54 protein-coding genes, 1 tRNA gene, 1 pseudogene and 2 riboswitches (1 of these 58 only partly in view) are annotated in these 56,453 nt (G+C 70.4%); of the genes and pseudogenes, 23 read left to right on the top strand and 33 right to left on the bottom strand.

Annotated features, from left to right (window positions below):
* The 3 genes from AB0B90_RS25785 to AB0B90_RS25775 form a co-directional block, all read right to left on the bottom strand.
* Positions 1-294, bottom strand: the 5' portion of a protein-coding gene (locus AB0B90_RS25785) for a hypothetical protein (protein WP_362925168.1). 102 nt of this gene lie to the left of the window's left edge; only the first 294 of its 396 coding nucleotides appear in the window; its start codon is at positions 292-294; its stop codon lies beyond the left edge, outside the window.
* 84 nt (positions 295-378) lie between these two features.
* Positions 379-1,158 (bottom strand): hypothetical protein, encoded by a 780-nt coding sequence (locus tag AB0B90_RS25780; RefSeq protein WP_350949816.1) that lies wholly within the window; start codon positions 1,156-1,158, stop codon positions 379-381.
* A 135-nt stretch (positions 1,159-1,293) separates the two neighbouring features.
* Entirely contained in the window at positions 1,294-2,016 is a 723-nt protein-coding gene (locus tag AB0B90_RS25775) for an FCD domain-containing protein (RefSeq protein ID WP_350949817.1), read from the bottom strand.
* 87 nt (positions 2,017-2,103) lie between these two features.
* Here AB0B90_RS25775 and AB0B90_RS25770 point away from each other — a divergent pair, with 87 nt between their 5' ends.
* The 8 genes from AB0B90_RS25770 to AB0B90_RS25735 all read left to right on the top strand — a co-directional run bounded on the left by AB0B90_RS25770 (position 2,104) and on the right by AB0B90_RS25735 (position 12,018).
* Complete coding sequence (locus AB0B90_RS25770) at positions 2,104-3,447, top strand: glutamine synthetase family protein (protein WP_350949818.1); 1,344 nt, start codon at positions 2,104-2,106, stop codon at positions 3,445-3,447.
* A 2-nt stretch (positions 3,448-3,449) separates the two neighbouring features.
* The gene (locus AB0B90_RS25765) at positions 3,450-4,796 is read left to right on the top strand and encodes an aldehyde dehydrogenase family protein (protein WP_362925165.1); all 1,347 of its coding nucleotides are present in this window, start codon (positions 3,450-3,452) and stop codon (positions 4,794-4,796) included.
* 14 nt (positions 4,797-4,810) lie between these two features.
* Positions 4,811-5,578, top strand: a complete 768-nt coding sequence (locus AB0B90_RS25760) for a 3-oxoacyl-ACP reductase (RefSeq protein ID WP_350949858.1) — start codon at positions 4,811-4,813, stop codon at positions 5,576-5,578.
* Positions 5,579-5,725: 147 nt separating this feature from the next.
* Positions 5,726-6,421, top strand: a complete 696-nt coding sequence (locus AB0B90_RS25755) for a gamma-glutamyl-gamma-aminobutyrate hydrolase family protein (RefSeq protein WP_362925163.1) — start codon at positions 5,726-5,728, stop codon at positions 6,419-6,421.
* A gap of 73 nt (positions 6,422-6,494) precedes the next feature.
* Positions 6,495-6,593, top strand: a riboswitch (glycine riboswitch).
* Positions 6,594-6,688: riboswitch (glycine riboswitch) on the top strand.
* A 33-nt stretch (positions 6,689-6,721) separates the two neighbouring features.
* Entirely contained in the window at positions 6,722-7,813 is a 1,092-nt protein-coding gene (gene gcvT, locus AB0B90_RS25750) for a glycine cleavage system aminomethyltransferase GcvT (protein WP_362925161.1), read from the top strand.
* The gene (gcvH, locus tag AB0B90_RS25745) at positions 7,810-8,199 is read left to right on the top strand and encodes a glycine cleavage system protein GcvH (RefSeq protein ID WP_350949822.1); all 390 of its coding nucleotides are present in this window, start codon (positions 7,810-7,812) and stop codon (positions 8,197-8,199) included. The genes gcvT and gcvH overlap by 4 nt, the downstream gene beginning before the upstream one ends.
* A gap of 72 nt (positions 8,200-8,271) precedes the next feature.
* A complete protein-coding gene (locus AB0B90_RS25740) occupies positions 8,272-9,648 on the top strand; it encodes an L-serine ammonia-lyase (RefSeq protein WP_362925159.1) in 1,377 nt (458 codons plus the stop codon).
* A 141-nt stretch (positions 9,649-9,789) separates the two neighbouring features.
* Complete coding sequence (locus tag AB0B90_RS25735) at positions 9,790-12,018, top strand: hypothetical protein (protein WP_362925157.1); 2,229 nt, start codon at positions 9,790-9,792, stop codon at positions 12,016-12,018.
* Between the two features lie 227 nt (positions 12,019-12,245).
* On the opposite strand, the gene AB0B90_RS25730 is transcribed toward AB0B90_RS25735, so the two are convergent.
* Positions 12,246-12,902 carry a DUF6286 domain-containing protein gene (locus tag AB0B90_RS25730; protein ID WP_350949825.1) on the bottom strand — a complete coding sequence of 219 codons (657 nt, stop codon included), beginning with the start codon at positions 12,900-12,902 and terminating at the stop codon, positions 12,246-12,248.
* Between the two features lie 149 nt (positions 12,903-13,051).
* On the opposite strand from AB0B90_RS25730, the gene AB0B90_RS25725 reads away from it, so the two are divergent.
* Complete coding sequence (locus AB0B90_RS25725) at positions 13,052-14,245, top strand: amino acid deaminase/aldolase (protein ID WP_362925154.1); 1,194 nt, start codon at positions 13,052-13,054, stop codon at positions 14,243-14,245.
* Positions 14,246-14,481: 236 nt separating this feature from the next.
* On the opposite strand, the gene AB0B90_RS25720 is transcribed toward AB0B90_RS25725, so the two are convergent.
* Entirely contained in the window at positions 14,482-14,988 is a 507-nt protein-coding gene (locus AB0B90_RS25720; protein WP_350949827.1) for a hypothetical protein, read from the bottom strand.
* Between the two features lie 151 nt (positions 14,989-15,139).
* Positions 15,140-15,472, bottom strand: coding sequence for a DUF3618 domain-containing protein (locus tag AB0B90_RS25715; RefSeq protein ID WP_350949828.1), 333 nt, complete (start codon positions 15,470-15,472; stop codon positions 15,140-15,142).
* 111 nt (positions 15,473-15,583) lie between these two features.
* Between AB0B90_RS25715 and bcp the strand changes: the two genes are divergently transcribed.
* The 8 genes and pseudogenes from bcp (at position 15,584) to AB0B90_RS25675 (ending at position 23,582) form a co-directional block, all read left to right on the top strand.
* Entirely contained in the window at positions 15,584-16,048 is a 465-nt protein-coding gene (bcp, locus tag AB0B90_RS25710; protein ID WP_350949829.1) for a thioredoxin-dependent thiol peroxidase, read from the top strand.
* 104 nt (positions 16,049-16,152) lie between these two features.
* Positions 16,153-16,560 (top strand): annotated as a pseudogene (locus AB0B90_RS25705) (HNH endonuclease signature motif containing protein); the annotation flags it as partial.
* Positions 16,561-16,588: 28 nt separating this feature from the next.
* A tRNA-Leu gene (locus AB0B90_RS25700) sits at positions 16,589-16,661 on the top strand.
* A gap of 755 nt (positions 16,662-17,416) precedes the next feature.
* Positions 17,417-18,616, top strand: a complete 1,200-nt coding sequence (locus AB0B90_RS25695) for a sensor histidine kinase (protein ID WP_350949830.1) — start codon at positions 17,417-17,419, stop codon at positions 18,614-18,616.
* Positions 18,617-18,639: 23 nt separating this feature from the next.
* On the top strand, positions 18,640-19,302 hold the full coding sequence (locus AB0B90_RS25690) for a response regulator transcription factor (RefSeq protein ID WP_362925304.1): 663 nt from the start codon (positions 18,640-18,642) through the stop codon (positions 19,300-19,302).
* 10 nt (positions 19,303-19,312) lie between these two features.
* Positions 19,313-19,882 carry a DUF1707 domain-containing protein gene (locus tag AB0B90_RS25685; RefSeq protein ID WP_362925151.1) on the top strand — a complete coding sequence of 190 codons (570 nt, stop codon included), beginning with the start codon at positions 19,313-19,315 and terminating at the stop codon, positions 19,880-19,882.
* A 411-nt stretch (positions 19,883-20,293) separates the two neighbouring features.
* On the top strand, positions 20,294-21,064 hold the full coding sequence (locus AB0B90_RS25680) for an ABC transporter ATP-binding protein (protein WP_350949832.1): 771 nt from the start codon (positions 20,294-20,296) through the stop codon (positions 21,062-21,064).
* Between the two features lies 1 nt (position 21,065).
* Entirely contained in the window at positions 21,066-23,582 is a 2,517-nt protein-coding gene (locus tag AB0B90_RS25675) for an FtsX-like permease family protein (protein ID WP_362925149.1), read from the top strand.
* 23 nt (positions 23,583-23,605) lie between these two features.
* Here AB0B90_RS25675 and AB0B90_RS25670 read toward each other — a convergent pair whose 3' ends face one another.
* The 8 genes from AB0B90_RS25670 to AB0B90_RS25635 all read right to left on the bottom strand — a co-directional run bounded on the left by AB0B90_RS25670 (position 23,606) and on the right by AB0B90_RS25635 (position 30,668).
* Entirely contained in the window at positions 23,606-23,875 is a 270-nt protein-coding gene (locus AB0B90_RS25670; protein ID WP_350949834.1) for a hypothetical protein, read from the bottom strand.
* Positions 23,872-24,627: a toxin glutamine deamidase domain-containing protein gene (locus tag AB0B90_RS25665; RefSeq protein WP_350949835.1), complete on the bottom strand. Its 756-nt coding sequence runs from the start codon at positions 24,625-24,627 to the stop codon at positions 23,872-23,874. Before AB0B90_RS25665 ends, AB0B90_RS25670 begins: the two co-directional genes overlap by 4 nt.
* A 158-nt stretch (positions 24,628-24,785) precedes the next feature.
* Positions 24,786-26,522 carry a molybdopterin-dependent oxidoreductase gene (locus AB0B90_RS25660; RefSeq protein ID WP_362925146.1) on the bottom strand — a complete coding sequence of 579 codons (1,737 nt, stop codon included), beginning with the start codon at positions 26,520-26,522 and terminating at the stop codon, positions 24,786-24,788.
* A 106-nt stretch (positions 26,523-26,628) separates the two neighbouring features.
* A complete protein-coding gene (locus tag AB0B90_RS25655; RefSeq protein WP_362925144.1) occupies positions 26,629-27,282 on the bottom strand; it encodes an XTP/dITP diphosphatase in 654 nt (217 codons plus the stop codon).
* A 43-nt stretch (positions 27,283-27,325) separates the two neighbouring features.
* The gene (gene rph / locus AB0B90_RS25650) at positions 27,326-28,042 is read right to left on the bottom strand and encodes a ribonuclease PH (RefSeq protein WP_350949838.1); all 717 of its coding nucleotides are present in this window, start codon (positions 28,040-28,042) and stop codon (positions 27,326-27,328) included.
* A 5-nt stretch (positions 28,043-28,047) separates the two neighbouring features.
* Entirely contained in the window at positions 28,048-28,800 is a 753-nt protein-coding gene (locus AB0B90_RS25645; RefSeq protein ID WP_362925142.1) for an MBL fold metallo-hydrolase, read from the bottom strand.
* A gap of 120 nt (positions 28,801-28,920) precedes the next feature.
* The gene (gene murI / locus AB0B90_RS25640) at positions 28,921-29,742 is read right to left on the bottom strand and encodes a glutamate racemase (protein WP_362925140.1); all 822 of its coding nucleotides are present in this window, start codon (positions 29,740-29,742) and stop codon (positions 28,921-28,923) included.
* A gap of 134 nt (positions 29,743-29,876) precedes the next feature.
* Complete coding sequence (locus tag AB0B90_RS25635; RefSeq protein ID WP_362925138.1) at positions 29,877-30,668, bottom strand: thioesterase family protein; 792 nt, start codon at positions 30,666-30,668, stop codon at positions 29,877-29,879.
* Between the two features lie 317 nt (positions 30,669-30,985).
* On the opposite strand from AB0B90_RS25635, the gene AB0B90_RS25630 reads away from it, so the two are divergent.
* The gene (locus AB0B90_RS25630; RefSeq protein WP_362925136.1) at positions 30,986-32,863 is read left to right on the top strand and encodes a DUF3352 domain-containing protein; all 1,878 of its coding nucleotides are present in this window, start codon (positions 30,986-30,988) and stop codon (positions 32,861-32,863) included.
* 109 nt (positions 32,864-32,972) lie between these two features.
* On the opposite strand, the gene AB0B90_RS25625 is transcribed toward AB0B90_RS25630, so the two are convergent.
* From AB0B90_RS25625 to clpS, 6 genes are all read right to left on the bottom strand, one after another.
* A complete protein-coding gene (locus AB0B90_RS25625) occupies positions 32,973-33,920 on the bottom strand; it encodes a cysteine synthase (RefSeq protein WP_350949843.1) in 948 nt (315 codons plus the stop codon).
* 156 nt (positions 33,921-34,076) lie between these two features.
* The gene (locus tag AB0B90_RS25620) at positions 34,077-34,355 is read right to left on the bottom strand and encodes a MoaD/ThiS family protein (RefSeq protein WP_350949844.1); all 279 of its coding nucleotides are present in this window, start codon (positions 34,353-34,355) and stop codon (positions 34,077-34,079) included.
* A gap of 89 nt (positions 34,356-34,444) precedes the next feature.
* The gene (locus AB0B90_RS25615) at positions 34,445-34,609 is read right to left on the bottom strand and encodes a hypothetical protein (RefSeq protein ID WP_350949845.1); all 165 of its coding nucleotides are present in this window, start codon (positions 34,607-34,609) and stop codon (positions 34,445-34,447) included.
* A 144-nt stretch (positions 34,610-34,753) separates the two neighbouring features.
* Positions 34,754-35,170, bottom strand: a complete 417-nt coding sequence (locus AB0B90_RS25610; RefSeq protein ID WP_350949846.1) for a M67 family metallopeptidase — start codon at positions 35,168-35,170, stop codon at positions 34,754-34,756.
* Between the two features lie 9 nt (positions 35,171-35,179).
* Complete coding sequence (locus AB0B90_RS25605) at positions 35,180-35,704, bottom strand: DUF2017 domain-containing protein (RefSeq protein WP_350949847.1); 525 nt, start codon at positions 35,702-35,704, stop codon at positions 35,180-35,182.
* A 118-nt stretch (positions 35,705-35,822) separates the two neighbouring features.
* The gene (gene clpS / locus AB0B90_RS25600) at positions 35,823-36,110 is read right to left on the bottom strand and encodes an ATP-dependent Clp protease adapter ClpS (RefSeq protein WP_329091067.1); all 288 of its coding nucleotides are present in this window, start codon (positions 36,108-36,110) and stop codon (positions 35,823-35,825) included.
* Between the two features lie 40 nt (positions 36,111-36,150).
* Between clpS and AB0B90_RS25595 the strand changes: the two genes are divergently transcribed.
* Positions 36,151-37,440 carry a nicotinate phosphoribosyltransferase gene (locus AB0B90_RS25595; RefSeq protein WP_350949848.1) on the top strand — a complete coding sequence of 430 codons (1,290 nt, stop codon included), beginning with the start codon at positions 36,151-36,153 and terminating at the stop codon, positions 37,438-37,440.
* A 4-nt stretch (positions 37,441-37,444) separates the two neighbouring features.
* Complete coding sequence (locus tag AB0B90_RS25590) at positions 37,445-38,020, top strand: isochorismatase family protein (protein WP_350949849.1); 576 nt, start codon at positions 37,445-37,447, stop codon at positions 38,018-38,020.
* A 7-nt stretch (positions 38,021-38,027) separates the two neighbouring features.
* Here the strand turns inward: AB0B90_RS25590 and AB0B90_RS25585 are convergent, their stop codons facing one another.
* Positions 38,028-38,666, bottom strand: coding sequence for a hypothetical protein (locus tag AB0B90_RS25585; RefSeq protein WP_362925133.1), 639 nt, complete (start codon positions 38,664-38,666; stop codon positions 38,028-38,030).
* Positions 38,667-38,861: 195 nt separating this feature from the next.
* Between AB0B90_RS25585 and AB0B90_RS25580 the strand changes: the two genes are divergently transcribed.
* Positions 38,862-39,635 carry a hypothetical protein gene (locus AB0B90_RS25580; protein WP_350949851.1) on the top strand — a complete coding sequence of 258 codons (774 nt, stop codon included), beginning with the start codon at positions 38,862-38,864 and terminating at the stop codon, positions 39,633-39,635.
* A gap of 244 nt (positions 39,636-39,879) precedes the next feature.
* Here AB0B90_RS25580 and AB0B90_RS25575 read toward each other — a convergent pair whose 3' ends face one another.
* From AB0B90_RS25575 to AB0B90_RS25530, 10 genes are all read right to left on the bottom strand, one after another.
* Positions 39,880-41,631: a DEAD/DEAH box helicase gene (locus AB0B90_RS25575; protein ID WP_362925131.1), complete on the bottom strand. Its 1,752-nt coding sequence runs from the start codon at positions 41,629-41,631 to the stop codon at positions 39,880-39,882.
* A 181-nt stretch (positions 41,632-41,812) separates the two neighbouring features.
* A complete protein-coding gene (locus tag AB0B90_RS25570) occupies positions 41,813-42,679 on the bottom strand; it encodes a hypothetical protein (RefSeq protein WP_362925129.1) in 867 nt (288 codons plus the stop codon).
* 99 nt (positions 42,680-42,778) lie between these two features.
* Complete coding sequence (locus tag AB0B90_RS25565) at positions 42,779-44,164, bottom strand: MFS transporter (RefSeq protein WP_350949854.1); 1,386 nt, start codon at positions 44,162-44,164, stop codon at positions 42,779-42,781.
* Positions 44,161-44,925, bottom strand: coding sequence for a zinc metalloprotease (locus tag AB0B90_RS25560; protein ID WP_350949855.1), 765 nt, complete (start codon positions 44,923-44,925; stop codon positions 44,161-44,163). Before AB0B90_RS25560 ends, AB0B90_RS25565 begins: the two co-directional genes overlap by 4 nt.
* A 243-nt stretch (positions 44,926-45,168) precedes the next feature.
* On the bottom strand, positions 45,169-45,420 hold the full coding sequence (locus AB0B90_RS25555; RefSeq protein WP_350949856.1) for a DUF3039 domain-containing protein: 252 nt from the start codon (positions 45,418-45,420) through the stop codon (positions 45,169-45,171).
* 157 nt (positions 45,421-45,577) lie between these two features.
* Positions 45,578-46,156: a YqgE/AlgH family protein gene (locus tag AB0B90_RS25550; RefSeq protein WP_329091052.1), complete on the bottom strand. Its 579-nt coding sequence runs from the start codon at positions 46,154-46,156 to the stop codon at positions 45,578-45,580.
* A 187-nt stretch (positions 46,157-46,343) separates the two neighbouring features.
* Positions 46,344-47,756 carry an NAD-dependent malic enzyme gene (locus AB0B90_RS25545; protein ID WP_350948599.1) on the bottom strand — a complete coding sequence of 471 codons (1,413 nt, stop codon included), beginning with the start codon at positions 47,754-47,756 and terminating at the stop codon, positions 46,344-46,346.
* A gap of 178 nt (positions 47,757-47,934) precedes the next feature.
* Positions 47,935-48,873 (bottom strand): tetratricopeptide repeat protein, encoded by a 939-nt coding sequence (locus tag AB0B90_RS25540; RefSeq protein WP_362897560.1) that lies wholly within the window; start codon positions 48,871-48,873, stop codon positions 47,935-47,937.
* Positions 48,874-48,919: 46 nt separating this feature from the next.
* Positions 48,920-50,587 (bottom strand): methylmalonyl-CoA mutase family protein, encoded by a 1,668-nt coding sequence (locus AB0B90_RS25535; RefSeq protein ID WP_350948597.1) that lies wholly within the window; start codon positions 50,585-50,587, stop codon positions 48,920-48,922.
* A gap of 538 nt (positions 50,588-51,125) precedes the next feature.
* A complete protein-coding gene (locus tag AB0B90_RS25530) occupies positions 51,126-51,659 on the bottom strand; it encodes a MarR family transcriptional regulator (protein WP_350948596.1) in 534 nt (177 codons plus the stop codon).
* 291 nt (positions 51,660-51,950) lie between these two features.
* On the opposite strand from AB0B90_RS25530, the gene AB0B90_RS25525 reads away from it, so the two are divergent.
* Both AB0B90_RS25525 and AB0B90_RS25520 read left to right on the top strand, forming a co-directional pair.
* Positions 51,951-53,366 carry a hypothetical protein gene (locus tag AB0B90_RS25525; RefSeq protein ID WP_350948595.1) on the top strand — a complete coding sequence of 472 codons (1,416 nt, stop codon included), beginning with the start codon at positions 51,951-51,953 and terminating at the stop codon, positions 53,364-53,366.
* Between the two features lie 55 nt (positions 53,367-53,421).
* A complete protein-coding gene (locus AB0B90_RS25520) occupies positions 53,422-54,099 on the top strand; it encodes a DUF4230 domain-containing protein (protein WP_350948594.1) in 678 nt (225 codons plus the stop codon).
* A 160-nt stretch (positions 54,100-54,259) separates the two neighbouring features.
* Here the strand turns inward: AB0B90_RS25520 and meaB are convergent, their stop codons facing one another.
* The gene (gene meaB, locus AB0B90_RS25515) at positions 54,260-55,204 is read right to left on the bottom strand and encodes a methylmalonyl Co-A mutase-associated GTPase MeaB (protein ID WP_350948593.1); all 945 of its coding nucleotides are present in this window, start codon (positions 55,202-55,204) and stop codon (positions 54,260-54,262) included.
* Positions 55,201-56,388: an acetyl-CoA C-acetyltransferase gene (locus tag AB0B90_RS25510; RefSeq protein ID WP_362925125.1), complete on the bottom strand. Its 1,188-nt coding sequence runs from the start codon at positions 56,386-56,388 to the stop codon at positions 55,201-55,203. Before AB0B90_RS25510 ends, meaB begins: the two co-directional genes overlap by 4 nt.
* Between the last annotated feature and the right edge of the window lie 65 nt (positions 56,389-56,453).

Here is a 56,453-nt window from a genome sequence, read left to right as displayed (position 1 = left end):
GGTTTCCCAGGCCCTCCGGTAACTCGGCCCGATGCCCCGGCGCAGGGTCGGCCAGTCGGCGACGAGATGCTCGGCGTTCAGATACGACTCGGCGTCGGAGCGGCCACCGCCGGTGATGACCGTGCGGTAGAGGCTCATCCGTAGCAGCGGGTTCACCAGATCGAACTCGGTGAGCCCGGACCAGCCGAGGTGGACGGGCAGGGCGACCGTCCCCGTCGCCGGGCCGCGCAGGTCGGCCAGCGATTCCGGGACGCGCCGCTCCACGCCGTCCCATCGGGAAGGAAGCGTACTCACGTCCCCCAGTATGCCCGCCGTTCGCCCGAGGTCCACGGGGCGCGCGGGCCCACGACGGACTCAGCGGCGGGCTCGGTGACGGGCTCAGTGACGGGAACGAAGGCGGGTGGAGGGGAGGTCGTGGCGGCCGGAGAGGAACTCCTGGAAGGCGATCTTCCCGCGGATCACCGGGCGACGCCAGCGCTCCTCGCGGCCCTCCGCCCTCGCCATCTTGCGGGGCTGCGGACGCCGGGAGCCGGGCGCGAAGAACCAGTGGGCCCAGGGCGATCCCGGGCGGGCGAGCCGTATCGCACCGACCACCAGGAGGATCGGGACGAACAACCCGACGAGCCCCGTCCAGATCTTGCCCTTGAGCAACGTGATCACGGCGAGCACAAGGTTGGTCACGATGAAACCGATCGTGAGCCACAGGCCCTGGGACTCGCCGGCGTAGTCCTCCCAGCCGAGGGGACGCAGGCCGATCAGGAGCAGGGCGGTGACCGCGACGGCGACGAACACGGCGTCGACCGAGGCTCTGCCCTCCTCCTCCCAGTAGACGTCGTGCAGGTGCAGGATGAGCGCGAACTCGTCCAGGATCAGGGCGGCCCCGGCGCCGAAGACGGCCGCCGTCACCGCGTACCAGCCTTCCGAGACCCCCGAGACGATGAGGCCGGCCACCCCGCCGAGCAGGGTGAGCACCACGCCGAACACCACGTGGTGGATGTGCATCTCGCCGACGTTGACGTTGCCGAACCAGCCGATCCTGGCGCGGATGAGCCGGACGTTGATCCTGGTGAGCAGGAAGACGACGATCAGCGCGACGAAGAAACAGAACAGCGGCAGCCGCCCTGTGTCCATGATCCGCTCTCGGAACAAATCCCCCACCGTCCCCCAGGCTATGCGAGGAACACCGCCGGATCGGCGCGGGAGTCACCCGGCGTCACGACGGCACGGCGGTCTCCCCGGCGCCCGCGAGGCGCCGTACGAAGCACAGGTCGCCCGTACGAGGCGCGCCGCGCTTCAGGCGAGGAACCCCCGCAGCAGCGCCGCGGTCCCCTCAAGGTGCTCGGCCACGGCGCGGCGCGCGGCCTCGGGGTCCCCGGCCAGGATGGCCGTCACGATCGCCTGGTGCTGGAGGGCGGCGTGCTCGATGTTGCGCTGGAGCACCGGGATCGCGTTGAGCAGGTCGGTGACCCGGAGCCTGGCGTCGGCGCAGGCCCCGGCGAGCAGGGCGGAGCCGGTGAGCTCGGCGATGGCGAGGTGGAAGGCCGTGTCGAGGCGGCGGTAGTCCTCGGGGCCCGCCGAGTTGACCTCGCGCAGCCTCTCGCGCAGGGTTTCGCGCCGCTCCGGGGTGAGGGGGGTGGTGGCGAGCACCTGGGCCGCGCCGCACTCGACCGCCATCCTGAAGGTGAGGGCGTCGGACAGGTCGTCGGTGCCCATGTCGGCCACGGCCCGGCGCAGGTCGTCCCGATGCGGCTGCGGCGGGACGTTGTGGGTGAGGAAGGCGCCGCCGTACCGGCCGCGGCGCACCTCCAGATAGCCCGCCTCCTGCAACTCGCGGATGGCCTCGCGCAAGGTGACCCTGCTGATGCCGAGCTGGGCGGCGAGCTCCCGCTCGGGCGGCAGTTTCTCCGACACCAGCCCCAGCTTGATGACCTGGAGCAGACGCTCCACCGTCTCCTCGAACGCGTTGCCGGCCCGCACCGGCCGCAACACGGCCGTCAACCGCGACAGCTCGTCCAATTATCTCCTCCGGCCCTTGACAACGCTCCCCCCGCTGCACGTCAATGGTCTAACACTAGCCCAATAAGACCCCGACGAGGAGGGCGTGTGGACGTCACCGAGCTTCATGACGAGGTGCGGGCGGGGCGGATCGACACCGTGCTGCTGGCGGTCGTCGACATGCAGGGTCGTCTCCAGGGCAAACGCCTGTCGGGGCGCTACTTCCTGGAGGAGGTGCTGCGGCACGCCTCCGAGGGCTGCAACTACCTGCTCGCGGTCGACGTCGACATGAACACGGTCGACGGCTACGCCATGTCGTCCTGGGAGCGCGGATACGGCGACTTTGTCATGAAACCCGATATGTCCACCCTGCGCCGCGTGCCATGGCAGGAGGGGACGGCCCTGGTGATGGCCGACCTGGTGTGGGAGGACGGCTCCGACGTGACCGCCTCGCCGCGCCAGATCCTGCGCAGGCAGCTCGCCAGGCTGGACGAGCGGGGCTGGGGCGCCTTCGTCGGCACCGAGCTGGAGTTCGTCGTCTTCGGCGACACCTACGAGGACGCCTGGCGCCGCGGCTACCGCGACCTGACCCCCGCCAACCTCTACAACGTCGACTACTCCCTCCTCGGCACCGCGAGGGTCGAGCCGCTGCTGCGCAGGATCAGGCTCGGCATGGAGGGCGCGGGCATGTACGTCGAGTCGGCCAAGGGCGAGTGCAACCTCGGCCAGCACGAGATCGCCTTCCGCTTCGCCGAGGCCCTGTCCAGCTGCGACAACCACTCGATCTACAAGAACGGCGCCAAGGAGATCGCCTCCCAGGAGGGCATGGCGATCACCTTCATGGCCAAGCCGAACCAGCGCGAGGGCAACTCCTGCCACATCCACATCTCGCTCAGGGACGCGGGCGGGGAGCCGGTGATGGCCGGTTCCGGGCCGCACGGGCTGTCGGCGACAGGAGCGCACTTCATCGCCGGGCAGATCGCGCTGATGCGCGAGCTCACCCTGCTGTACGCGCCGAACATCAACTCCTACAAGCGGTACGTGCAGGGCAGCTTCGCCCCCACCGCGGTCAAGTGGGGCGTGGACAACAGGACGTGCGCGTTGCGCCTGGTCGGCCACGGCCCCTCGCTGCGGATCGAGAACCGGGTGCCCGGCGGCGACGTGAACCCCTACCTGGCGGTCTCGGCGCTGATCGCGGCCGGCCTGCACGGCGTCGAGAACGAGCTGCCGCTTGAGGACGCCTTCACGGGGAACGCCTACTCCTCGGGCGCGGAGACCGTGCCGAGCACGCTGCGCGACGCGCTGGAGCTCTGGGAGACCTCCGAGTTCGCGGCGGCCGCCTTCGGTGAGGACGTCGTGGCGCACTACGCGAACAACGCCCGGGTCGAGCTCACCGCCTTCGACGCGGCGGTGACCGACTGGGAGCTTTTCCGGGGATTCGAACGGATGTGAATGTGAAGATCATCAATCCGGCGACGGAAGAGGCGGTCGCCGAGATCGAGATGGCCGACGCCGCCGAGATCGACAGGGCCGTGGAGCGTGCCCGGCGCGCCTTCGCGCACTGGAGGAACGTCGCACCGGGAGACCGTGCCCGGCTGCTGCGCCGTTTCGCCTCGCTGGTGCGCCAGCACGCCGAGGAGCTCGCCCTGCTGGAGGTCGCCAACGCCGGGCACACGATCGGCAACGCCCGCTGGGAGGCGGGCAACGTCGCCGACGTGCTCGACTTCTACGCGGGGGCGCCCGAGCGCGATCACGGCCTGCAGATCCCGGTGCCCGGCGGGCTCGACGTCACCTTCAAGGAGCCGCTGGGCGTCGTCGGCGTGATCGTGCCGTGGAACTTCCCGATGGTCATCATGACCTGGGGGGCGGCCCCCGCACTGGCCGCGGGCAACACCGTGATCGTCAAGCCCGCCGAGTGGACGCCGCTCACCGCCCTGCGGGTGGCCGAGCTGGCCCTGGCCGCCGGCCTGCCCGAGGGGGTGTTGCAGGTCCTGCCGGGGGCCGGGGAGGTCGCGGGTGCCCGGCTGGTCGAGCACCCGGGGGTGGCGAAGATCGTGTTCACCGGCTCGACCGAGGTCGGCAAGCAGATCGCCGCCACCTGCGCCGGACAGGTCAAGCGGCTCACCCTGGAACTGGGCGGCAAGAGCGCCAACGTGGTCTTCGCCGACGCCGACCTGGAGAAGGCCGCGGCGACCGCGCCGTACGCGGTGTTCGACAACGCGGGCCAGGACTGCTGCGCGCGCTCCCGGATCCTGGTCGAGCGCTCGGTCCACGACGAGTTCCTCGCGCGGTTCGGCGAGGCGGTGCTGAACGTCCGAGTCGGCGACCCCCGCGACGAGGCCACCGAGATGGGCCCGCTGATCAGCGCCGAGCACAGGGAACGGGTGGCCTCCTTCGTCACCGAGCCGCCCCACCTGCGGGGCGTGTGCCCGTCGGGGCCGGGGTTCTGGTTCCCGCCGACGGTCCTGACGCCCCGGTCGGCCGGCGACCGGGCGTTCACCGAGGAGATCTTCGGCCCCGTGGTGTCGGTGGTGCCGTTCGACGACGAGGCGGACGCCGTACGGATCGCCAACGACACCCCGTACGGCCTGAGCGGGTCCATCTGGACCCGCGACGTCGGCCGGGCACTCCGGGTCGCCAGAGCGGTGGAGGCGGGCAACCTCAGCGTCAACTCGCATTCGAGCGTCCGCTACTGGACCCCGTTCGGCGGCTTCAAGCAGTCGGGCCTCGGCCGCGAGCTGGGTCCCGACGCCCTGTCAGCGTTCACCGAGACCAAGAACGTCTTCATTTCCGAGGAGTAGAAGCGATGCTGCGTTTGCAGGAACGTTTGCAGGACAGGGTCGCCGTCATCACCGGCGCCGGAAGCGGGATCGGCCTCGCCACCGCGCGCCGGTTCGCCGCGGAAGGCGCCCGCGTCGTGTGCGTGGACCTGGACGAGACGACCGGTCCGGCGGCCGCCGAGGAGGTCGGAGGGTTGTTCGTGCGGGCCGACGTGACCGACGAGGACGACGTCGCCCGGGTGTTCCAGACCGCGTTCGACACCTACGGCAGCGTGGACATCGCGTTCAACAACGCGGGCATCTCGCCGCCCGAGGACGACTCGATCCTGGAGACCGGCATCGACGCCTGGCGCCGGGTCCAGGAGGTGAACCTCACCTCGGTCTACCTGTGCTGCAAGCACGCCATCCCGTACATGCGGCGACAGGGCAAGGGGTCGATCATCAACACCGCGTCGTTCGTCGCCGTGATGGGGTCGGCGACGAGCCAGATCTCCTACACCGCCTCCAAGGGCGGGGTGCTCGCCATGTCCCGCGAGCTGGGCGTGCAGTTCGCCCGCGAGGGGATCCGGGTGAACGCGCTGTGCCCGGGGCCGGTGAACACGCCGCTGCTGCAGGAACTGTTCGCCAAGGACCCCGAGCGGGCGCAGCGCCGGCTCGTCCACATCCCGGTGGGCCGCTTCGCCGAGGCGTCCGAGATCGCCGCCGCGGTGGCGTTCCTCGCCTCGGACGACGCGAGCTTCATCACCGGCTCGGAGTTCCTGGTGGACGGCGGCATCTCCGGCGCGTACGTCACCCCGCTGTAGACCCGCTGTAGACCCGCTGCAGACCTCGCCCCGCCACCTTCGCGACCGGCGGTGGCGGGATTTGCCCAGGCCATACCCCGGCCCCGATAACGTGCGAGGACGTGGGCCCATCTCCCATGTCCCCGGCGTCCGCGTAAGAAAGAGATCATGTCCCGTCCCGTCATCGGCATCACCTGCTACGTCGAGCCCGCGCGCTTCACCGTCTGGGAGACGACCACCGCGCTCCTGCCGTACGACTACGTCGACCACGTGGCCCGCGCGGGCGGGCAGCCGGTGATCCTGCCCCCGGCGGGCGACCCCTCGGCGCTGGTGGAACGCCTGGACGGGCTCATCCTGGCCGGAGGCGGTGACGTCGGCCCCGAGCGGTACGGGCGGGAGCCGCACGAGCGGACCGGCTACGTCCGGCCGTTCCGCGACGACGCCGAGCTGGGACTGGTCGAGGCGGCGCTGGAGCGGGGCACCCCCTTCCTGGGGATCTGCCGGGGCATGCAGATCCTGAACGTCTCGCTGGGCGGCAGCCTCCATCAGCACCTGCCCGACGTGGTCGGCCACGCCGGGCACGCCCCGGCCCCCGGCCACTACGGCAGGATGCCGGTGCGGCTCGCCCCCGGCAGCCACACCTCGAAGATCTTCGGGACCGAGACCGTGGAGGTGGCCCACTACCACCACCAGGCCCTCGACCGGCTCGCCGAGGGCCTGACCGTGACCGCCCACGCCGAGGACGGCACGGTCGAGGCCGTGGAGGTGGACGGCCACCCCTTCGCCGTCGCCGTCCAGTGGCACCCCGAGACCGACGACGAGTCGGCTCTGTTCGAGGCGCTGGTCCGGCACGCCGCCCCCTGACCGGCACGGATCGGGGCCGCGAGGGGATTTCGCTCGGCCGGTGCGGGCGGTTAGGCTGGCCGATGACACCGATGAATCCCGTGCGGGAGAGCGTCCTGACACCCAGCCCAGGACCCCTGAAGGAGCAAGCCCTCCCCGCGAACCTCTCAAGGCAAAGGACCGTGCGGGTAGGTGCCCTCTGGAAAGCAGGTCCCACGACCTCGCCGAAGGTGAAAGTCCGGTAAAACCCGGATGAAACTCTCAGGCACCCACGACAGAGGGGGAGGATGCTCTCATCTGTCCCTTGTCTGAGGTGCGCACATGTCCCGACCTACGCCGCTGCGCGGCGTGCACGAGTCCCTCGGCGCGACGCTGACCGACTTCGCGGGCTGGCTGATGCCGCTCCGCTACGGCAGCGAGTCGGCCGAGCACAACGCGGTCCGCCAGGCGGCCGGCCTGTTCGACCTCTCCCACATGGGGGAGATCTTCGTGACGGGGCCGCAGGCCGCCGAAGCCCTCGACTACGCGCTGGTCGGCCACCTCTCCGCGCTGGAGCCCGGCCGCGCCCGCTACACGATGATCGTCGACGCCGAGGGCGGCGTGCTGGACGACCTGATCGTCTACCGGCTCGCCCCCGCCGAGTTCATGGTCGTCGCCAACGCCTCCAACTACCCCCGGGTGGCCGCCGAGCTGACCGGCCGCGCCAAGGGCTTCGACGCCGCGGTGGAGGACCGCTCCGAGCGGTACGCGCTGGTCGCGGTCCAGGGTCCGCGCTCCGCGGAGATCGTGGGCTCGCTCACCGACGCCGACCTCGAAGGGCTCAGGTACTACGCCGGTCTGCCCGCCGTCGTCGCCGGTCGCGAGGCCCTCGTCGCCCGTACGGGATACACCGGCGAGGACGGCTTCGAGTTGTTCGTCGCGGCCGAGGACGCCGAGCCGCTCTGGGCCGCCCTCACCGAGGCGGGCGCGCCGCACGGCCTGATCCCCGCGGGCCTGTCCGCCCGCGACACCCTCCGGCTGGAAGCCGGGATGCCGCTGTACGGCAACGAGCTGTCGGCCGCCCTGACCCCGTTCGACGCCGGGCTGGGCCGTGTGGTGAGGTTTGACAAACCGGGCGACTTCGTCGGCCGGGCCGCCCTCGAATCCCTCAAGGACGTCCCGCCGTCCCGCCGCCTGGTCGGCCTCGTCGCGACCGGCCGCAGGGTGCCCCGGCACGGGTATCCGGTGGTGGTCGCCGGTGACGGCGCGGTCGTCGGCGAGGTCACCAGCGGGGCGCCCTCCCAGTCACTGGGCAGGCCCATCGCGATGGCCTACGTGGACAACGGCCTGTCGTCAGGACTGGCCGTCGACATCAGGGGCAGCCACGAGCCGGTCGAGGTCGTCGCACTGCCTTTCTACAGGAGGAAAAAATGAGCAGCATTCCCGAGGACCTGCACTACACCAAGGAACACGAGTGGATCTCCGGCATCGATGACGGCCTCACCCTCACCGTGGGCATCACCGCCTACGCCGCCGAGGCGCTGGGTGACGTGGTCTACGTGCAGGTGCCCGAGGTCGGCGCGACGGTCGCCTCCGGTGACGCCGTCGGCGAGGTCGAGTCGACCAAGTCGGTGAGCGACATCTTCGCGCCGGTCGACGGCGAGGTCGTGGAGGTCAACCAGGCCGTCGTGGACGACCCCTCGCTGGTCAACAGCGACTCCTACGGTGAGGGCTGGCTGTTCCGCGTACGTCTTGAGGGCTCCGCCGACGACCTGCTGTCGCCCGAGGAGTACGCCGCGCTCACCTCGGGTGAGTCCTAAGCCTTTCCCCCCTCGCGTCACGGTCACGCGCGCCGGAGGGCGCGCGTGGCCGTCCACGCTGGAAGGATTCAGATGACGATCAGCGTCTTCGATCTCTTCAAGATCGGAATCGGCCCGTCCAGCTCGCACACCGGCGGCCCGATGGCCGCCGCCCACAAGTTCGCCCGCGGCCTCCACCAGGACGGGCTCCTGGAGAAGACGGCAAGGGTGCGCGCCGTCCTGTACGGCTCGCTGGGCCTGACCGGCAAGGGGCACGGCAGCGACAAGGCCGTGCTGCTCGGCCTGTCCGGTGAGAAGCCCGAGCTCGTCGACGTCGACGCGGTCGAGGGACGGCTCGCCGCCATGCGCGAGTCGGGCACCATCTCCCTGTACGGCTCGCGCGAGATCCCCTTCGTCATCGGCGAGGACCTCGTCTTCGAACGCAAGATCTCGCTCCCCGGCCACCCCAACGGAATGCGCTTCACCGCCCTGTCCGAGTCCGGCGAGACGGTCCGCGAGAAGGTCTACTACTCGGTCGGCGGCGGCTTCGTCGTCGACGAGAACGCCACCGGTGCCGACCGGATCAAAGCCGACGACACCGTCCTGCCCCACCCCTTCACCACGGCCGCCGAACTGCTCGCCCAGTGCGCGGAGACCGGGCTGTCCATCTCCGGGCTGATGCTGGAGAACGAGCAGGCGTTCGGCCGCACCGAGGCCGAGGTTCGCGACCGGTTGCTCGTCCTGTGGCAGGTCATGAGCGAGTGCGTGCGGCGCGGCATCGACAAGGAGGGCATGCTGCCCGGCGGACTGAAGGTCCGCCGCCGCGCCCACCAGCTCCACCGGCAGCTGCGCAGCGAGTCGGGAGAAAAGGACTCGCTGCAGACGATGGACTGGGTCTCGCTCTTCGCCCTCGCGGTCAACGAGGAGAACGCCGCCGGCGGCCGGATCGTCACCGCGCCCACCAACGGCGCCGCGGGCATCATCCCGGCCGTGCTCACCTACTACGACCGCTTCACGAAGGACGCCGACGACGAGGGCGTGATCCGCTTCCTGCTCACCGCCGGGGCGATCGGCGTGCTGTTCAAGGAGAACGCCTCCATCTCGGGCGCCGAGGTCGGCTGCCAGGGCGAGGTCGGCTCGGCCTGCTCGATGGCCGCCGCCGGGCTCACCGAGGTGATGGGCGGCACCCCCGAGCAGGTCGAGAACGCCGCCGAGATCGGCATCGAGCACAACCTGGGGCTCACCTGCGACCCGATCGGCGGCCTGGTGCAGATCCCGTGCATCGAGCGCAACGCGGTCGCCTCGATCAAGGCCATCGCCGCCGCCAGGATCGCGCTGCGCGGCGACGGCCGCCACTTCGTCTCGCTGGACAAGGCCATCAAGACGATGCGCGACACCGGCCGCGACATGCTCGACAAGTACAAGGAGACCAGCCGGGGAGGGCTCGCGGTGAACGTCATCGAGTGCTGACCCCGGGGTTTGGGCGGTGGGGCCTCTGACGGGCGCGCGGGAGACTCGGGACTGCGGAACCTTGACGACATACAACTCGATCGCTACCAAATTTCGCATCACGTGCAGCCTCCTCCGATCCCACGCCTATGCTGGGTGGCCATGCGCGGGATTCGGGAGGTCGCGGTGGTCACGGGAACGCCCCCGGCAAGCCGCTCCCGCCGCTCCCGCCGCTCTCCTGCTCCGGAGACTCCTTCCCGCTCCCTGCGGGCGCTCCGCTTCCTCGGGTCGCACTGGCTCTTCATCACCGCCCTGCTCGCGGGTGGCGGCCTGCGCCTCCTCGCCATGCTCGGCTACCGGCCCGCCCTGTGGTTCTGGGCCGACTCCTTCGTCTACCTGAACGCCGGGCTCGCCCCCCGCCCCCTGGAGTCCCGTCCCGCGGGTTACTCGCTGTTCCTGTGGATCCTCAAGCCGCTGTCCAGCATCCCCGCGGTGGTCGCGGTGCAGCACCTGCTCGGACTGGCCGTGGCCGTCTGCGTCTACCTGCTGCTGCGCAGGCTGGGCGGGCTGCCGGGGTGGGGTGCGACGCTCGCCGCGCTGCCGGTGCTGTTCGACGCCTACCAGATCCAGCTCGAACACCTCGTCATGGCGGACCTGCTCTTCCAGTTCCTCGCGGTGCTCGCGGTCACGCTGCTGCTGTGGCGGCGACGCCCGGCGGCGTGGGTCGCCGCGCTGGCCGGGGCGCTGCTCGCCGCGGCGACCGTCACCCGCACGATCGGGTTGCCGCTCATCGCCGTGGCGCTGGTCTGCATGGTGATCCGCCGAGCCGGGTGGCGGGCGGTCCTCTCCGCGACGCTCGCCGCCGCGATCGGCCTGGGCTCGTACGCGGCCTGGTTCAGGGCCGAGCACGGCAGTTTCGCTCTGACCAGGGGAAACACCTTCCTCTGGGCCCGGACGATGACCTTCGCCGACTGCGCCGCGATCCAGCCGACCGGCCCCGAGGCGGCCCTGTGCCCCGTCGAGCCGCTGGGGCAGCGCGCGGCGCCACCCGTCTACATCTGGGACGGCGAGTCGCCGCTGAACAAGGTCAAGGGCAGCTGGGCCGAGCGCGACGCCCTCGCGGGCGCCTTCGCCACCCAGGCGATCATGGCCCAGCCGCTCGACTTCCTGCGGGCGGGCCTGGAGGACGCGGCCCACATCTTCGACTGGACCCGGCGCGTCTACCCGGCTCCCGGCCCGCAGAGCGCCTACGTCTTCCCCGACACCGTGCGGCCCTTCACCTCCGGTGCCGCCTCGCAGGGCAAGACCGCAGAGCAGCTGACCGTGGCCTACCAGGGCTCGTCGGGAGCGCCGACGATGGCCGAACCCTACGCGGGCCTGCTGCGCGACTACCAGGAGTACGGCTTCGTGCGGGGCCCGTACCTCGCGGTGATCCTGCTGGTCGGCCTGGTCGGCGTGCTGATGCGGCTGCGGAGGTTCGGCGGCGCGGTGCTGCTGCCCTGGGCGGCGGGGACGATGCTGCTGATCCTGCCGCCCTTCATCGCGGCCTTCGACCACCGCTACGTCGTCCCCGCCCTCCCGCTGCTCTGCCTGGCCGCCGGACTGGCCTTCGGCGTCAGGCACGAGAAGCACACAGGGAACACAGGGAACACAGGGAACACAGGGAACACAGGGAACGCTGAGAACGCGGCCGAGGTCGCGGCGGGGAGAGCGGACGAGGGGTCTTCGGGCGAGGGACCCGGCGACGAGGCCCCTTCGCGCGGCGCGACGGCCGAGCGACCGGTGTACGCGAGCCCCTTCGACGAGACGGCGCACGGGTCGTACGACGGGCGGGCTCCCGAGGAGAGCACGTCCGTGAGGACCTCGTACGGCGAGGCGGCGGACCGGCCGGGGCACGGCACGACGGGCGAGACACCCGCGTACGGAAACACGGCGGACCGGATGGTGTACGGAGGGACGGGTGAGCGCCCGGCCTACGGGGAGCCGGAGCGACGGCCGGCGTACGGGGCGACGGGCGAACGGCCCGTGTACGGGGGGACAGGCGAACGGTCGGCGTACGAAAGGGCGAGTGAGCGGTCGGCGTACGGAGGCGCGGCAGGCTCGCCGGAGTACGGGGAGTCAGCGGCGGCGAACGTGAAGGCGAACCACCACGCCGAGTTCTACCTCCCCGAGCGCCCGTCGGACCTTCCCCACCGCGTCTCTGTTCAGCCGGGACACGAGTCTGCCGACATCGGTCGCGGGCGCGCAGCCCACCCCGATGCGCAGCCGCTCGTGCCGTACGTACCTGACGCGGACACGAGTGAGCCCTTCGACTTCTTTAAGAGCGACTCCAAGCATGGCGGTCCCCGTCCCGGTCCGCCTGCCCCACCGTCCCCATCCCAGGGCGTGTAGCAGCCACCGCAGCGCCGCGAGAGCGAGCGTCACCAGCAGCAGCGCGACCAGCCAGCCCGGCAACGGATGCGCGGCCAGCCACCCGGGGAACCCTCGGGGCACGAGCCTGGCACCGGGCGCCTGTCCCGGCAGGTCACCGCGTCCCCGCAGGAAGGCGTAGAGCCCGGCGCACACCAGCACCGTCCCCGTGACGGCCAGGCCGATCCGATTGCCCAGGTAGGGCCTCATCAGGCCCCCTTCCTGCGCAGCCGTACGACGACCTCTCCCGCGCACATCGCGCCCAGGCCCCCGAGCCGGTCGCCCACCGCCGCACCCACCCGGCGCAGCACGGGGCCTGTCCGCTCGGCGTCGGTGAACACGGTGACCTCGACGATCCGCGACGTGAGCCGGACCCGTGCCCCGTTCACCTCCTCCACCGACTCGGCGGCCTCCCGCAGCGTGCGGCGGAGTCCGGACCTGGTGATGCCGATCACCATGTGCGGGTCTCCCGCCTCCAGCGGCACCAGCCGTGACCGCCCCGGCAGCACGGCGAGCGCGAGCATCACCAGGCCCATCGCGACGGCGAGCACCGAGGCGGCGAACACGGCGGGATCCGACCAGTTCCACGCGCCGACGCCCTTGACGATCCGCCGGTAGGGCACCCGCGCGAGCGGGGAGTCCATGAGCAGGCCCACCGTCACCGCGGCCGAGGCCGCCAGCACGGCGGACACCGTCAGCGCGGTGGGGACACCCGCGAGGGTCCTGCCCGGCCTGAGCATCCGCACCGACCTGCGCCGGACGTCCTGGAACCGCTCGGCCCCCGCCTTGCCTCCCGAGCCCGGGGTGTTCCCCGCGGCACCGGTGCCTCCCGAGCCCGCCAGGACGTCCTGGAGAGTAGTCGTCATCCGGCCATGTGTACGCGTTCCCGCAGGGCCGGGCCGGGGATCAACCGCCCACTTGCACGATCTTGAGCCCTCCCTGGCGGGAGCATTGATCACCGATACAGCAACATGAACAATGCTCATCTTCTCCGTATCGGGGTTATCCTGCGGACATGGACGACCGCCAGCGCTACGACCGGGCCACAGCGCACCTTGACCCTCCCTTCGCCGTCCTCGACCTGCGGGCCCTGCGCGCCAACGCCGAAGGCATGGCCCGCCGCGCCCGGGGCAAGCCGATCAGGGTCGCCAGCAAGTCCATCAGGTCCCGAGCCGTGCTCGAACGCGTCCTCGCCATGGACGGCTTCACCGGGATCATGGCCTTCACCCTCCCCGAAGCCCTCTGGCTCGTCTCCACCGGGATGCGCGACGTGCTCGTCGCCTACCCCACCGTCGACCGCGCCGCGCTCGCCGAACTCGCCGCCGAGCCGATCGCGGCGCGGGAGATCACGATCATGGTGGACCGGGCCGAGCACCTGGACCTCGTCGAATCCGCCGTCGCCGGAGTCCGCGACCGCCACGAGATCCGGCTCTGCCTGGACGTCGACGCCGGCTACCTCGCCCTCGGCGGCCGGTTCAGGGCGGGCGTCCGCCGCTCCCCCGTCCGCGAGGTCGACCAGGCCGCCGACCTCGCCACCGAGATCGCCAAAAGGCCCGGCTTCCGGCTCGTGGGCCTGATGGCGTACGAGGCCCAGATCGCCGGGGTCGGCGACGACCCGCCGGGCAACCCCGCCCTCACCCGGGCCGTCCGCCTGATGCAGGCCAGGTCCCGCCGCGAGCTGATCACCCGCAGGGGCCGGATCGTCCAGGCCGTCCGCCAGGTCACCGACCTGGAGTTCGTCAACGGCGGCGGCACCGGCAGCATCGAGAAGACCACCGAGGAGAGGGCCGTCACCGAGATCGCGGCCGGATCCGGTTTCTTCCATCCCCGCCTGTTCGACTTCTACCGGGGATTCACCGGCCGGCCCGCCGCCCTGTTCGCCCTGCCCGTCGTACGCCGCCCCGCCCCCGGCGTCGTCACCGTCCTCGGCGGCGGCTACCCCGCCTCCGGCGCCCCCGGCGACGACCGCCTGCCCCAGCCCTACCTGCCGTGCGGGCTGCGCTACGACTCCAACGAGGGGGCCGGAGAGGTCCAGACCCCCCTCATCGGGCAGGCGGCGGAAGACCTGCGCGCCGGCGACCGGGTCTGGTTCCGGCACGCCAAGGCGGGCGAGCTCTGCGAGCGCTTCGCGCGCCTGCACCTGATCGACGGGGACGAGGTCGTGGACGAGGTCCCCACCTATCGCGGCGAGGGCCGCACCTTCCTCTGACCCTGCCGTGATCCTGCCGCCAACTGTGCCTCCAGCCGTTGCCCGGTACGCCCCTGACCCCGGGCAGGGCACGCCTTCGATCGGGTCCGGCGCGCCTCCAACCTGGCCCGGCATGCGAAACGGGCACCCGCCGCTCCACGGCGAGTGCCCGTTCCCCCTCACATCTCGACCCCGCCCTCCGGGCACGACGGCCCGCGGTGCTCCCGCGCCCGGAGGTGCCTGACCTCGGAGAGATCTCAGAAGCCCAGGTCGAGTTCCTCCCACCTGCTGCACTTGTAGGTCGACCAGCCGCGGTACTTGACCTGGCAGGTCTTGACCCGCACCTCGCTCACGTCGTGCGCCGTGACGCGGAAGCGCTTGGTGTCGTCGTAGCTGCACAATTTGACGCGCTTGGCGACGTCCCAGTCCTCGTCATCGGACGAGGTGACCTGCACCTCGGCGTAGGCGCAGCGACCACCCTGGCGGAGGGTGCGCCTGTCACCGTCGTACAGATCGCCCCGCAGCCTGAAGGTGTTGTCCTCCTCGTCGTCACCCCTGACCGAGTACACGGCCTCCAGCGTGGCCAGGCCGTTCCTGGACTCCTGCTCGAAGTTGTCGTCGAAGTCTCGCGCAGAGGACGCCGAGGACGCCGAGGACGCAGCCGACGCGGACGTCGGTGTCGCGGCGAAGGCGGCCGGAGCCACGGTCAGCATGACGCTCGTGGTCGCCGCCACCGCGATCGCGGCGCGAATGATGTTTTTCATGGATTTACCCCTCCTTTTTCCTACTCGCGATGGTCCGCGAGCGGGAAAAAGGTCACATGAGTAAACCCCTACTCAATTCCGGGCAGCCGATCGGTCACCGGCGACATTCGCTCCCTCAGCCGGCGACATTCGCTCCCTCGGCCGGCGACGGTCAGCGACGACGGCGCCGCCACAGCATGACCACCGCGCCGAGCGCCAGCGCCGCCCCCACCCCGATCAGGATCGGCGCCAGGTCCGGCCGCTCGTCCGCCCACAGGTCCTCGGGCTCGCCGGCGAGCCTGACCGGCTTCGGCCCCGCCGCGCCCCCCACCAGGTCACCGACCTGAGCGGCGAGATGCTCCGCGTTCGCCCGGACCTTCGCCACACCACGCGCCGCGACCCGCTTGGGGCTCACCCGGTCCGCGATGGCGTCCACCGTCTGGGCCAACTCCGCGCGCGTGCGCTCGATCTGTCGTTCCAACTCCGCGGGATCGGTGTCCGCCATGGCTATCCTCCCCTACTCCTTGACATTGATCAGTCTGTCAGGTCCTACCCACCCACGGCACTTCGGGCAGGCCGGTAAGTTGACCGGGGAACCATTCCTCGGAGGAACACCATGAAACTTGAGCCGGGCGACGCCGCCCCGGACTTCACCCTTCCCGCCGCCGACGGCACCACCGTGTCGCTGGAGAGCCACCGCGGTAAGCGCGTCATCCTCTACTTCTATCCCGCCGCGATGACCCCGGGCTGCACCAAGCAGGCCTGCGACTTCCGCGACAGCCTCGCCTCACTCACCTCGGCCGGATTCGTCGTGCTCGGCGTCTCGAAGGACAGCCCGGCCAAGCTCGCCAAGTTCGTCGAGCACGACGCCCTCACCTTCCCGCTCCTGTCCGACCCCTCCCTTGAGGTCCACAAGGCCTACGACGCGTACGGGGAGAAGACGATGTACGGCAAGACGACCCTCGGGGTCATCCGCTCCACCTTCGTCATCGACGCGGACGGCAAGATCGAGAAGGCCCTCTACAACGTGAAGGCGACCGGCCACGTGGCCCGCCTCCGCCGCGAACTCGGCGTCGACTGACACCCGATTTTCGCCATTTAATATGACATGAGCACGCCCCAAGAATTGTCGGTCCCATTACCTAGGCTTGGGGCGTGCCCACCAAGTACAAATACACCCCGGAAATGCTGGCGGAGGCCGCGGCAGCGTCCCTCAGCATCGCCGACGTCCTCCGCCGCCTCGGCATCACCGTCGCGGGCGGCAACTACGCCCATATCAGCCGCCAGCTGAGGCGCTTCGAAATCGACACCTCGCACTTTCGCAGGGTCTCCCCCAACAGAGGGAAGCCCTCGCCGCGACGCAGTCGTCCGGAACAGGTTCTCGCCATGCGACCGGAGGGCAGCCCACGCCCGGACCCCGGGCAGCTCAGGCGCTGCCTGATCGAGACCGGGATGCCGTACCGCTGCGCGGGATGTAGGATCGAGGGCGCCTGGCGAGGTCAGGCATTGACACTGCACGTTGACCATATCAATGGCAACTGGCTGGACAACAGAAAAGAAAACCTGCGCTTTCTCTGCCCCAATTGCCATTCACAGACAGAGAATTTCGCAGGAAAGAATAGGGGTCGTAGCCCAACGGCAGAGGCCGCGGTTTTAGGTACCGTCCAGAGCGGGTTCGAATCCCGTCGACCCCACAAAACAATTAAGAATCAATCGATCGACATAAAGTCAACAGACACCAGCGTGACAATATCGGCCCAGGATCTATTTTTCATAGAATACTGTCGGAGCGAAAGACGCTTCGCGTCGAGATCCGCGGTCATACGCAGAGCCATTCAATTACTGCGCGAATCCGTCCTCGCGGAGGACCGTGCCGTCGCGTCTGATCCGGCGGGTTGAGGCCGGGGACCCGGGGGCGCGCGTTCGGCCGGCTTCGCCGTGGGTGGTGGATTCGGCGAGTCGCCCCCGTGAGCCCAGGTCGACCGCCCGCGGGGCCGGCGTCGCCCAGGACCACACGAGACGGCACGATGTTCACCGCCGGAGGGAAGACCCCTGTGGATCCGCGCGGGTAGCGGGTAGGCAGGTGCGCGGGTAAGCCGACGATCCCGGTGAGACCGCCGAAGCGGCCGGGAAGGCCATGAGCGGTATGCGGCGAGGGAGCTCTGTCCGATGTGGCGGCTATCCGTCGCGGCGGGGGGACGGGAGAGAAAACGTCAGGTCGCGCGGCCTGTCTTCCTAGCCGCGCGACCCGGCGTCGTTGTGATTGATCACCACAAACTATCTCCCTTTACTCACCCCGGAGGGCGCTCCCAAAAACCATGGTGCCCCAGAGACCGTAAAGGCTGTGTAAGCCAAGCCGAATGTGCGGCCCGGTGTGCGACCTGAGTCGTACATCGACCTCCACCTTGAGGGGGAAGGGCTCTGATCTGCGCATACGTATCGTAGTGATGTGTTCGGCAGATTGCGCGCCTGGAGCGTGCGCCATCCCAGGATCACGGACGCCCTGTGGCTGACTCCGTTCCTGCTGGTCTCGCTGCTCAATGTCTGGGCCGTCGGGGTGGTCGACCTGGTGGCCTGGGGGGCGGAGAGGCTGGGGCTGTGGGGGTTCGCGGGGCTGACGCTGCTGTTGTTCGTACCCCTGTTCTGGATGCGCGAGCGTCCGGTCGCGGTCTTCGCGACCGTCTCGTTCGCCTCGTTCCTCCAGTGGCTCGCCGGGGTTCCTCCCCTGTTCTTCAACGTCTCCGTGCTCGTCGCCATGTACGGGGTGGCGTCGCGGCGCCCGCTGCGCTGGGCGGTCGGGGCGGGGCTGGTGGTGGAGCTGGGGTTGTTCCTGGTGTTCGGGCGGGTGCCTCAGGGACTTGACCTGCGTGCCTTCGCCACGGCCTCGGCGTTCGCGGCCGCGATCTGGATGACGGGGATCTACGCGAACACCCGCCGCCGTTATCTGGAGGGTCTGGAGGAGCGGGCCGAGCGAGCGGAACGGGATCGCGATCAGCAGGCCAGGCTGGCGGCGGCCGCGGAGCGGGCCAGGATCGCCCGTGAGCTGCACGACGTGGTCGCGCACAACGTGAGTGTGATCATCGTTCAGGCCGATGGGGCGGGGTACGCGATCGACCGCGACCCTGAGCAGGCGCGCAGGGCGATGGAGGCGGTCTCGGCCACGGGCCGCAGGGCGCTGGCGGAGATGCGGCGGATGGTGGGCGTGTTGCGGGCCGACGGTGTCCAGGAGGAGTACGCTCCGCAGCCGAGCCTGTCGCAGTTGGACGATCTGGTGACGCAGGTGCGGGAGTCGGGTTTGCCGGTGGAGTTGCGGGTGTCCGGTGTTCCCGCGGAGCTTCCCGAGGGGGAGCAGCTCACGGTTTACCGGATCGTTCAGGAGGCGCTCACCAATACCCTCAAACACGGTGGCCCGGAGAGCAGGGCCACGGTGGAGATGGAGTACGGCGTGCGGGAGCTGCTCGTGCGGGTGACCGACGACGGTCGTGGCGCGGCGACGCCGGAGCGTGAGGGTGGGCACGGCCTGGTCGGCATGCGCGAGCGGGTCGCGATGTTCGGCGGGAGTGTGAAGGCGAGCCCCGTTCCCGGTGGCGGGTTCCAGGTGGTGGCGCGGCTGCCGATCGGCGATACCGGGGCGGGGCGAGCGGCTTGACGGAGCACGCGGTGGGTGACCAGGTGATTCGGGTGATGCTGGTCGACGATCAGGAGTTGCTGCGCACCGGTTTCCGCATGGTTCTCGACGCCCATCCCGGCATCGAGGTCGTCGCGGAGGCGGGTAACGGGGCCGCTGCGGTGGAGGCGGTGCGGACGGTCGCCGTGGACGTGGTGCTGATGGACGTGCGGATGCCGGTGATGGACGGGGTGGAGGCGACGCGGCTGATCCGTTCGACGGCCGATGGGCCTCGGGTGCTGATCCTGACCACGTTCGATCTGGACGATTACGCGTTCGCGGCGTTGAAGGCGGGTGCGTCGGGGTTCCTGCTGAAGGATGTGCCGCCCGCCGATCTGGTGAGCGCGATCCAGTCGGTGCACAGCGGGGACGCGGTGGTGGCGCCGAGTACGACGCGGCGGCTGTTGGAGCGTTTCGCGGTGCACCTTCCCTCCGCGGTGGCCGAGCCCGCGGTGCTGACCGGGCTGACCGCACGGGAGCGGGAGGTGCTGGTGCTGGTGGCGAGGGGGTTGTCGAACACGGAGATCGCCGGTCGTCTGGAGTTGGCGGAGGCGACGGTCAAGACGCATCTGGGCCGGATCCTGGCGAAGCTGAGCCTGCGGGATCGGGCACAGGTCGTCGTATATGCCTATGAATCAGGAATCGTAACCCCGCATTCCGCCGATTAGCATCGTTGTTATGACGAACCTTGACGGTCGGCTCCGCGCGTCGCACTCCGATCGTGACGCGGTCATCGAGCGGTTGCGCGTGGCCACCGGAGAGGGACGGCTCTCTCTGGATGAGTTGGAGGAACGGATCGAGCGGACGCAGGCGGCGAGGACGTACGACGACCTGAGGGCCATCACCGCCGACCTGCCGCGAGACGACGCGGGGCTCGCCATGCTGGGCGTCGGGGGCATCGGAGGCGGGGTCCTGGAGCTGCGGACGAAGCATGGGGAGGTGCACCAGAAGGACTACTGGGTGGTGCCCCCGCGCATCGTGGCGAGTTGCAGCTCGGGCACCGTGAAGATCGACTTCACCGAGGCGGTGTGCTCGCACCGCGAGGTGTTGCTGGAGGCGACCTGTGGGATGGGCACCATCCTGGTGACCGTGCCACGGGGGTGGACCGTGTGGATCGACTCGCTGACGACGAACATGGGCACGATCAAAAACAAGGCCACCGACCCCGGACACCCTGACGCGCCGGTGCTGCGCGTCACCGGCAAGGTGGGCCTGGGCACCTTGAAAATCAAGTATCCGCGGAGGTAATACCGGTTGAAGGCGGGAACCTTCCCCGCCGGGAACCTCCTCCGCCGGAGACAGGAACCGCGCGAGTCTCCCCATCGGACACGAGAACCGCGCGAGCCTTGACCGAAGGCGAGAGCCTCGGCCGGAGACAGAGCCTCGGGTCGGAGGCGAGAGCCTCGGGAGAACCCCGCTGGATCGGAAACCCGCGAGCGCCCCGGCCTTCGGGCAGGAATCCCATCGAGGGTGAGGCCCCGTTCGCCTCGCCCGCCTCGTCCGAATGGCCGAGGCCGCACTACGGCGGAGGTCGCGCCCCTCCTTCTCCCGACCCCCTCCGTATCGCCATAAGTCAGGCCTAACGCCTGATGGATCCCTCTTTCCCCATCAATACCGTTTGGTGCGTCATAACATCACACGTTGTTGAGGAGAGCTGTCGTGACCATCACCGGAGAGGTCGGCGCGTGGGACGCGCGGGAAAGCGCGGCGCCGGCCGTGACGGCCAGAGGTCTCACCAAGGTGTACGGCCGGGGGGACACCGCCGTGCACGCGCTGCGCGGAGTGGACGTCTCCTTCGCGACCGGCGCCTTCACCGCGATCATGGGCCCCTCGGGGTCGGGCAAGTCCACGCTGATGCACTGCCTGGCCGGACTGGACACGGTGAGCGGCGGGCAGGTGCGCGTCGGGGACGTGGAGCTGACCGGACTCAACGACAAGAAGCTCACCATGCTCCGCCGCGAGCGGATCGGCTTCGTCTTCCAGGCGTTCAACCTGCTGCCGACGCTCACCGCCGAGCAGAACATCCGGCTCCCGCTGGAGATCGCCGGGCGGCTGGCCGACCCCGCGCTGTTCGACCGGGTCGTGGAGACCGTGGGCCTGCGCGACCGGCTCGGCCACAAGCCCGCGGAACTGTCGGGCGGACAGCAGCAGCGCGTCGCGGTCGCCCGCGCCCTGATCAGCAGGCCGCAGGTCATCTTCGCCGACGAACCCACCGGCAACCTCGACTCGCGCAGCGGCGCCGAGGTGCTCTCCTTCCTGCGGACGTCGGTGCGCGAACTCGACCAGACGATCGTGATGGTCACCCACGACCCGGTGGCGGCCTCGTACGCCGACCGCGTGGTCTTCCTCCGCGACGGCCTGCTGGTGAGCGAGCTGACGGGGCCGACGCCGCAGTCGGTGCTGGACACGCTGATGAAGCTGGAGGCGTGAGGTGCTGAGGACGACGCTGGCCGGGTTGCTCGCGCACCGGCTGCGCCTGATGCTGACGTCCCTCGCGATCGCGCTGGGGGTCGGCTTCATCGCGGGGACGTTCGTGCTGACCGACACCATCGACGCGGGGTTCACCGAGAAGTTCTCCGCAGCGGCCGACAAAATCGACGTCGCCGTACTCCCGGCGTCCGGCGGGAACGGCGACGAGCCTCCGGTCGTCTCCGAGGCCACCCTGGAAAAGGTGCGCGCCGTGGACGGGGTGGCCGACGCACAGGGGCTGATCCGGGGCACGTCCGCCCTGATCGGCAAGGACGGCAAGGCCGCCGGTGACTTCCCCACCGCGGGAATCTCCCTGCCCGAGGGCGACCTGAACCGTATGCCGATCGTGAGCGGTACGGCCCCGAAGACCGCGACGCAGGCCGTGCTCGACGAGGGCACCGCCAGGACCAGGGGATTCAAGGTCGGCGACACCATCGCGGTGCTCGACGCGAGCAACGCCAGGCACGAGTTCACCCTGGTGGGCCTGTTCGACGTCGGCCTGGACCAGGAGCTCGGATACTTCGGCGCGGTCGGCTACACCACGGACACGGCCAGGAAGATGACCGGGCAGAAGGGGTATCGGGAGGTCGACGTCGCCGCCGCCGAGGGGGTCACCCAGGAGGCGCTGCGCGGCTCGGTCGCCGCGGTCGTGGGTTCGGGTCACGAGGTCAAGACCGGTGAGCGCTACGCGGCGGACCTCGCCAAGGGCAACGGCGCCAACGGCGACTTCCTGAAGCTGGGCCTGCTGCTGTTCGGCGTGGTGGCGATGTTCGTGGCCGCGCTGGTCATCTACAACACCTTCAACATCCTGGTGGCCCAGCGGACCCGCGAGATGGCGCTGCTGCGATGCGTCGGGGCGACGCGCGGGCAGGTCTTCTCCTCGATCATGCTGGAGTCGGCGGTGGTCGGCCTGCTGTCGTCGGTGTTCGGCCTGCTGCTCGGCTACGGCCTGGGTGCGGGGGCACTCTCCGTGCTGGCGGCGTTCGACGCGCCGCTGCCCACGGCCGCCGCCGCCACCCTGACGCCGACCACCATCGTCCTTGGCCTGGTGATCGGCCTGACGGTCACGGTCGGCGCGGCGCTGCTGCCCGCGCGGGCCGCGACGCGGGTGGCGCCGATCGCGGCGCTGCGCTCGCAGACCGAGGAGCAGACCTTCAGGGCCGGCCTGGTACGAATGATCTTCGCGGGGCTGTTCCTGCTCGCGGGCGTGGGCATCGTGGTGGCGGGGATCTCCACGGATCCCGGCGAGACCGCCCTGATGGTGGTGATGGCCGGATGCTCGTCCGTCTTCCTCGCGGTGCTGATCCTCGGGCCGGTGATCGTCAGGCCGCTCTCCGCCTTCGCGGGGTGGGTACCGGCCAAGCTCTTCGGCGTACCCGGCAGGCTGGCCGTGGACAACTCCCGGCGCAACCCGAAGCGGTCGGCGACCACCACCGTGGCACTCACCGTGGGTGTGACGCTCATGACGGTCATCTCCGTCGTCACCGGCACCGTTCGGGTGACGTTCACCCAGCAGCTCGACGAGCAGTTCCCCTTCGACTACATGGTGCAGACCCAGGGGCACGACTCTGGCCTGCCCCGCGCGATCGCCGAGGACCTCCGGAGCCGGTCCGAGCTGGACTCGGTCATCGCCTTCCGTGAGACCGGCGCGAGGCTCGCGACCGGGACCACCCGGTACGACGTGGGAACCTTCACCCCCGTCCCGGGCTTCAAGCCGCCGCTCGACGCGGGCTCGCTCGACCGGCTCGTCCCGGGGACCGCGCTCGTCGCCGACCGCGTCGCCGAGCGGCTCACGCTCGGGGTCGGTGACCGGATCACCGTACGAACGTCGAAGGCGGGCACGGTCGACCTCTCGATCGTGGGCATCTCCAACGTCGACGCGAGCCTCTCCGACGTGACGGTGCCCGAGCGGGAGTTCGACCGCTACTTCGGCGAGGTCGGCGACAGCCGCGTGATGATCAAGCACCGTGACGGCGTCGACCCGGACCGGGCGCTCGCGGCGGTCGAGGCGTCGACGGAGGCGTACCCGACGGCGAAGGTCGCGAGCTCGACGGAGCTGCGGGGCCAGTTCGACGAGGCGCTCGACATGATATTGATGATCATCACGGGGCTGCTCGGTCTGGCGGTGCTCATCTCCCTGCTGGGCATCGCCAACACGCTCTCCCTCTCGGTCCACGAGCGCACCCGCGAGTCCGCGCTGCTGCGTGCCCTCGGCCTGACCCGGCCCCAGCTGCGGCGGATGCTCTCGGTCGAGGCGCTGGTCCTGGGCCTCATCGGCGCGCTGGTCGGTGTGGCGCTGGGGGTCGCGTTCGGCTGGGCGGCCGCGCAGACGATGACCGACGACGTCGTCTTCCAGCTGCCGGTGCCGCAGATCCTGTCGTTCGTCGCCCTGTCCGGCCTCGCCGGGGTGCTCGCGGCCGTCCTGCCCGCCCGGCGCGCGGCCCGCGCCTCGGTCGTGGGCTCACTCGCGAGCGGCTGAGCGTGGTGGCCGGGACGCCTTCGTCATCGGGGGCGGCGTCCCGGCCACTGCTCCGCCACGGTCTCTGGGTTGAGCAGCGGCCGGATCACGATCTCACCGGTGGCCCTGTCGATCACCACGCAGCCGGACCCGACGGTGTCGGGCAGCACGCTGGGATCGTCGGGCTCGGGCTCGTTCGCCCAGGCGACATAGCCCTCCTGAAAGGCATAAATCCTGATCTCGACGGCGGCACCCGCGCCCCGGACCCCGTTGAAGTACTCCTCCGCCACGGCCCTCGCCTGGTCCGGGTTCACAGACGTCGTCCCTCCCTGTCGATCACGACGCAGAACACACCCGTCACCGACTCGTACGGCGGCTCCACCGCCATGTGCCCCCGCTGCGCGTCGATCCAGATCACCTCGCCGTCGAAGTTCACCGCGTTCCAGGCGTGACTGCCCCCGGCCGGCCACCGGTTGATGATGAGCGCCGAGGAGCCGTGTCCCCCGGCCAGCAACGCCTGCGCGATCGGCAGGTAGGCGTGGCGTCCCTGCCCCACATAGTGGAAGCGCTGCCCCAGCCACCGCTCCGCCCTCGCCACTCCCCCGGCCTCCCCGGTGAGCAGCGGCCTGCCCACCCGGTCGTACTCGGGCCTGCGCGGCGCGGCCACCGCGGGGGTGCCGTACCAGGTGGAGAGCACCGACAGCGCGCAGTCGATCGCGTTGGTCGCCCGGAACGGATCGTCGGCCGGGCCGCTCCCGTTGATCAGCCTGATCCACATGCCGCGCGGGTCGGGGAAACGGCGCGGGGTGCCCTGCTCGGTGAGGGGAACGGCCCGCAGCATGTCCTCCTCGGTCTGCGGATCGGGCCTGGCCAGCCCGCCCGCCAGCCCGTACGGCCTGCACTGGTCCAGTCGCGCCGGACCCCAGCGCATCCGCTCCCGCTCGCTCTCGCGCGGCGCGGGTGTCACCACCGGCACCTGGACCTCCAGCTCGAAGTCCCGCCACCGCTGCCCGTCCATCGTCACCACGGGGTTGTAGACCCCCGACGCCAAACTCCACTCGCTCACGGCTCCCCCGTCCCCAACCCCCTGGGAGCCAGATAGTAGGACGGCCCACCCACCCGACACGAAGGAGTTGACCGTTTAAAGGCTCAACCCCCACCTGTCGTTCCAGTCCTCGTCACAACGGCATCGAGGTCAGTGATCGCGAAGCGTCACAGCCAGGGTCAGCCGACCCGTACCCGGATGGTGTGCCAGCCGGTGGCGCCGTCCGGGGCGACAGAGGTGCGCTCGGCGGTCTGTGTGTAGCCGGTGGTGTCGGTGGCGCGGACCTCGATGGTGTGCTCGCCGGGGGTGGCGTCCCAGTCGTCGAGGACCCACTGGCGCCAGGTGTCGGCGGTGGGGGCCTCGGCGAGGCGGGCCTGGCGCCACTCGCCCTGGTCGACGCGGACCTCGACCGCGTCCACGCCCTTGTGCTGTGCCCAGGCGACACCTGCGACGACGGTCTTGCCGGCGGGGACGCTCGCGCCGTCTTTGGGCAGGTCGATGCGCGACTGGGTCTTGATCGGCCCCTTCGCGGACCAGCCCCTGGGCGTCCAGTAGGCCTCGTCCTGGTCGAAGCGGGTGACCTTGATGTCGGTGACCCACTTGGTGGCCGAGACGTAGCCGTAGAGCCCGGGGACGACCTGACGGACCGGGAAGCCGTGGTCGACGGGGAGCACCTCGCCGTTCATGCCGAAGGCGAGCAGGGCGTCGCGGCCGTCCATCACGACGTCGACCGGGGTTCCCGCGGTCCAGCCGTCGGCGGAGGTGCTGAGCAGCATGTCCGCGTCCTTGCGGACGCCCGCGTCGCGGAGCACCGCGGCCAGGCTCACGCCCAGCCAGCGGGCGTTGCCGATGTAGGGGCCGCCGACCTCGTTGGAGACGCAGCAGAGCGTGACGTCGGCCTCGACCACGGCGCGTTTCATCAGGTCGGCGAAGGTGAGCTCCACGGGCCGATCGACCATGCCGTGGATCGTGAGGGTCCAGTCGCGCGGGTCGACCTGGGGGACCGACAGGGTGGTGTCGACCCGGTAGAAGTCGTTGCTGGGGGTGACGAACGACGACAGGCCCCTGATCCTCAGGTCGGCCCCGGCGGGCAGCGCGGGGAGGGGTTTCGCGGGCAGCGGCAGCGTGATGCCGCTGCGTGCCGCGTTCACCTCGGCCCGCCCGGAGAGCGCGCGCCCGGCCAGCCCCGCCACCCCCGCGAGAGCCACGCCGCCGACCGCGCCGGTCAGCAGGCCTCGGCGGTCGAAGGCGCGCAGGTCGTTCCCCGCCCGCATGACGGGTGGCACCTGCGGGTCGGTCCGCTCCCCGGCCTCCGATGAGGACTCGGGCGAGACCGGTCGCGGGCGCTCCGGCCCGGTGTCGTGCGAAATCTCTTCCTGGCGACCCGGCCCGGTGTCGTGCGCGGCCCCCGCCGCACCCACGACATAGGCGCCCCCGGACGCCCTCGCGTACGACCCGGCCGAGGCGTCGTCGGGTACGAGGGCGCGACGGACGAGCCACCGCAGAACGAGCATGCCGGTGCCCACCCCGACGAGCGTCGGGACGACGTCCACCGGCCCGGCCCCTGGCCGGGTCAGCACGGCGACGACGCCGACGAGGCCGAACGCGGCCAGACCCGCCATCCCGTACCGGAGGTCGCGGACGGCGGCCCTTCCCAGCGCGACGGCGATCGCGGCCATGACCAGCAGGATCCCGGCGAGCAGCACGGTCTTGTCGTTCTCGCCGAAGGTGCGGATCGCCCATTCCTTGAGCGGCGCAGGGGTGAGGTCGACGACGGAGTTGCCGACCGCGACGACCGGGAAGGCGACGGGGTTCACCAGGCCCGCCACGAGCAGTGACACCGCCACCGCCACCGCGCCGGACACCAGGCCGATCAGCGCCGGGGCCCAGGAGGGCACACGCTTGTTGCTCTGCATACCCCCGACGCTACGCCCACAAGGGGCCGCAGGTTCTTACGCGCTGATTACAGGCGCGACCTGGACGTCTCGGGCTCCTCGGCCGTCGTCCGCGCGGCTCGCGCCGTCAGGCGATCATTTCGGCGATGACGGGGGCGAGGGCGCGGAAGGCGCGGCCACGGTGGCTGATCGCGTCCTTCTCCGCGGCGGACAGCTCGGCGGTGGTCCGGGTCTCGCCCTCGGGGACGAGGATCGGGTCGTAGCCGAAGCCGCCGCTGCCGCGCGGGGCGTCGATGATCACGCCGCGCAGCGCCCCCTCGGTCACCCGCTCCTCCCCCGAGGGGAGTGCGAGCGCCGCGGCGCAGGCGAAGTGCGCGCCCCGGTGCTCGGCGGGCACGTCGGAGACCTGGGCGAGCAGCAGGTCGAGGTTGGCCTGGTCGTCGCCGTGCCTTCCCGCCCAGCGGGCGGAGAAGATGCCCGGCATGCCGTTCAGGGCGTCGACGCAGAGGCCGGAGTCGTCGGCGATCGCGGGCAGACCGGACTGCTGTGCGACCGCGTGCGCCTTGAGCAGCGCGTTCTCCGCGAAGGTGAGGCCGGTCTCGGCGACGTCGCCGATCTCGGGGAACTCCTCGAGCCCGACGATCTCGACCGGGACCCGGGCGTCGGCGAGGATCCGGCGCAGCTCGGCGATCTTTCCCGAGTTCCTGGTGGCGAGGACCACACGGGCCGCACCGGACCGGGCCGCACCGGTCTCGATCTCGGTCGTACCGGACTCGCTCATACCGACCGCCTCGTTCCTGAACGATTCACCGGGAGAAAGGGGCTCATGCCAGGGCCTCCCGCTGGAGGCGGGTGAGCTCGGCGCAGCCGGCCGCGCCGAGGTCGAGCAGCTCGTCGAGGGCGGCGCGGTCGAACGGCTTGCCCTCGGCGGTGCCCTGGACCTCGACGAACTCGCCGGAGCCGGTCATCACCACGTTCATGTCCGTCTCGGCGGCGACGTCCTCGGTGTAGCAGAGGTCGAGCAGCGCCGTGGAGCCGACGACGCCGACGGAGACCGCCGCGACCGAGTCGACCAGCGGGTCTCCGCCGCACATCTTGCGCTTGCGCATCCACGCGACCGCGTCGACCAGTGCCACGTACGCGCCGGTGATGGCGGCGGTGCGGGTGCCGCCGTCGGCCTGGAGCACGTCGCAGTCGATGACGATCGAGTTCTCGCCCAGCGTCTTGTAGTCGACGCAGGCGCGCAGGGAGCGGCCGATCAGGCGGGAGATCTCGTGCGTACGGCCGCCGATCTTGCCGCGTACCGACTCGCGGTCGTTGCGGGTGTTCGTGGCGCGCGGCAGCATGGCGTACTCGGCGGTGATCCAGCCCTGGCCGCTGCCCCGGCGCCAGCGCGGGACGCTGTCCTGCACGGAGGCGGCGCAGAGCACCTTGGTGCCGCCGAACTCGACGAGCACCGAGCCCTCGGCGTGCGCGAGCCAGCCCCGGGTGATGGTGACGGGGCGGAGTTGATCGGGAGTACGTCCATCTGCGCGAGCCATGACGTTCACCCTAGGTCATACCGGGCCCCGCTCCGTGCCAGTTCCATCCGTCCGGCGAACCCCCCGCGGGAGGCGTCCTCCAGGACGCGGTCGCGGTCGTTCCAGGGCACCAGGTGGGTGAGGACGAGGGTGTCCACGCCCGCCCTGGCCGCGTGCTCGGCCGCCTGGCGGCCGTTCAGGTGCAGGCCGGCGGGGAGTCCGGGCTCGTCGAGGTAGGACGCCTCGCACAGGAGCACGTCGGCTCCCGAGGCGAGCTTGACCAGTTCGGCGCTCTCGCCGGTGTCCCCGGAGTAGGCCACCGAGCGCCCGCCGTGGGAGACCCTGAACCCGTAGGTCTCCACGGGGTGGTTCACCGGGGCGGCCGTCACCTCGAAGGGGCCGACCTCGAACGTCCCCGGCGTCAGGCTCACGAACTCGAAGGCTGTGTCGAGTGGCGGCTCGTCGGGCATCGCGTAGGCGGAGTTCAGGCGCTCGCGGGCGTCGGAGGGGGCGTACACCGGCACCTTGGGCAGCGGGCCGCCGGGCGAGTAGGTGCGCACCACGTGGTACGGGCACATGTCGAGGCAGTGGTCGGCGTGCAGGTGCGACAGGCAGATCGCGTCCACGTCGTACAGGCCGATGTGCCTCTGGAGCGCGCCGAGCGCGCCACTGCCGAAGTCGAGCAGCATGCGGAACCCGTCGGCCTCCAGCAGGTAGCAGGAGGAAGGGCTGTCGGGCCCGGGGAAACTCCCCGAGCATCCAATGATCGTCAACTTCACGGCGGCCTCCTACGGTTACTGTGCGGCGCCGCGTGTCACGGCGCGGGCGCCGGTGGCCGGTGTCCGTCCCCCTTCGTCCGCCGATCCCCGGCGCTCCCCCTACGGAGCGCCCGGGCACCGTCACACGCGATGCCCGTTGTTCGGAACATCCCCTACCACTGCCACCTCGACCGCCTCGATCTCCGGTCCGAGGAACCGTCGTCCGAGGTCGGTGAAGAGTCCCGCGTCACCGGTGGCGCGGAAGCGGTGCCTGGGCGCGTCCCCCACGGCGGCCAGGCCCCGGTCGTGCAGGACGCGGTAGACGTCCTTGGCCGTCTCGTCGGCGCTGGACACCAGCGTCACGCCGTCTCCCGCCACGTAGGAGATCGGTCCGGTGAGGAGCGGGTAGTGCGTGCATCCCAGGATCAGCGTGTCGCACCCGTCGGCGAGCACCGGCTCCAGGTATTCGCGGATGACGTCGATGAGCTCGTCGCTCATCGTCTCGCCCCGCTCGACGAACTCCACCAGGCGCGGCGCGGCCACCCCGGTGAGCCGGACGTCGGGAGCGGCGGCGAACGCGTCGTGGTAGGCCATCGACTCGATCGTGGCCCTGGTCCCGAGCACCCCGACCCTGCCGTTGCGGGTGGCCCGCACGGCGCGGCGGGTGGCCGGCTGGATCACCTCGACGACCGGGACGGCGTAGCGTTCCCGCGCGTCGCGGAGCACCGCCGCGCTCGCGCTGTTGCACGCGATCACCAGCATCTTCACGTCGCCCTCGACGAGGTGGTCCATCACCTCCAGCGCGTAGGCGCGGACCTGCGCGATGCTCTTGGGGCCGTACGGCTGCCTCGCCGTGTCGGCCACATAGAAGATCGACTCGTTGGGCAACTGGTCGATGATCGCCCGAGCCACCGTGAGGCCACCGACACCGCTGTCAAAGATTCCAATGCTCGCTTGCGACACAGTTCCCCAGGCTAGGCGACCCGGGGCGGCCGATCACGGTAAGAATCCTCACAACGCCGAATACCAGCTCAGCCATGTATTTTTCATGACATTCAGTCGTACGGTGTCTGTTACTACGTCCCGTGGCGCGGACGTCAGCCCCGCCCGACGCGGGCCAGCTGACGGGACTGGGCGACCAGGCGGCCCGCAGAGTCCCACACCTCGACCTCCTCGTCGAACCAGCCGTCACTGATCAGGCGGCCCCCGCCCAGGAGGGTGAGCCAGCCGGGTGCGGGCAGGGCGCGCAGGTGCCAGGTGAGGTCGACCGTGGGCGCCCAGCCGCGCGCCCCCGCGGAGAACACCACCGGCGGGAGGGCGTCCACGGCGAGCGCCAGCACGTACGGGTCGGGGTCCTGCGGCTCGGCCAGCCGGAAGTAGGCGCGGGCCTCGGGCCTGCCGGTGGGACGGCCGTCGACCCAGCCGACGGTGGGAGGGTCGAAGGCGAGTTCCACCTGGGCGCTGAACGTCAGGTTCGACGCGTCCTTGGGGGCGGGCAGCGAGACGCACCGCTCGATCGGCGGCATCACCGCCGAGGGCCCGTCCGTCCAGTCGGGGACGGCATCGTTGAGCGTCGCGGTCGTGACGAGCCCTTCGATGAAGGACGTCCCTTCCTGGACGAGGGTCACCCTGGTCATCGTGGCGGTGCGGCCGGTCTTGATCTGCTCCAGGCGCACCCGCGCGGGGCCGGGTCTCGCCGCCCGCAGGAACTGGACACTCGTGCTCACCGGGTGCTCGTGGGGGGAGGCGTCCACGACCGCGCGCAGCAGCACGGCCATCAGATAGCCGCCGTTCAGGGGACCGCCGATGGAGTATCCGGGGTCGAGGCACGCGTCGTAGGTGGTCTCGTCCACCTTGGTCACCGCTGTCGCCTCGTCGAACTTCGCCATCCGCGCCCCCGAATCTTGTTCTAGAGGGGTTACTTTACCCATTCCGTGCGACCGTCGCCTCCCCGGGTCCTCGGTGCTCTCTTCCCGGGAGTCGCCAGGGCGCCGGAGCCACCGGGGAAACAAGCTCCGCGGTAAGGAAGGGACGACAGTGACCTGCGGGAACAGGGCGACAAAGATCACGATGGGCGAAGAAACCGCACTGAGCAGGGGCTGATCCCGCTTAGACGTGACAATCACATAGTTAGTTCAATGCAAGCGGGTTGCTAGCAGCGTGCACTAACTTCTCCCTATCCGCGAAGTCCACCTTGTGAGTGATCATGCCTGCCAACAATCCCCCTAACCAGTCGCCCGATCCGGGTCAGCAGCCCGACAGGACGATCGCCTACCGTTGGAACGAGGGCGCACAGCCGAACGACCAGCCGCGCACGCAGGCCTACCCGCAGAACGGCCAGCCCGGATACCCACAGCCTTCCGGCGGTTACCAGCAGGGGCAGCCCTACCCGCAGCAGGGCCGGCCCTACCAGCAGCAACAGCAGCCCGGCCACCAGCAGCAGGGCTACGGCCAGCAGCCGTACGGACAGCAGAACTACGGCCAGCAGGCCGGTCAGCCGTACGGACAGCAGCCCGGCCAGCCGTACGGGCAGCAGCAGGGCTACGGCCAGCAGGCATACGGGCAGCAACAGGGCCACGGGCAGCAGGCGGGGAACTGGCAGCAGGGACCCGACTTCCTGAGCGCCGGGCCTCCCCCGGGACCTCCCGCGCGCAAGGGCGGCAAGGGCTGGCTGCTCGCGGTGGTCGCCGCGCTGGTCGTCGCCCTCGTGGGCGGTGGCGGCTTCTTCGCGATCAACCTGCTCAGCGGCGGCGGCGCGCAGCCGCACGACGTACTGCCCGGCAACGCCGTCGGCTACATCCGCCTCGACCTCGACCCGGCCGCGAACCAGAAGGTGGCGCTGTTCAACATCGCCAGGAAGTTCACGGTCACCAAGGACTCCTTCAGCGGCGAGGACCCGCGTAAGGCGATCTTCGACCTGATCAAGAAGGATGCCGACGACCTCGGCAAGGTCGACTACGCCACCGACATCGAGCCCTGGCTCGGCGTCCGCGTCGGCGTGGCCGCGCTGGCCCCGGCCAAGGCCGGCGCCGAGCCCGGCGTCGTGGTGGCCGTCCAGGTCACCGATCAGGACAAGGCCACGGCGGGCATCGCGAAGCTGATGGGCAAGGAGAAGTACGGCATCGCGTTCCGCGACGACTACGCGCTGCTCACCCCGACCCAGGCCGAGGCCGACAAGGCCGTCGCCGCCGAGCCGCTGTCGGGCAACGCCGACTTCTCCGACGACCTGAGCGCCCTCGGCGAGACCGGTGTGCTCTCCTTCTGGGCCGACGCGGGCAAGCTCGCGGAAATGGCCCCCGAACTGGCCGCCCAGGACCCCACCGTCCTCGCCCAGGTCAAGAACGCCCGCGTGGCGGGCGCCCTCCGCTTCGACAGCGAGTACGTCGAGCTCGCGGGCATCAGCCGCGGCGTCGAGAGCCTGGACATGGGCGATCCCGAGCCCTCCAGGATCAGCACGCTTCCCGCCTCCACCGCCGGCGCGATCTCGATCTCGGGTCTCGGCGAGGTGGTCGGCAAGCAGTGGGCGCAGCTCATGAAGTCGGCCGACCAGGCCGCGGGCGGCGGCGTCCAGCAGTTCGCCGACCAGGCCAAGCAGAACTACGGCCTCGCGCTCCCCGACGACCTGGTGACGCTGCTCGGCAAGAACATCACCATCGCCCTCGACTCCAACGGCCTCGACGGCAACCAGCCGAAGTTCGGCGCGAAGATCGTCACCGACCCGGCCAAGGCGCAGGAGGTCGTCGGCAAGATCGAGAGGTTCCTCGCGGACTCCGGGACGGCCGTCCCGCAGCTCGCCAAGGTTCCCGGCGACGGCGTCTTCGTCCTGGGCAGCGCGCAGGACTACGCCGCCGAGCTCAACAAGGACGGTGCCCTGGGCGACAGCGAGACCTTCCAGCTCGCGATCCCCAACGCCGGTGAGGCGACCTTCGCCCTCTACGCCGACCTGGACAAGGTGGAGAACCTCTATCTCGGCAACCTCCAGGGCGACGAGAAGGCCAACCTCCAGGTGCTCCGCGCCGTGGGCGTGAGCGGCACCCAGTCGGGCAACGAGGGGACCTTCTCGATGAGGCTCCTGTTCAACTGATCCTGTTCAACTGATCCACCCGGGCTCCCCGATCTCGTTCGGACCGGACCTCCCCAGATCCCCGGCAGGGCTCCGCCCCGCCGGGGATTCGCCTTTCAACAGGCGGCGGTCAGGCCCAGAGCTGGCCTTCGAGCCGCTCCTCGGCCTCGTCGAGCGTCCCCTCGTAGGCGCCGGTGGACAGGTATTTCCAGCCGCCGTCCGCGACCACGAACACCACGTCGGCCCGCTCCCCCGCCTTGACGGCCTTCGCCGCCACACCGAGCGCGGCGTGCAGGGCGGCACCGGTGGAGACCCCCGCGAAGATGCCCTCGCCGGACAGCAGCTCCCGGGTGCGCCGCAGCGCGTCGGCCGAGGAGACCGAGAACCGCGTGGTCAGGACGTCGGCGTCGTACAGCTCGGGGATGAAGCCCTCGTCCACGTTGCGCAGCCCGTACACCAGCTCGCCGTAACGCGGCTCGGCGGCGACGATCCTCACACCGGGAACGTGCTCGCGCAGGAACCTGCCGACACCCATCAGGGTGCCCGTGGTGCCCAGACCGGCCACGAAGTGGGTGACGGACGGCAGATCCTCCAGGATCTCCGGCCCCGTCGACTCGTAGTGCGAGCGCCAGTTGGCCGGGTTGCCGTACTGGTAGAGCATCACCCAGTCGGGGTTCTCCTCCGCCAGGCCCTTGGCGACCCGCACCGCCTCGTTGGAGCCGCCCGCCGCGGGCGAGGAGATGATCTGCGCCCCCCACATGCGCAGCAGCTGGCGACGCTCCTCCGAGGTGTTCTCCGGCATCACGCAGATCAGCTTGTAGCCCTTGAGCCTGGCCGACATCGCGAGCGAGATGCCGGTGTTGCCGCTCGTGGGTTCGAGGATCGTGCAGCCCGGCTGGAGAAGTCCGTCCTTCTCCGCCTGCTCGATCATCCACAGCGCCGGACGGTCCTTGATCGAACCTGTCGGGTTGCGGTCTTCGAGTTTGGCCCAGATCCGTACGTCCTCCGAGGGCGAGAGCCTGGGCAGGCCGACCAGCGGGGTCCGGCCGACCGATTCGATCAGTGAGTCAAAACGCATGGTGTACGGCTTCCGCCTCGGGTTGACCTTGTGATGACAGACCTGGCGCCTCGGGGTGACAGCCCGAAAACCGCGGCGCGCGCCGCCCGGCCCGGGAGAGCTCTCCGATCTCGCGAAAGATCACAAAACTCCCGCGGTACGGGCGGCGCCACGCGGCTAGCGGGATCCGCCGGCCACGGCGGGCAGGACGGTGACCGTGTCGCCGTCGGCGACCGGGGTCTCCAGCCCGCCCAGAAAGCGGACGTCCTCGTCGTTCAGGTAGACGTTCACGAAGCGGCGCAGCGCGCCCTTGTCCACCAGGCGCTCCTTCAGCCCGGGGTGCCGGACCTCCAGATCGCCGATCAGCTCCTCGAGCGTGGCGCCCTTGGCGTCGACGGCCTTGGCGCCGTCGGTGTAGGTGCGCAGGATGGTCGGAATGCGAACCTCGATGGCCATCGCGGGTCAGTCTCCTTGTGTCGTCATGGGAGTGAGAGGCCCACCGGATCAGAACACCGGTGAGCACCGGGGGATTCCAGAAAAGCCGGTCAGCGACAGTCGTAGACGACGACGAAGGGCGTGTGCGCGAACAGGAAGTTCTGCACGGGCGCGACACCCGCGCGCCGTGCCCGAGGGCCGGGACGCGAGAGCACCACGTCCTCCTGGCTCGGGGCGGCGGTCAGCATGCCCACCAGCTTACCCAAAGGGTTCATTCGTCCTACGGCCGTACCGGACACCGGCCCCGTACGAACCCCGGATGCCACCCGAACACGGAGACGAGGGAGCCGGGACACCAGGGCCCGGAGGTAAGGTCCCCACCCCGGAGGCCCCGGCGCCAGGACCCGAAAAGGTGACGGTCACCCGGAGGTGATCGTCACCTCCTCCTCGCTCACCACGCCGTCGATGATCCGGTACGAGCGGAACTCGGCCTTCTCCCCCAGTTCCTCGCGGGTGGAGACCAGCACGTAGTGGGCGTTCGGCTCGGCGGCGTAGGAGATGTCGGTGCGGGAGGGGTAGGCCTCGGTGGCGGTGTGGGAGTGGTAGATGACCACCGGCTCCTCGTCGCGGTCGTCCATCTCCCGCCAGACACGCAACTGCTCCAGCGAGTCGAACCGGTAGAACGTCGGCGACCGCTCGGCGTTCTCCATCGCGATGAAGCGTTCGGGGGAGTCGGAGCCGACGGGCCCGGCGATCACGCCACAGGCCTCGTCGGGGTGGTCCGCCCGAGCGTGCGCGATGATCCTGTCAACCAGTTCCCGAGAGATGGTGAGCATGACTGGAAGTTACCAAAGGGCGCGGACCAGGGTGTCCTGGAGGTAGGTGAGCCAGTCGTAGATGACGTACGCCGGATAGCGGGGATCGCTCTCCGGCATGTCGGCGATCTCGTCGTGCACCTCCTCGGTCACCTCCAGCCGGGTGCCGAGCGCGAGGCGCACGTCGTTCAGCGCGCGCATCCACGCCTGCGCCTGCTCCCTGGTCAGCTCGACCCTGCCGGCCTCCGCACTGTCGAGCATCGCCTTGGCGTCGGCCCGCTTGCCCTCGCGCAGCGTCGCCTCGGTGTATCTGCGGAACTCGGCGGCCGCCTCACCGTCCTCGTACGCCGAGGGGAAGAGCCGGGCCAGCACCGGATCGTCGGACTGCTCGGAGGGGCCGATGCCGAGCGCCTTCTCCAGGGGGTCGTCACCGGTCTCCCCCGGCTCGATCAGGCCCAGGATCTGCGTGACCAGCGAGCGCAGGATCGATACCTCGGCGGCGTCGAAAACCGTGATCACACCGCCCTCGTGCCCCGGCTTGAACCCCGAACTCATCTCTCGCCCACCATTTCTCGCGGGCACCGCCCGAGACCCGCCCGCCGTTTCGAGTCCTGCCGCTTCGGGCCCGGCCGGTCACCGCGCGACGACAGATGGCGCCCGGCCGCTCGCGCGCTCACGAATCCCGCTGGACGGTGGCCCACAGCCCGTACGAGTGCATGATCTGCGCGTCGCGCTCCATCTCCTCGCGGGTGCCGCTGGAAACCACGGCCTTGCCCTTGTGGTGCACGTCGAGCATCAACTTCTCCGCCTTCTCCTTGGAGTATCCGAAAACGGACTGGAAGACGTACGTCACGTAGGACATCAGGTTGACCGGGTCGTTCCAGACGATCGTCAACCATGGCAGATCGGGCCGTACGTCGATTGACGGACGCTCGACCTCCGTTGGAGCGGTGCTACCCACATTCACCAGTCTGCCCTACCCCGGGCTTAGTCTTCGACTCGTGACAAAGAGCATGAGCACCGCGTTGCTTACCGATCACTATGAGCTGACGATGCTTGAGGCGGCGCTGAGAAGCGGGGCCGCCTCCAGACGGGCGGTTTTCGAGGTGTTCGCGCGCCAGCTGCCCGGCGGGCGGCGCTACGGGGTCGTGGCGGGAACCGGCCGGGTGCTGGACGCGCTGGAGTCCTTCCGCTTCGAGGAGGAGTCGCTGGCGTTCCTGCGGGACAACGAGGTGGTCGACGAGCCCACCCTGGAGTTCCTCGCCGGATACCGGTTCTCCGGGAAAGTGGACGGCTACGGCGAGGGCGAGTGCTACTTCCCCGGTTCCCCGATCATGACGGTGGAGGGCACGTTCGCCGAAGCCGTGCTGCTGGAGACCGTGATCCTGTCGATCCTCAACCACGACTGCGCGATCGCCAACGCCGCCACGCGCATGATCCGCGCCGCCGGGACCAGGCCCCTCATCGAGATGGGCTCGCGGCGCACCCACGAGGCGGCGGCGGTGGCCGCGGCGCGGGCCGCCTACCTGTGCGGGTTCTCCTCCACCTCCAACCTCATGGCGGGCCACGAGTACGGCATACCGACCGCCGGGACCGCCGCCCACGCCTTCACCCTGCTCCACGACTCGGAGGAGCAGGCCTTCCGGGCCCAGATCGCCTCCCTCGGCGCCGACACCACGCTGCTCGTGGACACCTACGACGTGGCCGAGGCCGTGCGGACCGCGGTGGAGCTCGCCGGCCCCTCCCTCGGGGCGGTCCGCCTCGACTCCGGCGACCTCGGCCAGGTCGCCCACGAGGTCCGCGAGCAGCTCGACGCGCTCGGCGCACACAAGACCCGCATCATCGTGACCGGCGACCTCGACGAGTACGCCATCGCCGCGCTCGCCGCCGCGCCCGTGGACGGCTACGGCGTCGGCACGTCGCTGGTCACCGGCTCCGGCTCGCCCACCGCCGCCCTGGTCTACAAGCTCGTCGCCCGCGAGGACGCCGAAGGGGTCATGCGGCCGGTGGCCAAGAAGTCGGTGGGCAAGCCCAGCCGGGGCGGACGCAAGGAGGCGTTCCGCGAGCTCGACGCCGAGGGCACGGCGGCCGCCGAGGTGGTCACCGTCTCCGGCGAGCACCCCTCGAACGCCCGCCCGCTACAGGTTTCGCTGGTCAGGGAGGGGGAGGTCGTCGGCCGCGAGAAGCTGGAGGAGAGCCGCGCGCGGCACCGCGAGGCCGTCGCCGAGCTGCCCTCCAACGCCTATCAGCTGTCCCGGGGCTACGCCGCGATCCCAACCGTGTTTGACTGATCGCATGCCAACAGCGCTGATCATCGTCGACGTCCAGAACGACTTCTGCGAGGGCGGGAGCCTCCCGGTCGGCGGCGGCGCGGAGGTGGCCGCCGCCATCTCGGCACACGCCGCCTCGCACGGCTACGACCACGTCGTGGCCACTCGTGATCATCACATCGACCCCGGCTCCCACTTCGCCGCCGAACCCGACTACGTGACCACCTGGCCCGCCCACTGCGTCGCCGGGACACCCGGCTCCGACTTCCACCCCGCCTTCGACACCTCACGCGTCGAGGAGGTCTTCAGCAAGGGTGCCCACAGCGCCGCCTACAGCGGCTTCGAGGGCGTCACCTCCGACGGGACCTCTCTGGCCGACTGGCTCGGCGAACGCGGCGTGGACGCGGTGGACATCGTCGGCATCGCCACCGACCACTGCGTGCGGGCCACCGCCCTGGACGCGGTCGCGCACGGGCTGTCCGTTCAGGTGCTGCTGGACCTCACCGCCGGGGTGTCCGCCCCCACCACCGAGACCACCCTCGCCGAACTCGGCTCCGCCGGAGCCCGCCTCACGGGCACCCCCGTGGTCCGATCGGCCTGACGATCTCTCAGCTCTTCGGCATCCCCAGGAAGAGGATCATCCGGTCGAGCTTCCCGTCCATGGTCCTGTAGTTCTCCTTGAGCTCGCCGATGTCGTATGCCATGGCCCTCATGTCCTGCTTGACTCCCACGACCTCCTCCTTGACCTCGGCGAGCTCCTCCTTGGTGGCGCACTTCGCCACATCGAGCCGAAGCTCGGCGACATCCTCCTTGACCTCCGCGAGCCCCACCTTCAGCTCAGCCACATCCTCCTTGAGCTCAGCGACATCCCGCTTGACCTCGGCCATCTCCACCTTGAGCTCGGCCACATCCTCCTTGACCTCCGCGAGCCCCACCTTCAGCTCGGCCACATCCTCCTTGACCTCGGCCACCTCGGTCCTGAGCTCAGCGACATCCCGCTTGACTTCAGCCTTGAACTCAGCGATGTCCTGCTTGACCTCAGCCTTGAACTCAGCGATGTCTTCCTTGACATCGGCGAGCTCTTCCTTCGTGGCGCACTTCGCCACATCGAGCCGAATCTCGGCGATCTCCTGCCGGAGTCCGGCGACGTCGTCCTTGGTGGCGAGGGTGTCCATCCTCGCCATGATCTGCTCGAACATCGGAGCCACGTACTCCATGATCTCGGTACGGATCATCTCGGCCAACACTTGTCCTCTTTGAAAGCGTTGCGGGGGAACCCGGTGGCGGGCCCGGGGTAGTGACAGCGACACGCTACCAGCGACGCCTACTCTGAGCATTCGAACGATTACCGGATCGGCATGGATGGGCAAACAGCACCATCACCGGTGGCGGCAGGAGTATCACGGAGAGTTGATACCTCTTACTACCGGTGGTGATCTCATATGTTCGTGCTCGGCGTCTCCTGGCTGATCCTGACCCCGCTGTGCCTGTGGAATTTGTTTCGCGGAGGGACGCTGGTACGGCTGACGAGCGTGCTCTCGCTGGTCGCGCTGGAGGCGGCCACGGTCTGGGCCACCACCGTCGTCCAGGTTCCCGCCCCAACTCCGATCACCGCGCTCCCGCGCCCGGCGGCCCTGACCGGCTCCCTGGCAGGCCCTCCGGCCGGATCCCGGATCGCCCCCCGGACCGAGTCCTGGATCCGGCCTCGGTCCCCGCTCGCGCCGTCCCGGGTGCCCGCACCGCTTCCGGACGCGGCGCGGCAGGGTATGTGGGACACGCGGGGAGCGCAGGCGGTGCGAGGGGAGCGGGTACCAGGCAACGGGCCCGGTGTCTCCTCCGGCAGGCGGGGCCTCTCCTGCCGGGGACGGATGCCCGCTCCGGAGCGGGTGCGGCTGGCTCGCCGTCAGGGCGCACCACGGGGCGTGACGCTCTTCTGGAAGGCCAGAGCCGACGAGTGCGACACCGCGACCGTGGTCCTGCACCACGAAAATCGCACGATCAAGGTCTGGATGCGGGAGGACAGGGCACGCAGACGCTCCTCCGGCGCCACCACGTGGCCCGTGAGCGTCGCCGGCGGCGTCGCCTCCCTGGAGGTGCCGCTCACGGTACCGGTGCGCGACACGGGGGCGTTCAGGGCGATCGACGGGCGGACCGGCAGGCCGATCGCCCTCGCCAGGCCGGGTCGCGTACCGGAGGAGCCGTCCACGGCCCGGTGAGTCCGGTGATCCAGGGCCCCGGCTCGCCCGAACCGCTCGGTTCGCCGTTCAGGGCGACCCGTACCGCCCGGATCTCCGGACCGGGCGCACCCTCGTCAGGACAGGTGGCCGGGCCGAGAGTGCGCCCGGCGACCGGACCCGGCTCGAACCCCCGACCGGATGGCCTGGCCGGGGAACCCTCGCCGAGGTGATCGAGGTCGAGTTCACCGGATCAGGTGGAAGGCCGCCCGACCCGGTGGCCGGGTCAGTGGGAGCGCTGGGTGGCCCAGTGGCGGATCTTGCCGATCCGCTCCTGGATCTGCTCGGCGGAGGCCTGCGCGATGGCGGGTCCGCCGCAGGCCCTGCGGAGCTCTGCGTGAATGACTCCGTGAGGCTGGCCGGTGCGGTGGTTCCAGGCGCCGACGAGGCCGTTGAGCTCCCTGCGGAGGTTGGCGATCAGCTCGTGCGGGGCGAGGTCCGGCTCCTTGGGCTCGGGATTTTTCCGCTTGGCCTTCAGCTGGTCGGACTGGCGCTTGCTCAGCAGGGTGCGGACCTGGTCGGGCTCCAGAAGGCCCGGCAGGCCGAGAAAGTCCTCCTCCTCGGGGGAGCCGGTCTCCGCGGCGCTGCCGAACTCGCCGCCGTCGAAGAGGACCCGGTCGAACGTGGCGACCGCCTCCAGCGTCTCGAACGGCAGCTCGTCGCCCACGACGTCGGGATTGTCCTTCTTACGCTGGGCGTCCTCCAGCAGGAAGTCGTCCAGCCCCTCCTCGGCGGGCTTGCGGTCGAGCACGTGGTCGCGCTCGGCCTCCATCTCCCCCGCCAGGCCCATCAGGGTCGGCACGGAGGGCACGAAGACCGACGCGGTCTCGCCCCGTTTACGGGCGCGGACGAAGCGTCCGACGGCCTGGGCGAAGAACAGCGGGGTCGAGATGCTCGTCGCGTAGACGCCGACGGCGAGGCGCGGGATGTCGACCCCTTCCGAGACCATCCGGACCGCGACCAGCCAGCGCTGCTCGGAGGCGGAGAACTCCTTGATCTTCTTGGAGGCCGTGGGGTCGTCGGAGAGCACGACCGTGGCGCCCTCTCCGGTGATGGTCCGGATGTGGCGGGCGTAGGCGCGCGCGGTCTCGTGGTCGGTCGCGATGACCAGGGCACCGGCGTCGGGCACGCCCCTGCGCACCTCGGTCAGGCGCCGGTCCGCCGCCCGGAGGACCTGACGGATCCACTCGCCCTTCGGGTCGAGTGCGGCCCGCCACGCCTGGCCGAGCTGGTCCTTGGTGAGCGGGGTGCCGAGGGTCGCGGCGATCTCGTCGCCCGCGCGGGTCCGCCAGCGCATCTCACCGGCGTAGGCGAGGAAGATGACCGGCCTGACGACGCCGTCGGCGAGTGCCGGGCCGTACCCGTAGGAGTAGTCGGAGACGCTGCGCCGGACCCCGTCGCCGTCCTCGGCGTAGGTGACGAAGGGGATCGGGTTGACGTCGGACCTGAAGGGGGTCCCGGTCAGGGCGAGGCGTCTGGCGGCCGGCTCGAACGCCTCCCGCACGCCGTCGCCCCAGGATTTCGCGTCGCCCGCGTGGTGGATCTCGTCGAAGATCACGAGCGTCTTGCGAGCCTCGGTGCGGGCGCGGTGCAGCGCCGGGTGCATGGAAACCTGGGCGTAGGTGATGGCCACCCCGATGTAGTCACGGGAGGTCGCGCCCTGACTGTTCTTGAACTCGGGGTCGATCGCGATGCCGACCCTGCTCGCGGCGTCCGCCCACTGCTGCTTGAGGTGCTCCGTGGGTGTGACGATCGTCACAGCCCGGATGATCCCTCGTGACAGGAGGTCGCTGGCGATGCGGAGCGCGAAGGTCGTCTTGCCCGCACCCGGTGTGGCGACCGCGAGGAAGTCGCGCGGCGCACGGCTGGAGTACAGGTCAAAGGCCTCCTGCTGCCACGCGCGAAGCTTCGGCGCGGTGCCCCAGGCGGCACGGTCCGGATATGAGGGCGAGAGGTGGGATGCGGCGAAAGTGCTCACAGTGTCCCCAGGGTAATCTGCGCCGCCGACAAGACGTGCCGATCGGCCGAGATCCTCGCCAAGGTCGTCCCTTCGTGCTATTGGCCCGCGGAGCGGAGATCGTCGAATCGCGGAGCCTGCCTCGCGCGACGCCCGCTCAGCACGAGCCAGCTCACCACAGGCCCGCTCACCACAAGCCCGCTCACCGCAGGCCCGCGATCACCGTGTCGATCTCGGCCCTCGACACGGGGTCGTCCGGCTGGGTCATCGCGACCACGACCACCGGGCGCTTTCCCGCCCCCGTGAGGAAGACCACACGCAGGTACGCCGGCCGGTTCACCACGTCCAGGTACTCCGCGCGCAGGGCGCGGGTGTGCCCGGTACGCGCGCCCACGGTGATCTCCGTGTCGTCCACGACCTTCACCTCGTCACCGTGGAGCAGGAGCCGCGCGTACAGGTCGCTGAGTTCGGTGGTGGTGGCGCGCGCGTCGTTCGCGGGCTCGGCGGGCATGACCATCACGGTCGTGTTGACGCCGTCGCCCGCGGCCGAGGTGAACTCCGTGACCGGCGGCACCGTACCGGTGAGCCAGCGCTCCGGCAGCGGGTAGCTCACCCCCGCGACCGGATCGTCCACCCGCTCCGGCGGCGGGGAGGGCAGTGCCCGCAGGGACAGTACGGCCACCACGGCGATGACGCCGGCACCGGCGGCCAGGGTGAGCAGTACGAGCAGCACACGGCGCAGGCGCCCGGGGCGACGCTCGGGAGGGGCGATGGGCGTGCCGTACCAGCGGGCGGAGGGCGGCAGGTCGTCGCCGGGCTCGGGGATGCGGGGAGGCCAGGTCAGACTGGAGCGGGCGTCGGACGGCTCGTCCTCCGGCGGCGGCCAGGGGCGATACTCGTCGTCCTCGGGCGCCGGCCAGGGGCGGCGCTCGTCGTCGAGGTCCGGGTCGGTGGGCGGCCACACCTGATCCTCGGCCGCCCGCGCGGCCCTGCGGGCCCGCCTTGACCGGCGCCGCCCGCCACGGCCGGGCTCGTCGGGCGGGTCCGACCGGCGAGGTCGTTCGTGCACGGGACCTCCTCCCCGGCGGCGACGGTCCTACCGTCCTACCACGCATCGGGGGGCGTGACCCGGCTATGGGTGATCGCTGTTACGAGAGTGACCAATGAGTCATGAGATGTCCCTCATACGCCGGGCGACGACGACCCCGAAGAGGCCGATGGAGGCCATCAGGGCGACGATCGTGGTGTAGCCGGTGGCGATGTCGTCGTGGCCGATCAGGTTGACCAGGACTCCGCCGAAGCCGATGGTGATCGCGCTGCCCAGGGTGTCGACGACCTGGAGGGCGGCGGAGTTGGCGCCCTGCTCGGCGTCGGGCGACTGACGCATCGCGGTGACGTTGACGCTGGTAACGCCGATGCCCATGCCGAATCCCGCGATGACCCAGGCGGGCACGGTGACCCAGCCGCTGACCCCGGGCACGAGCGCGAGCAGGGTCGTCAGGATGCCCACGGTGATCGCGACGGCGCCGATCCGCACCAGCAGTGGCCTGTCGTACGAGCGGCGGGTCTGCAGGTAGGAGCCGCTGGTCCAGCCTATGGCGCCGAGGGTGAGCGCGACCCCCGCCCCGGCGACGGAGAAGCCGTGCACCTCGGTGAGGAGCAGCGGGATGAAGGCGTTGACCCCGAAGAACGCCGAGGCGAGCACGCCGCGCATCATGACCGTGGTGGGCAGGCCGCGGCCGAACCTGAGGGCACGGGGAGGCAGCAGTCTCGGCAGGCCCGAAGCGAGGAGGGCGAGCCCCGCGGCGGTGGCGATCCCTCCCGGTGTCGGGGCCTCGTGGAGACGGCCCACCCCGTACAGCAGGATCCCGCCGCCGCACGCGGTGGCGGTGGCGGCCAGGGTCATCGCCAGCGGCCTGGAGCGGGGTCCTGAGGAGGGCTCGGGCATCGGGCCGCCGACGCGCAGGGCGGGCAGGAGCATCACGAGGGCGGGGACGACCAGCGGCACGATGCCGTAGAAGACCCACCTCCATCCCGCGGTCTCGGCGATGATCCCGGTGAGACCCGGCCCGATCAGGGCGGGAAGCACCCAGGCCGCCGAGAGCGCGGCGAATATCCGGGGCCTGGTCGCCGGAACGTAGACCCGCGCGATCATCACGTAGATCGCGACGACGACGGCGCCGCCACCGAGGCCCTGTACGGCCCGCGCGACGATGAACAGTTCCTTGGACGCGGCGGCTCCGGCCATGACCATACCGGCGGTGAACAGCCCCACCCCGAGCAGGAACGGCCAGGCGTGCCCCCGCCGGTCGGACCAGAGCCCGGCGACGACGTTGGCGAGCAGGCCGGCGATGAGGAAGGCCGAGAAGCTCACCCCGTACAGGTCGAGGGCGTCGAGGTCCGCGGAGACGGCGGGCATGACCGTGCTCACGGACATGCCCTCGAAGGCGATCAGCGTGACGACGAGCAGAATGCCCAGGGAGGCGGTCCGGTATTCGGGACCGAAGATCCGGGGGGATTCGTATGGAGCGTCGACTGTCTTCGGTGCTGTCACCCGTCAAGGGTAGTGTTCGCCCCTCGGCCTCGGTAGACGGCCCACATCTCCTGCATCCTGGCGGCCTGGCCCACGGTGAACCCGGACATGCAGCGGTCGTCGGAGTAGTCCATGAAGTTGTGGATCGGGTCGGGTCCGCCGCCCTTGCAGGTGTCCTTGAGCAGCGGGCAGCCCTCGGTGGGCTGTCCCTCGGGCTCGGTGTCGGCCACGCCGTCGCCGGGCGGCTCGCAGCCCTTCTCGAAGGTGTGCAGCAGCCCGAGCCAGTGCCCGATCTCGTGGACGCCGGTGTATCCCCGGTCGAAGCTGCGCATCGCCCCGCCGGGCAGGCTCCGCCAGTCGACGACCACCCCGTCGAGGGCCGGCTCCTTGGCGTACCCGTGGGGATAGGTGGAGTAGCCGAGCACCAGCTCACCGAGCTGGGCGAGATAGAGGTTGAGGGTCTCGGGGCCGCCCCTGCGCATCCGCTTGATCATCCGCTCGTGGGTGACGGGCTCGCGGAACCAGGTCGCGCTGACGGTACGGGTGACGCCGTCCAGCCTGAACCGGATCCCGGTGTCCGCGCCACCGAGCTGCCCGGAGTAGGCGGCGTTGAGCGTGGTGATCTGGGCGCGTACGGCGGCGTCGGGCGCGCCGAGCCTGCCGTCGGTGAGGACGTGCACCCAGGTGGGCACGGTGATGGGGAGCGCGGGCCTGAGCGGGTTCGGCCCACGCCGCCCGCCTGCGGGCGCGAGGGACGGCGCGGGCGCGTGTCGCGGCACCACGGAGCGGGCGGCCCACCCGGAGGGATCGGGGGCACACCCCGGTGGCCCGGAGGCGGCGCTTCCCCGGCCGGGAACGACGGGAACGGGAGATGAGGCTCCCACCGTGAACAGGCATGCGGAAACAACGGCGATCGCACGCCGAAACATGGACTCCCCCGACAGATCCCAGGCGCTGGACGTTCGCCGTTCTCCGGCGGCATCCCGACCGTAACCTCATCTGTGGCGATCACCCATGAGCAACACTCACTCGTTGTTGCCGTCTTCGCCCTTCGGAAGTCCCGAGTAGATCTCCTTGCACTCCGGGCAGACCGGGAACTTCTGGGGGTCGCGGTTCGGCACCCAGACCTTCCCGCAGAGCGCGCGGACCGGGGTCCCGCTCAACGCGCTCTCCATGATCTTGTTCTTCTCGACGTAGTGGGCGAAGCGCTCGTGGTCGCCGTCGCCGTGCGACAGGTCCGGGCGGACGTCGCTCTCAGGGAGAATCTTCGTACTCACCCTCGCGATTTTATGCCCGTACCGCCGCGCCCGGGGCACCGGCGGTCGGTCGGGCGCGAAACACGACCCATCGGCGCCGGAGCGACATCCCGGGATCGGCCGCCCGGGCGGTGATCCCGATGATCGTCCGGACCCGGCGGCGGGTGCGGAGCGGGGGCTAGTTCATCGAGGGGTCGTCGGGGCAGGTGGCCACGTAGGCGAGCTCGCCTCTCTGACGGCGCAGCACCGCCCGCCACAGCGACTCGGGCTCGTGGTGGAAGGTGTCGCCGGGCTCGGAGTCCACGACGTACCAGGCGCCCTCGCCGATCTCGCTCTCCAGCTGCCCCGCCGACCATCCGGCGTACCCGGCGAAGATGCGCATCTGGGCGATCTCCCCGGCGAGGATCTCCGGCGGCGCGTCGAGGTCGACGGTGCCGAGCCTGGAGACGGCCGCGGTGCCCGCGTGCAACCGCCGCCAGCCGAGCGGTTCCTGCCCGCTCGGGACGGCGGCCAGCGCGAGGGCGCTGTCCGTCTGGACGGGACCGCCCTGGAACAGCACGGACGGGCCGGTGACCATGGTGTCCCAGGTGGGGAGCACCTGGGTCACCGAGATGTCGCTCGGTCTGTTGAGCACTACGCCCAGGGTGCCGCCGTCGAGATCGTGTTCCAGCACCAGGACCACGCTGCGCCGGAAGTTGGGATCCTCCAGCTGCGGGGTCGCCACCAGAAGCCCACCGACGTAGATCGCCTCCGCCATGCCTCCATAATGAGGGGTGAACCCCCTTTCGCGCTGCTCCACCCGCTGTTCCGATGGTTCGGACCCCGCTCAGTGTCACGTGACGCGCATGTGAGGGCACCGCGCGAGACGAGAAGGGCGGCGGGGGCGGAAGAAGAGGGCCTTCAGCCCTCTTCTTCCGCCCCCGCCGTGCCCGTGGACCGCGCGGTCACGCCTCCGTCATGCCCGTACGTGCCCGGCCACCGGCCGACTCGCGCACGGCCGCCGCGACGGCGCCCGACACGTCCGGGTGGAAGACGCTGGGGATGATGTAGTTGGGACCGAGCTCCTCGGGGGTCACCACGGCGGCGAGCGCCTTGGCCGCGGCCAGCAGCATCTCCTGGCTGACCACGGTGGCCTGGGCGTCGAGCAGACCGCGGAAGACGCCGGGGAAGGCGAGCACGTTGTTGATCTGGTTCGGGTAGTCGGAGCGGCCGGTGGCGACCACGGCCGCGTACTCGCGGGCGTCGTCGGGCGAGATCTCCGGCTCGGGGTTGGCGAGCGCGAAGACCACGGCGTCCTTCGCCATCGAGGCGATGTCGTCGCCGTTGAGGATGCCGGGCGCGGACACGCCGATGAACACGTCGGCCCCCTTGACCGCGCCGCGCAGGTCACCGGAGTAGCCCTCGGTGTTGGTGTGGTCGGCGATCCACTGGAGCGAGTCGTCCAGGTCCTGGCGGCCGCGGTGCACGGCGCCCAGGTAGTCGCAGACGACCACGTTGCGGGCGCCCGCCGCGAGCAGCAGGCGCAGCACCGCCGTACCGGCCGCGCCCGCGCCCGCCAGGGCGATGCGGACCTCGCCCAGGTCCTTGCCGACCACGCGCAGCGCGTTGGTGAGCGCGGCCAGCACGCAGATCGCGGTGCCGTGCTGGTCGTCGTGGAAGACCGGGATGTCCAGCAGGTCGCGCAGCCGCCGCTCGACCTCGAAGCAGCGCGGGGCCGAGATGTCCTCAAGGTTGATGCCGCCGAAGCCGGGGGCGATGATCTGCACCGTGCGCACGATCTCGTCGACGTCCTGGGTGTCCAGGCAGATCGGCCAGGCGTCGATGTCGGCGAACCGCTTGAACAGCGCGGCCTTGCCCTCCATCACGGGGAGCGCGGCGGCCGGGCCGATGTTGCCCAGGCCGAGCACTGCCGAGCCGTCGGTGACGACGGCGACGGTGTTGCGCTTGATGGTGAGGCGGCGGGCGTCCTCGGGGTTGCGGGCGATCGCCATGGAGACCCGGGCGACGCCGGGCGTGTAGGCCATGGAGAGCTCGTCACGGTTGCGCAGCGGCACCTTCGACCGCATCTCGATCTTGCCGCCGAGATGCATGAGGAAGGTCCGGTCCGAGACCTTGTGGATGACGACGCCCTCGACGCCCTCCAGCTTGTCGACGATCGCCTGCGCGTGGTCGGTGTCACGCGCGGCACAGGTGACGTCGATGCGCAGCGTTTCATGTCCGGCCGTGGTCACGTCGAGCGCGGTGACCACACCTCCGGCGGACTCTACGGCGTGGGTGAGCTGGCTGACGGCATTGCCGCCTGCGGGCACCTCCAGGCGCACGGTGATGGAGTACGACACACTCGGCACGGTGGCCACAGCCAATCCGCTCCTTTGCGACTGACTTTGGTTGGGATGCCTTCCATCGTGCCATCCCGTCGTGGGTGAGCGCGCCTGTGTCGGCCGACCTGCACATATAGATGCGGTCACGACATACTTCACGCCGCCCGGCCCCCGCCGAGGAGACGTGAGCCGGGCTCCGAGGGCCGTCGATCACTCAGAACAGGGCGCTGGCCAGGTTTCTGCGGGCCCTGCCGATGGACGGGTCGTCCCCGGGGAGCGTGTCGAACAGCCCGAGCAGGTGCACCCTGGCCGTGTCGCGGTCGGCGCCCGAGGTGCGGCGCACCACGTCGACGAGCCGGTCGAAGGCCTTGTCCACCTCGCCGGAGAGCATCTCGAAGTCGGCGGCGAGGAGCTGGGCCTCGACGTCGGCGGGGTCGGCCAGCCGGCGCTGCACATCGGCGGGGTCGACGTCCTGGGTGCGGCGGATCAGGCCGAGCCCGGCCAGGCCCAGTTTGGCGTCCTGGTTGTTCGGCGAGCGGGCCAGCAGCCGCTCGTACGCGGCCACCGCGCCGTCGAGGTCGCCGGCGTCGATCGCCTGCTCGGCGGCGAGCACGTCCGGGTCGACCGGAGGCTCCTGCGGCTGCGGCTCCTCACCTGCCGCGGCCTCCTCACCGGGGGGCGGGAGATACTGGGCAAGCGCCTCCATCAGCTGCGACAGCCAGTCGCGCAGCTGCGGCTCGGTGGCGATGCCCGGGACGACGGCCACCGGCTGCCCCTGGAAGATGGCGTACAGGGCGGGCACGTTCTGCACCCGGAGCGCCTGCGCGATCTGAGGGCTGAGCTCGACGTCGACCCTGGCCAGGACCCACCGGCCGGCGTTCTCCGCGGCCAGTTTCTCCAGCAGCCCGCTGTACTGCTTGGCCTGCTCGGCACGGGTGACGGTGAGCTCCAGCAGCACGAGGCCGTTCATGGAGCGTTCGACGACCTCGGTCGCGAAGTTGGCGTCGTCGACGTCGATGACCGGCGCCGGAACACCGCCGGTTTCCTGCGCGGCGGTCTCCCGCCGCGCCTGTGCCTCAAGTGCCTGCTTGCGAGCGCCGAGATCGACGGCGCCGTAGAGCGATCCGGGTCGAGTGAAGTCCGCTGGGCTCATGACTCCAATCCTGCCGCATCCCGGCCGGTGCCCCGACGCGCCACCGCTAGAAGCGGGCAGGTTCGGTGTATACGCCCCATTCGTCGCGCAGTGCGTCGCAGATCTCGCCCAGCGTCGCCTCGGCCCTGACCGCGTCGAGCATGGCGGGGATCATGTTGCCCTCCCCCTTCGCGACCTGTGTCATCGCGGCGAGGGCGGCGTCCACGGCCGCCTGGTCACGAGTGGCTCGGCGCTCGGCCAGGACGCGGTTCTGCTCGCGCTCGACCTCGTGGCTGACCCGGAGGATTTCCAGCGGCTCGTCGATGGAGGCGGTGTGACAGTTCACCCCGACGATCCTCTTCTCGCCCTTCTCCAGCTTCCGCTGGTAGTCGAAGGCCGCCTCGGCGATCTCGGACATGAACCAGCCGTCCTCGATGCCGCGCAGGATGCCCGAGGTCATCGTGCCGTCCGAACCCATGTCCCTGATCCTCGTGAAGATCGCCTCGGCCTCGGCCTCCAGCCGGTCGGTCAGCGCCTCCACGTACCAGGACCCGCCGAGCGGATCGGCGACGTTGACGATCTCGGTCTCCTCCATGAGCACCTGCTGGGTGCGCAGCGCGATCTCGGCCGCCTTCTCCGAGGGCAGCGCGAGGACCTCGTCGAGCGCGTTGGTGTGCAGCGAGTTGGTGCCGCCGAGCACCGCCGCGAGCGCCTCGACCGCGGTGCGCACCACGTTGTTGTACGGCTGCTGCGCGGTCAGCGACACCCCGGCCGTCTGGGTGTGGAAGCGCAGCCACTGGGCCTTGTCGGTCTTCGCGCCGTAGACGTCGCGCAGCCACCGCGCCCAGATCCGCCGGGCGGCCCTGAACTTGGCGATCTCCTCGAAGAAGTCGATGTGGGCGTCGAAGAAGAAGGACAGGCCGGGGGCGAAGACGTCGACGTCCAGGCCGCGCGACAGGCCCAGCTCCACGTAGCCGAACCCGTCGGCCAGCGTGAAGGCCAGCTCCTGCGCGGCCGTGGACCCCGCCTCGCGGATGTGGTAGCCGGAGACGCTGAGCGGCTTGTACGCGGGGATCTCGGCGGCGCAGAACTCCATCAGGTCGCCGATGAGCCGCAGGTGCGGCTCGGGGGCGAACAGCCACTCCTTCTGGGCGATGTACTCCTTGAAGATGTCGGTCTGCAGGGTCCCGTTGAGCTTCCCGACGGGCACCCCCTGCCGCTCGGCCGCGACGACGTACATGCAGAAGATCGGGACGGCGGGGCCGCTGATCGTCATCGAGGTGGTGGTCTCGCCGAGCGGGATGCCGTCGAAGAGCAGGTCCATGTCCAGCGCGGAGTCGATCGCCACACCGCAGTGGCCGACCTCGCCGAGCGAGCGCGGGTCGTCGGAGTCGCGGCCCATCAGCGTCGGCATGTCGAAGGCGACGCTCAGCCCGCCACCTCCCGCGCCGAGGATCATCTTGTAGCGCTCGTTGGTCTGCTTGGCGTTGCCGAATCCGGCGAACTGCCGGATGGTCCACGCCTTGCCCCGGTAACCGGTGGGGTGCAGACCACGCGTGAACGGATACTCCCCCGGCCAGCCGATGCGCTCCATGCGCGGATCGCCGCCCTCGGGGCCGTAGACCGGGTCCACGTCGATCCCGGAGAGGGTGCGGAACTCCGCCTCGCGCTTGCGCGCCCCGTCGAAGCGCGCCTGCCAGCGCGCCCGCCCCGCCTCGACTCGCTCAGCGTCCATGGCCGACTCCCTTGTATGGCATGTGGCTTCTTATCCGGCTTGTGGCCTCACCCAGATACTAGGACGTCCTAGTAATTCTTGGCCAGGCGCGCGACCGCCCGCCACCGGGAACACACAGCGTCGCCGTCAGCCCGTGAGGCCGCGCCGGCGACTGGACCGAGGAGAGGAAGGTCGTGAGGAACGAGCGATCTTCCCCGACGAGGGAAGGAGCCGCACAAGAGCCGCCTCACCGCGACGCGCAGCGTCGCCAACAAACTTGTGAGGCCGCGCCGGGGACCGGACCGAGGAGCGAAGGAGCCGGAGAAGAACAACCTCACCGCGACGCCCCAGCATCCCCAACAACAGGAGCCGCACAAGAGCCGCCTCACCGCAACGCCCCAGCGTCCCCACTTGCGGGACTCCCCGTGAGGCCGCGCCGGCGACTGGACTGAGGAGAGGAAGGTCGCGAGGAACGAGCGATCTTCCTCGACGAGGGAAGGAGCCGGACAAGAGCGGCCTCACCGCGACGCGTTAGCGTCGCCATCAGTACTGGTCGCCGTTAATACTGAAAGTCGCCGGCCGCCACGCGTAGCGTCCTGAACAGGTCGAACATCTGCTCCAGCTTCGCCTCGTCGTACATCGGCATGGCGAAGTCGGCCGCCATCAGGTCGGCCGTCGCCCGTCCGACGGTCTCGCGGCCCTCACCGGTGATCTCGGCGAGCACGCCCCGGCCGTCACGGGGATTGGGCAGGCGCCGCACCAGACCGGCACGTTCCAGACGGCTCACGGTGTTGGTCACACTCGTGGGGTGGACCATCAGACGCTCACCGATCTTGGAGAGTGGCAGCGCCCCCGTCCTGCTGAAGGTGAGCAGCACCAGTGCCTCGTACCGGGCGAAGGTCAAGTCATGCGGTTTGAGCAGCGTGTCCAGTTGCGACAGCAGGATCTGGTGCGCTCTCATGATCGATGTGACGGCGGCCATGGCCGAGGAGGGCCCGAAGTGAACGCGCCACGTCTCCGCGGCACGTTCGATGGGGTCAAACGGGAGATTCAGCTGACCTGTAACCACAGGGCTACGGTAGCGCGGCCTCATCCCGATTCGCCCGTATACGTAGAGTCACCGCGCTGATGGCTTCACCAAGAACCCGGACGCCAAACGTCACGCTCCGTTATGGTTCCCACATCGAATGGTGAGGCCGTGGCCAAGTGGCCACGATGACTCAGTCCGGCCTGCGGGGGACGCGAGCCGGACCGGTGCCGAGGGGACCGGCATCCGCACATTCACGGCACGGGGGGTGCTTCATGAACGACAACTCAACGGCGTTCGAACGCCGGACAGACCTTGACCGCATCGACGCGGCGTGGGCTCTCACCACGCCCACCGGTGCGTGAGCACGGGGGCGTTTCACGCGAGGAACTCCAGCAGAGCGGGTTGATGGCCGTCGCCGTCCTGCTCGTGCTCGGGGTGGTCGCGGCGTGGAGCGTCCTGGTTCCCGGGGTCAGCGCGTGGGAGAACATCGTCGTCGCGGTGATCGGCTCACTCCGGCTCACCGGCCCGGTGGCGGCCGCGTTCGCCGCCTGGGTGGCGGTGCGCAGACGGCGCGGGACGCGTGGGGGGGCGATGAGCCCGTGGCAGGCGGTACGGGCACCACTCGCGATCCTGGTGGTGGCGGGAGGCGCGTTCACCGCCACCGTCCTGGTCCTCGCGGTCAGAACCATGATCACAGAGCAGGCCGGGCGGCTGCTGCCCAGCGGTCTGGTGATGGGGGCGGCCGGGCTCGCGCTGTACGTCGTCATCGGCTGGGTGATCGGCTGGCTGATGCCCTGGACGATCACACCGGCCCTCGCCGGGCTCGGCTGCTACAGCCTGTTCACCTGGCTGTGCCAGGGGCCTGCCTGGGGTGACCGGCTCGCCCCCGCCACGCGGGAGCCGTACGACCCGTTCCAGGGGTTGAACGCGGCGGCGTTCACCGATCAGACGCTCTGGCTGGTGGGGATCAGCTCGGCGCTGCTGCTCGGCTGGGCGGCGGTCGTGACGCGCCAGGCCCTGGTGCTGGCCGCGGCGCTGATCGCGGTGCTCGCCGCCGGGACCGGTATGGCCAGGCTGTTCACCGAGCCGCAGCCGGTCTCCGCCCAGCAGGTCGTCTACAGCTGCCAGGAATGGCCGATCATGGTGTGTGTGCACCCGGGCATGCGCGCCGGCCTCCCCGAGCTGGGCTCGGAGTTCATCAAGATCGCGTCTCGGCTGGCCGGGACGCCCGGGGAGTTCTCCCGGGTGGAACAGCATCCCAGGCGCGACAGCCCTCCCGCCTCCGCGGGTGTGATCGCGATCCACGTCGACGACCTGGCGGCCGGTTTCGCGGAGAAGGCCGCCGACGAGTTCGTCGACGGCCTGGCCGCCCGGTGCGGCTCCGGTCCCGCGTCGGGTTACCGCGACATCGTGACCGCGTGGCTGCGTGGCGAGCCGCTTCCCGGCGGGCCGCTTCCCGAGCACCGGTACGCCGCGGCCTGGTTCTCCGGCCTCACGGACGTCCAGCGGCGCGACTGGCTCCGCCTCCACTACGCCGACTTCACCGACTGCCGGCTACAAAGCACTCACTTCGGCGGCCAGGCCGGACAGACCTCCCAGACAGGGCAGAGCGGGCAGGGCGCGGGGGGCGCCTCGACCGGCCCCGAACCGCGGCCGGGCACCGTCCACCAGGCACCCGGCGTTCCCCCCGCCCCCGGAGTGATCACCCCGACCGGCCCCTGGCGCGCGCCCTTCGCGGAACGGGGCGCGCCGCCCTCTCCCCGGGGGTAGGAAGATCGGCATAGGCTCCGCGTGAGAAGGTCACCGTGCGGGGAAGGAAAGCGCCGTGAAAGCCTCCCAAGAAGCTCCGCCCGCGGCGCCCCCTACGGCGCGCCGCGGGCGTTTCTGGCGTTTTCTCGCCGGGCTGCTCGTCGTCGTGATCCTTCTCGTCGTCGGCGCACGCCTCGCCTGGTCGTGGCTGAACCCGTTCGGTGAGGAGACGATCGACCGCAGCCAGCCCGTGCTGCTGGAGTCCATCCACAACCTCAGCCGCTTCGAGGCCGCCACCGGCAACTTCCAGGTCGTGGTGGACCTGGAGAAGGACGCGGCCTTCCTGCCCGACGCGATCAAGGGCAGCAGGACCCTCTTCGTCGGTGCCGGCGGTGTCGACGCCTACGTCGACTTCGGCGGCATCGCCGGCAACGCCCTCACGGTCTCCCCCGACCGCACCGAGGTCACGGTGAAGCTGCCCCGCGCCCAGCTGGAGAAGCCGAACATCGACAACAAGCGCTCGTACGTCTACGCCCAGCAGCGCGGTCTCTTCGACCGGGTCGAGGATCTGCTGTCCTCCTCCCCCGCCGACCAGCGGGAGCTCTACATGCTCGCCGAGAAGAAGATCGCCGAGGCCGCCCAGGCCAGCGACCTGCGCAACCGGGCCGACCAGAACACCAAGATCATGCTTGAGGGCCTGCTGAAGGGACTCGGCTTCGAGAAGGTCACCGTCAAGTTCGCCGACGAGACCTGAGCCCCGGAGCCGTGATCTCGATCCCCCGGATCGGGCATGTGCCACGGCCGCCGGATCGCGGGGCCCCAAGGACGAGGTTCGGACCACGGGATCCGAAGTCCGGATCGCGGTCCCGCGCGGCTCGGTAACCGTTTCGGTGCCCGAGGCGCGCGGGTCTCGCTCAGCCCGTGGCGGCCAGGAGCTCGTCCGCCGCGGTGTAGGGGTCGAGTTCTGAGTCCAGGACGCGGGTGGCGAGGGCGTCGAGGCGCCGGTCGCCGTGCAGGTGGGCGAAGCGGGAGCGCAGGGTGGTGAGGGCGATCGCCTCGATCTCGTCCCTCGCCCTGGCGTGACGGCGCCGGACGAGCTCCCCCGACGCCTCCAGATAGGCCAGGTGGTCGCCGAGGGCGTCGACCACCTCCTCGCCTCCCTCACCTCTGGAGGCCACGGTCGGTACGATCGGCGGCCTCCAGGGCCGCTCGACCAGGGCGATCATGTTGCGGAGCTCGCGGACGGTGGCCTGGGTGCCCTCGCGGTCGGCCTTGTTCACCACGAACACGTCGGCGATCTCCAGGATGCCCGCCTTCGCCGCCTGGATGCCGTCGCCCATCCCCGGGGCGAGCAACACGACGGTGGTGTCGGCGAGCGAGGCGATGTCGACCTCCGCCTGCCCGACCCCGACGGTCTCGACGAGGATGACCTCGCAACCGGCCGCCTCCAGGACACGCAGCGCCTGAGGCGTGGCCCACGACAGCCCTCCCAGGTGGCCCCGGCTCGCCATCGACCTGATGAACACGTCCGGGTCGGTGGCGTGGTCCTGCATCCTGACCCGGTCGCCCAGCAGCGCCCCGCCGGTGAACGGTGAGGACGGGTCGACGGCGAGCACGCCGACCCGCATGCCCCGCTTGCGGAACGCGTGGACCAGCATTCCGGTCGAGGTGGACTTGCCGACGCCGGGAGAGCCGGTGAGCCCGATGATCCGTGCCCGGTACGGCCGGTCGGCGCAGAGCAGCTCGGTGATCTCCCGCAACCTCGGGGAGCCGTTCTCGACCATGGAGATCAGCCGGGCCACGGCCCGCGGCCTTCCCTGGCGCGCCATCGCGACCAGGTCGGAGACCTCCGCGATCATGCCGAGGGTACGCGGATGATCAGGGCGTCGCCCTGCCCGCCGCCACCGCAGAGCCCCGCCGCCCCGAGGCCGCCGCCCCTGCGCCTGAGCTCGTGGGCGAGGGTGAGGACGATGCGGGCGCCGGAGGCGCCGATCGGGTGGCCGACGGCGATGCCGCCGCCGTTGACGTTGACCCTGTCGAGGGGAACGCCGAGTTCCCTCGCCGACTGGAGGACGACCTGCGCGAAGGCCTCGTTGATCTCCAGCAGGTCGAGGTCGCCGACCTCCAGGCCCTGCTTCGCGAGAGCGTGCCCGATCGCGTTGGCCGGCTGGGACTGGAGCGAGTTGTCGGGTCCGGCGACGTTGCCGTGCGCGCCGATCTCGGCCAGCCAGTCGAGGCCGAGCTCCTCGGCCTTGGCCTTGGACATCACGACCACCGCGCAGGCACCGTCGGAGATCTGCGAGGCCGATCCGGCGGTGATCGTGCCGTCCTTGGCGAACGCGGGCCGCAGCCGCGACAGGACCTCGACGGTGGTGTCGCCGCGCACCCCCTCGTCGGCGGAGAAGACCACCGGCTCGCCCTTGCGCTGCGGGATGGACACCGGCACGATCTCGTCGTCGAGCGTCCCGTTCTTGATCGCGGCGGCGGCGAGTCCGTGGGATCGCGCGGAGTATTCGTCCTGCTCCTCGCGGGTCAGGCCGAGGCGCGCGTTGTGCCGCTCGGTGGACTCGCCCATGGCCACCTGATCGTAGGCGTCGGTGAGGCCGTCGTAGGCCATCGAGTCGACGATGTCCGCGGAGCCGTACTTGACGCCCCTGCGCAGGCCGGGCAGCAGGTGCGGGGCGTTCGACATGGACTCCATGCCGCCCGCGACCACGATGTCGAACTCGCCGGCGCGGATGAGCTGGTCGGCCAGGGCGATGGCGTCCAGGCCGGAGAGACATACCTTGTTGATCGTCAGGGACGGCACGGTCATCGGGATGCCCGCCTTGACGGCGGCCTGGCGGGAGGGGACCTGACCGGCACCCGCCTGGAGCACCTGCCCCATGATCACGTACTGCACGGCGTCGGGAGCGACGCCGGAACGCTCCAGCGCGGCCTTGATGGCGATGCCGCCGAGCTCGGCGGCCGACAGGCCGGACAGCGAACCGAGCAGCCGTCCGATGGGGGTACGAGCTCCGGCGACGATGACGGAACCAGACATAAGTGGGGCCTCCCTGACGGGACTTGGAGCGACTTTGCCACCATACCCATGAGTACATCGGCGAC

The organism is Streptosporangium sp. NPDC049078 (assembly GCF_040648855.1).
In the GTDB taxonomy this organism is placed as follows: domain Bacteria; phylum Actinomycetota; class Actinomycetes; order Streptosporangiales; family Streptosporangiaceae; genus Streptosporangium.
Note: the sequence above shows the minus strand (reverse complement) of the source record. Positions and strands in the feature narration are given on the sequence as shown.

Excerpts from the sequence above, each read along its gene's own strand:
- AB0B90_RS25550 (WP_329091052.1), bottom strand. The coding sequence starts at position 46,156 with ATGGCGGAGGCGATCTACGTCGGTGGGCTTCTGGTGGCGACCCCGCAG.
- AB0B90_RS25610 (WP_350949846.1), bottom strand. The coding sequence starts at position 35,170 with ATGCTCACCATCTCTCGGGAACTGGTTGACAGGATCATCGCGCACGCT.
- AB0B90_RS25635 (WP_362925138.1), bottom strand. The coding sequence starts at position 30,668 with ATGGCGAAGTTCGACGAGGCGACAGCGGTGACCAAGGTGGACGAGACC.
- AB0B90_RS25725 (WP_362925154.1), top strand. The coding sequence starts at position 13,052 with ATGGACGACCGCCAGCGCTACGACCGGGCCACAGCGCACCTTGACCCT.
- AB0B90_RS25740 (WP_362925159.1), top strand. The coding sequence starts at position 8,272 with ATGACGATCAGCGTCTTCGATCTCTTCAAGATCGGAATCGGCCCGTCC.
- rph (WP_350949838.1), bottom strand. The coding sequence starts at position 28,042 with ATGGCTCGCGCAGATGGACGTACTCCCGATCAACTCCGCCCCGTCACC.
- AB0B90_RS25655 (WP_362925144.1), bottom strand. The coding sequence starts at position 27,282 with ATGAGCGAGTCCGGTACGACCGAGATCGAGACCGGTGCGGCCCGGTCC.
- AB0B90_RS25660 (WP_362925146.1), bottom strand. The coding sequence starts at position 26,522 with ATGCAGAGCAACAAGCGTGTGCCCTCCTGGGCCCCGGCGCTGATCGGC.
- gcvT (WP_362925161.1), top strand. The coding sequence starts at position 6,722 with ATGTCCCGACCTACGCCGCTGCGCGGCGTGCACGAGTCCCTCGGCGCG.
- AB0B90_RS25730 (WP_350949825.1), bottom strand. The coding sequence starts at position 12,902 with ATGACGACTACTCTCCAGGACGTCCTGGCGGGCTCGGGAGGCACCGGT.
- AB0B90_RS25510 (WP_362925125.1), bottom strand. The coding sequence starts at position 56,388 with ATGTCTGGTTCCGTCATCGTCGCCGGAGCTCGTACCCCCATCGGACGG.
- AB0B90_RS25685 (WP_362925151.1), top strand. The coding sequence starts at position 19,313 with ATGACGAACCTTGACGGTCGGCTCCGCGCGTCGCACTCCGATCGTGAC.
- AB0B90_RS25625 (WP_350949843.1), bottom strand. The coding sequence starts at position 33,920 with ATGCGTTTTGACTCACTGATCGAATCGGTCGGCCGGACCCCGCTGGTC.
- AB0B90_RS25620 (WP_350949844.1), bottom strand. The coding sequence starts at position 34,355 with ATGGCCATCGAGGTTCGCATTCCGACCATCCTGCGCACCTACACCGAC.
- AB0B90_RS25530 (WP_350948596.1), bottom strand. The coding sequence starts at position 51,659 with ATGAGGCCGCGCTACCGTAGCCCTGTGGTTACAGGTCAGCTGAATCTC.
- AB0B90_RS25755 (WP_362925163.1), top strand. The coding sequence starts at position 5,726 with ATGTCCCGTCCCGTCATCGGCATCACCTGCTACGTCGAGCCCGCGCGC.
- AB0B90_RS25720 (WP_350949827.1), bottom strand. The coding sequence starts at position 14,988 with ATGAAAAACATCATTCGCGCCGCGATCGCGGTGGCGGCGACCACGAGC.
- AB0B90_RS25540 (WP_362897560.1), bottom strand. The coding sequence starts at position 48,873 with ATGAGCCCAGCGGACTTCACTCGACCCGGATCGCTCTACGGCGCCGTC.
- AB0B90_RS25535 (WP_350948597.1), bottom strand. The coding sequence starts at position 50,587 with ATGGACGCTGAGCGAGTCGAGGCGGGGCGGGCGCGCTGGCAGGCGCGC.
- AB0B90_RS25715 (WP_350949828.1), bottom strand. The coding sequence starts at position 15,472 with ATGGCGGACACCGATCCCGCGGAGTTGGAACGACAGATCGAGCGCACG.
- AB0B90_RS25615 (WP_350949845.1), bottom strand. The coding sequence starts at position 34,609 with ATGAACCCTTTGGGTAAGCTGGTGGGCATGCTGACCGCCGCCCCGAGC.
- AB0B90_RS25590 (WP_350949849.1), top strand. The coding sequence starts at position 37,445 with ATGCCAACAGCGCTGATCATCGTCGACGTCCAGAACGACTTCTGCGAG.
- meaB (WP_350948593.1), bottom strand. The coding sequence starts at position 55,204 with ATGATCGCGGAGGTCTCCGACCTGGTCGCGATGGCGCGCCAGGGAAGG.
- AB0B90_RS25735 (WP_362925157.1), top strand. The coding sequence starts at position 9,790 with ATGCGCGGGATTCGGGAGGTCGCGGTGGTCACGGGAACGCCCCCGGCA.
- AB0B90_RS25605 (WP_350949847.1), bottom strand. The coding sequence starts at position 35,704 with ATGAGTTCGGGGTTCAAGCCGGGGCACGAGGGCGGTGTGATCACGGTT.
- AB0B90_RS25580 (WP_350949851.1), top strand. The coding sequence starts at position 38,862 with ATGTTCGTGCTCGGCGTCTCCTGGCTGATCCTGACCCCGCTGTGCCTG.
- gcvH (WP_350949822.1), top strand. The coding sequence starts at position 7,810 with ATGAGCAGCATTCCCGAGGACCTGCACTACACCAAGGAACACGAGTGG.
- AB0B90_RS25630 (WP_362925136.1), top strand. The coding sequence starts at position 30,986 with ATGCCTGCCAACAATCCCCCTAACCAGTCGCCCGATCCGGGTCAGCAG.
- bcp (WP_350949829.1), top strand. The coding sequence starts at position 15,584 with ATGAAACTTGAGCCGGGCGACGCCGCCCCGGACTTCACCCTTCCCGCC.